Source organism: Pseudomonas sp. 300, from assembly GCF_055803035.1.
Map to the genome: position 1 here is coordinate 783,731 of NZ_JAVLRV010000001.1, position 57,334 is coordinate 841,064.

The window sequence follows — 57,334 nt, forward strand, 5'->3', positions numbered from 1 at the left end:
CGTTTCGCCCATTTTGCGACCCGCACAATACTGGTGGGAGCGGGCTTGCCCGCGATGGCGTCAGTTGCATCAATACATTCTTAAGCCTCTACCAAAACAAGAGGCACGCTCAGTATATGGCAGATTTCCAACCGACCCGTCCGGGCCCACCATAGCCCCATGAATACACTCTCTGCGTTTTACCAAAACCTCGGGTTGACCCTTTCATTGCTGGTCATCGTCACCTTCCTCCTGGCCGGCATGATCAAAGGCGTCATCGGCCTCGGCCTGCCAACCATCGCCATGGGCCTGCTCGGTCTGGCTATGGCACCGTCGCAGGCTGCGGCGTTGCTGATTATTCCCGCGACCCTGACCAACATCTGGCAACTGGCCTTCGGCGGGCATTTGCGCGGGCTGGTCAGACGGCTGTGGCCGATGCTGCTGGCGATCCTCATCGGCACCGGTGCCGGTACGGTGTGGATCGGCATGGCCGGCGGTCATTGGGTGGTGCGAGGGTTGGGCGCGGCGTTGCTGCTCTACGCGTTGAGCGGACTGTTTCTGCCGACCTTGCGTGTCGGCAGTCAGACCGAGCGCTGGCTCGGTCCACTGTGCGGCGTGCTCACCGGCGTCATCACTTCGGCCACCGGCGTCTTCGTGATTCCTGCGGTGCCGTATCTGCAAGCACTGGGTTTGAATAGGGATGAACTGGTGCAGGCGCTGGGCCTGTCGTTCACCGTGTCGACCCTCGCACTCGCCGCCGGCCTGTTGTGGCGCGGGGCGCTGGGCGGTGGTGAGTTGAGCGCGTCATTGCTGGCGCTGATCCCGGCAGTGCTGGGCATGTTGCTTGGGCAATGGCTGCGTCAGCGGATCAGCGCCGTACTGTTCAAACGCGTGTTCTTCATCGGCCTCGGTGTGCTCGGCGGCCACCTGCTGATCAGCGGGTAGCGGACGACGGGCTAAGCATCTCGACGGCGCGGATATCGAAATCACCTTCCAGGTATTCCTCGCGTTGTTCGAGGAACTGCTTCATGTGCGGCAGGTTCGAGTGCACGTCGAGGTGCGCCTGGGATTGCCAGATCTCGAAGAAGATAAACAGCGTCGGGTCCTGTTTGTCGCGCAGCATGTGGTACTCGATGCAGCCGGGCTCGGCACGACTCGCTTCCACATAGCCACGGAAGAACGCTTCGAAGGCGTCGGATTTTTCCGGGCGAGTCTTCGCGTGCAGGATGAAGCCTTGTATTTCACTCATCAAAAAATCTCCTCAAGTTCAGAATCGGCGCAAGTGTATGGCAACAATCACCTGTCGATTCGTGCTTATGGGTCAAATGAATTTTGCGAGTTCAGGGCTTATTCCGCGCGAGGCTGATCGCTAACCTGCCGCCATCCACTTTCTGACCCTTCCGAGATTTCTCATGAAAAAAGTCTTGTTGCTCAATGGCGGCAAACAGTTTGCTCACTCCGATGGCCGCTACAACACCACCCTGCACGAAGCCGCGTTGAGCGTGCTGGATCGCGGCGGCGTTGATGTGAAAACCACCTTCATCGACGAGGGGTACGACGTCGCCGAAGAGGTCGCCAAATTCCTCTGGGCCGATGTGATCATTTACCAGATGCCGGGCTGGTGGATGGGCGCGCCATGGACCGTGAAGAAGTACATCGACGAAGTCTTCACCGAAGGCCACGGCAGCCTCTACGCCAGCGACGGCCGCACCCGTTCCGATGCCTCGCAAAAGTACGGCAGCGGTGGTCTGGTGCACGGCAAGCAATACCTGTTGTCGTTGACCTGGAACGCGCCGCAGCAAGCCTTCGACGACCCGACCGACTTCTTCGAAGGCAAGGGCGTGGACGCGGTGTACTTCCCGTTCCACAAGGCCAACGAGTTCCTCGGCATGACCGGCTTGCCGACGTTCCTGGCCGTTGACGTGATGAAGCGCCCGAACATCGAAGCCGATGTGGCGCGTTATGAGCAGCATTTGACCGAGGTGTTTGGCCTCAAGGCTTGAGGCTCGGCTACTATCGATACTTCGCGCAAGAACCTGGAGCCCGGCTTGCCGGCGATGGCGATCTTGAATACGCCATCGCCGGCAAGCCGGGCTCCTACGAAAAGCGATTTAAGCGCGGCAATGAATTATCGATAAGGGGCATTCGTGAAAGCCAGATCCGATGAGTTGCAGATTTTCGTCTGCGTGATTGAGTGCGGGTCGATTTCCGCTGCGGCCGAACAAGTCGGCCAGACGCCTTCGGCGGTCAGCCGCACGTTGTCGCGGCTGGAGGCCAAGCTCGATACCACGCTGATCAACCGCACTACACGGCGCATGGATTTGACGGAGGAGGGCAAGTATTTCTTCGAGCACGCCAAACTGATTCTCGATCAAATGGCGGAGCTTGAAGAGCGCCTCAGTTCACGTCAGCAAACCCCGTCCGGGCGTCTGCGGATCAACGCAGCGTCACCGTTCATGCTGCACGCCATCGTGCCCCACATCGATGAGTTCCGCCGGCTCTACCCGGACATCCAGCTCGAACTCAACAGCAACGACCTGATCATCGACCTGCTCGAACAAAGCACCGACATCGCCATCCGCATCGGCGCCCTGGCCGACTCGACCCTGCACGCCCGTTCACTGGGTTGCAGTCCGCTGCACATCGTCGCCAGCCCGGCCTACCTTGAGCAACATGGCACACCACTGGTGGTCGAGGAGCTGACGGGGCACGCGCTGCTGGGTTTCACGAATAACGAAGGCCTCAACCAATGGCCGCTGCGCTATGTGCATGGCGACCGCTGGCCGATTCAGGCGTCGATCAGCGCGTCCAGCGGCGAGACGATCAGGCAGCTGGCGCTTGAAGGTCAGGGCATTGCCAGCCTGTCGCATTTCATGACCATCGACGACATCCGGGCCGGGCGCCTGAAGGTGCTGCTGGCGGATTTCAACAGCGGTTATCGCCAGCCGATCAACGCGGTCTATTACCGCAACTCGCAATTGGCCCTGCGGATTCAGTGCTTCCTGGACTTTATCCAGAGCAAATTGGCGGTGTATGCGAATGCGGATTTCGAGGGTTGATTCGTGATCCCTGCGCAAGAGTGAATTGGGTCAACGGGGATTTTTCAGCGGTGATGACTGCTTGATACTCGTTGCATCACTTATTCACGCAGGGAGTTTCTCCATGAACGTATTCGTTACCGGCGCTGCAGGTTTCATCGGCGGCTCCATCGCCACCGGCCTGATTCGCGCAGGCCACAAGGTCAACGGCCTGGTGCGCAGCAGCGAGCAAGCCAATGAACTGAGCGCGTTGGGCATCACCCCGGTCATCGGCACTCTTGACGACAGCGCACTACTGGCCGAACAGGCCCGTGCTGCGGACGCGGTGATCAACGCCGCCAGCAGCGATCATCGCGGTGCGGTGGAAGCGTTGCTCAATGCCTTGCGCGGTTCCAACAAAGTGTTCCTGCACACCAGCGGTTCGAGCATCGTCGGCGATGCGTCGGGCGGCAAGTTCAGCGACGTCATCTATCACGAAGACACGCTGCCGGAACCGACGGTCGACAAGGCTGCTCGCGTGGCCATCGACAACCTGATCCTCGCGGCGGCGAACGACGGGGTGAACTCGGCGGTCATCTGCAACACGCTGATCTACGGCCACAGCCTGGGCGTCAAGCGCGACAGCGTGCAGTTGCCGCGCCTGCTGAAGCAGGCACGCAAAAGTGGCGTGGTGCGCCATGTCGGCACCGGCCAGAACATCTGGTCCAACGTGCACATCGAAGACGTTGTTTCCCTGTACCTGCTGGCGCTGAGCAAAAACGTACCGGGCACCTTCTACTTCGTTGAAAGCGGTGAGGCGTCGTTCATCGACATGACCACGGCGATTGCCGAAGCGTTGAAGCTGGGTGGGCCGCAGGACTGGCCGCTGAAAGAGGCCGAAGCCGAGTGGGGTTATGAAATGGCCAACTATGGTTTGGGTTCCAACAGTCGGGTGCGCGGCAAGCATGCGCGGGAACTGTTGGGCTGGGCGCCGAAGCGGACGTCGGTGGTTGAGTGGATTCGGGACGAGATGGTTTGAGTTCGCTCTAGACCGCGTCGCTGCCATCGCGAGCAAGCTCGCTCCCACATTCGACCGTATTCCTCCAGATGGAATGCGGTCGAATGTGGGAGCGGGCTTGCTCGCGATGGCGTTTCCGACGGCCCTGCAACTGGCCGGGCTTCCCTCAATTCCGTAACATCCGCCCCTTCTTCCCCTGCTGTGTCCTGTTCCCATGAAAGCAAAACGTCTGCGCGCTGATGTCCTGGCCGGGCTCACCACCTCGTTTGCCTTATTGCCCGAATGCATCGCCTTCGCGCTGGTGGCCCACCTCAATCCGTTGATGGGGCTTTATGGCGCGTTCATCATTTGCACCCTGACCGCGCTGTTCGGCGGCCGGCCGGGCATGGTGTCGGGTGCGGCCGGTTCGATGGCCGTGGTGATCGTCGCGCTGGTGGTGCAGCACGGTGTGCAATATTTACTCGCGACGGTGTTGCTGGGCGGGTTGATCATGCTGGCGTTCGGGTTGCTGAAGCTCGGCAAACTGGTGCGCATGGTGCCGCACCCGGTGATGCTTGGCTTCGTCAATGGCTTGGCAATCATCATCGCGCTGGCGCAACTGGAACACTTCAAGAGCGGTGACAACTGGCTCAGCGGCTCACCGCTGTATGTGATGAGCGGGTTGGTGGCGATGACGATGGCGATTGTCTATCTGCTGCCGCGCCTGACACGTGCCGTACCTCCGGCATTGGTGGCGATTCTGGGCGTAGGACTTGCTGTTTATCTGCTCGGTCTGCCGACCCGAACGCTGGGTGACATGGCGCACATCGCCGGTGGCTTGCCGACGTTTGCCTTGCCGGACATTCCCTGGACGCTGGACACCCTGCGCATCATCGCGCCTTACGCGATCCTGATGGCGCTGGTCGGTCTGCTGGAAACCCTGCTGACCCTGAACCTCACCGATGAAATCACCGAAAGCCGCGGCTTCCCGGATCGCGAATGCGTGGCGCTGGGCGCGGCCAACATGGTTTCTGGCGTGTTTGGCGGCATGGGCGGTTGCGCGATGATCGGCCAGACCGTGATCAACCTCAGCTCCGGTGGTCGTGGTCGGCTGTCTGGCGTGGTGGCCGGCGTGCTGATTCTGCTGTTCATTTTGTTTTTGTCGCCGCTGATCGAGCGTATTCCGCTGGCCGCATTGGTTGGCGTGATGTTTGTGGTGTCGCAGCAGACGTTTGCCTGGGCCTCGTTGCGGGTGGTCAACAAGGTGCCGCTGAACGACGTGCTGGTGATCGTCGCCGTCACGGTCATCACGGTGTTCACCGATCTGGCCACCGCCGTGCTCTGCGGGATCATCATTGCCGCGCTGAACTTCGCCTGGCAGCAGGCCCGCGAGTTGTATGCCGACAGTCACCTCGAAGCCGACGGCAGCAAGCTTTACCTGCTGCATGGCACGCTGTTCTTCGCCTCGACAACACCGTTTCTCAACCAGTTCGATCCCGCGAATGACCCGCCCTTGGTGACGATTGATTGCCGTCACCTGAGCTTCGTCGACTACTCGGCCATCGCCGCGCTCAAGACCCTGCGCGAACGCTACGCCAAGGCTGGCAAGCACCTGCGTGTGCTGCACTTGTCCGAGCGTTGCAAGAAGTTGCTCAAGCGTGCGCGGGTGAGTCACGACTGAATAACACCGGGCAGGCGCGATGAAAGTCAGCCTGCCCGATTTTCATATTGACCGACCTCGCATACCTCTCAGCGACAACCCTTACCCCTCTACGAAAATTACTTTCACCTCGTTTGAAAATCACCTCTCGAAATGTTTTAAGAGTTTCACAACCCATTCGACGTGACCCTTTCGAGGAGTACCGCATGACCCTGTCCTTCGGCTATTGGCTGCTGGTGTATGCCGCCATCGCCATCATTGCCCTGATCGTTCTGATCGCCCGTTACCGACTCAATCCCTTCATCGTGATTACCCTGGTCTCCATCGGCCTGGCGCTGCTGGCCGGCATGCCGCCATCCGGGGTGGTCGGCGCCTACGAGGCCGGCGTGGGCAAAACTTTGGGGCACATTGCGCTGGTGGTGGCGCTGGGGACGATGCTCGGCAAGATGATGGCCGAGTCCGGCGGCGCCGAGCAGGTGGCGCGCACCTTGATCGACCGTTTCGGCGAGAAGAACGCGCACTGGGCGATGGTCTGCATCGCGTTTCTGGTCGGGCTGCCGCTGTTCTTCGAAGTCGGTTTCGTGTTGCTGGTGCCGATCGCCTTTACCGTGGCGCGCCGCGTTGGCGTGTCGATCCTGATGGTCGGTTTGCCGATGGTCGCCGGGCTCTCGGTGGTGCATGCCCTGGTGCCGCCGCACCCGGCGGCGATGCTCGCGGTGCAGGTGTATGGGGCGTCGGTCGGGCAGACCTTGATGTACGCGATTCTGATCGGCATTCCGACCGCGATCATCGCCGGTCCGTTGTACGCCAAGTTCATCGTGCCGCGCATTCAACTGCCGGCGGAAAACCCGCTGGAACGCCAGTTCCTCGACCGTGAACCGCGCGACAGCCTGCCGGGTTTCGGCATCACCATGGCGACCATTCTGTTGCCGGTGGTGCTGATGCTGATCGGCGGCTGGGCCAACCTGATTTCCACGCCGGGCAGCGGCTTCAACCAGTTTTTGCTGTTCATCGGCAACTCGGTGATCGCCTTGCTGCTGGCGACCTTGCTCAGCTTCTGGACCCTCGGCATCGCCCAGGGCTTCAACCGCGAATCGATCCTCAAATTCACCAACGAATGCCTGGCGCCGACCGCCAGCATCACCTTGCTGGTGGGCGCCGGCGGCGGCTTGAACCGGATTCTGGTGGACGCCGGGGTCACCGACCAGATCGTCAGCCTGGCCCATGAGTTTCACTTGTCGCCGCTGATCATGGGCTGGCTGTTCGCCGCGTTGATGCGCATCGCCACCGGTTCCGCCACCGTGGCCATGACCACCGCCTCGGGCATCGTCGCGCCGGTGGCCATTGGTCTGGGTTATCCGCATCCGGAGTTGCTGGTGCTGGCGACCGGCGCGGGGTCGGTTATCTTTTCCCACGTCAACGACGGCGGCTTCTGGTTGATCAAGGAATACTTCAACATGACCGTCGCCCAGACGTTCAAGACCTGGACCGTGCTGGAGACCATTATTTCGCTGGTCGCCTTCGCGTTGACCGTGGGTCTTTCTTACCTGATTTAACCGGAGCCGCCTGCCATGGACATCCTCTACCAGATCCGCGCCCGTCAGGATTCCTTCAGCGCCGGCGAAGGACGCATCGCACGGCTGATGCTCGACGACGTAGGATTTGCCTCTGCCGCCAGCCTTGATGAATTGGCGCTGAGAGCGGAAGTCAGCACCGCCACGCTGTCGCGTTTCGCCCGCACGGTGGGTTGCCGCGACTTGCGCGACCTGCGCCTGCAACTGGCCCAGGCCAGCGGCGTTGGCAGTCGTTTTCTCGACCCGGCGGGCACGCCCGATCAGTCGGCGTTCTACGGGCAGATTGTCGGTGATATCGAGTCGACGTTGCGTCAGCACCTGTCGGCGTTCGACGAGTCGCGCTTCGCCGACGCGGTGAAGCTGTTGGGCAAGGCGCGGATGATTCACGCCTTCGGCATGGGCGGTTGCTCGACCTTGTGCAGCGATGAACTGCAAGTGCGGCTGGTGCGCTTCGGCTACCCGATTTCGGCGTGCCACGACCCGGTGATGATGCGGATCACCGCGGCCAGTCTAGGCGCCGAAAACGCAGTTATCGTCTGTTCGCTGACCGGCATCACTCCCGAATTGCTCGAAGCCGTCGAACTGGCGCGCAACTACGGCGCACGGATTGTCGCCATCACCCGGGCCGACTCGCCGTTGGCGCAATTGGCCGATGTGCTGCTGCCGCTGCAAGGCGTCGAAACCTCGTTCATCTACAAACCTACGGCGGCACGCTACGGCATGTTGCTGGCCATCGACGTGCTCGCTACCGAGCTGGCGCTGGCCAATCCTGAAGACAATCAAGAACGTCTGCGGCGGATCAAACTCGCCCTCGACGATTACCGCGGCGGCGACGATCACTTGCCGCTGGGAGACTGACATGCTGTACGACACGCTGATCCGCAACGCCCTGATCATCGATGGCAGCAACGCCCCCGGTTACCCCGCCGACGTGGCGATTCTGCACGGTCGCATCGAGTGCATCGGCGACCTTCGAGACGCCACCGCCAACGAAGAAATCGACGCTGCCGGCCGAGTGCTGGCACCGGGTTTCATCGACGTGCACACCCACGACGACACGGTGGTGATCCGTCAGCCGCAGATGTTGCCCAAGCTCAGCCAGGGCGTGACCACGGTGATCGTCGGCAATTGCGGGATCAGCGCTTCGCCGGTGAGTTTGAAGGGCGATCCGCCAGACCCGATGAACCTGCTCGGCACCTCGGCGGCCTTCGTTTATCCGACCTTCCGCGATTACCGGGCGGCGGTCGAAGCGGCGAACACCACGCTGAACGTCGCCGCTCTGGTCGGCCACACCGCGTTGCGCAGCAATCATCTTGATGATTTGTTTCGCACTGCTACGGCGGATGAAATCAGCGCGATGCGTGAGCAACTGCGCGAAAGCCTTGAGGCCGGCGCGTTGGGTTTGTCCACCGGCCTGGCATACGCCAGCGCTTACTCGGCGTCCACCGATGAAGTGATGCAATTGACCGAAGAACTGACCGCCTTCGGTGCGGTGTACACCACCCATTTGCGCAGTGAATTCGAGCCCGTGCTGGAGGCCATGGACGAGGCGTTCCAGATCGGCCGCCACGCACAATCCCCCGTGATCATTTCCCACCTCAAATGTGCCGGCGCCGGTAACTGGGGTCGCAGTCCGCAACTGCTGGCGTCGCTTGAAAAGGCCGCGAAAACCCACCCGGTGGGCTGCGATTGCTATCCCTACGCCGCGAGCTCTTCGACCCTGGACCTCAAGCAAGTCACCGACGCCCATCGCATCACCATTACCTGGTCTACGCCACATCCGGAACTCGGTGGCCGCGACCTGATGGACATCGCCGCCGAATGGGGCGTGCCGTTGCTCGAAGCCGCTCGCCGCCTGCAACCGGCGGGCGCGGTGTACTACGGAATGGACGAGGCGGACGTGAGAAGAATCCTCGCGCATCCGCTGTCCATGGTCGGCTCTGACGGCTTGCCGGAAGACCCGTTCCCGCATCCACGCTTGTGGGGCGCTTTCCCACGGGTGCTCGGCCATTTCAGTCGCGATGTCGGGCTGTTTCCGTTGCACACCGCGGTACACAAAATGACCGGTTTGTCCGCAGCGCGATTCGGCTTGAAGCAGCGTGGCGAAATCCGTGAAGGGCACTGGGCGGACCTGGTGTTGTTCGATCCTGCGACCATTCGTGACGTGGCGGATTTCAATGATCCGCAACGGGCGGCTGAAGGCATCGATGGGGTGTGGGTCAACGGTGTGTTGAGTTACAGCGATGGGCAGGCGAACGGCAGAAGGGAAGGGCGGTTTCTGGCGCGGGAAGGGGACTTGCGTGGCGGGTTTCAGTAATGATTCCGAGTGCTGCGTCACAGTGATGGCACATCGCAACTAAAGAAAGCCATCGCCAAGCCGAAGCGATGACACTAGCCCGGCTACACTCTGGGCCTTTCCAGTCTGGGAGCAACTTCATGAGCTTCGGCAAAACCACCCCGATCCTGCGGATTTTCGACGAACAGAAGGCCGTGGAGTTCTACGTCGATTTCCTCGGTTTCAAGATCGACTGGCAGCATCGTTTCGAGCCGAATTTTCCGCTGTACCTGCAAGTCTCCCGTGGCGAATGCGTGCTGCACCTGTCCGAACACCACGGCGATGCCACGCCGGGCTCGGCATTGCGCATAGAGACGGATGAGCTGGAGGCGTTTCAGCAGCAATTGCTGGCCAAGGAATACAAGTTCTCGCACCCGCAGATTCAGGCCATGCCGTGGGGCAGCCAGGACATGACCATTGCCGACCCGTTCGGCAATCGATTGGTGTTTACCAATGCGATCAGTGTGTAAGGCGGCGGGGTCGAGTTAGATCTGCCTTGGCGCCAGGTAGAGCGGTGAATACCAGGCCAGGCGGATCCGAATTATCTGTTGCTTGTTCGAAAGCCATCGCGGGCAAGCCCGCTCCCACAGAGTTTCATGTGTGCCGCAGAATGTGGCATCGACACAAAACCTGTGGGAGCGGGCTTGCCCGCGATGGGGTCAGTGATTCAACGCTGACCGAACGTCAAACCCTGAAATGGCTCACCATCATCTGCAACTGATTGCCCAACCGCGCCAGTTCAACACTGGATTTAGCGGTTTCGTCGCTGGCAGCGGCGGTCTGTTCGGACACGTCGCGCACGTTGATGATGCTGCGGCTTATCTCTTCGGCCACGGCGCTTTGCTGTTCGGCGGCGGCAGCGATCTGCTGGTTCATCGACTGGATGTTGGACACCGTGCGGGTGATGTTTTCCAGTGACACACCCGCCTTGCGGGTCAGGGCGACGCTACTGTCGGTGAGGACGCGGCTGTTGTTCATCACGGCGGACACTTGTTGCGTGCCGTTCTGCAAACCGGCCACCAGGCCTTCGATTTCTTCGGTAGATTTCTGCGTGCGCTGGGCCAGGCCGCGGACTTCGTCGGCTACCACGGCAAAACCACGACCGGCTTCACCGGCACGCGCGGCTTCGATCGCGGCGTTGAGTGCCAGCAGGTTGGTCTGTTCGGCCACAGCCTTGATCACGTCCATGACGCTGCCGATTTTGTCGCTTTCCTGTTGCAGCACGCTCATGGCTTCGGTGGAACGCACCACTTCGCTGGCCAGACGTTCGATCTGGGCGATGGCTTCGTTGACCACTTTGTCGCCTTCGCGGGCTTCGCCGTCGGCGGCGGCTGCGGCTTGCGAAGCTTCTTCGGCGTTGCGCGCGACTTCCTGCACCGTGGCGGTCATCTCGTGCATGGCGGTGGCCACTTGATCGGTCTCGATCTTCTGGCTGTTAACGCCGGCGCTGGTCTGCCCGGTCACGGCGGACAATTCTTCGGCGGCGCTGGCGATCTGAGTGACGCCGTCGCGGATACCGCTGATCAAGTCACGCAGGGTCACGCCCATGCGTGCGATGCCTTGCTGCAACACGCCGAGTTCATCGCGGCGAGTGACTTTGACGTCCTGGGACAGGTCGCCGCTGGCGATGCGCTCGACCACTGCCAGCGTGTCGCGCAGCGGGCCAGTGATCTGACGGGTGATGATGACGGCGGCAATGATCCCGACCAACAACGCCAGCAAGGTGCTGATCAGTTGCAGGGTACGCGCCTGGTCGCTTTCGGCGTCGCGGCGGTCGAGCTGGATCTGATACAGCTGCTCGCTGAGGGTCACGATAGCGGCGCCCTGATCGGTCATTTCCTTGCGCGCCTGCACGGCATCGCTGCTCGCGACTTTATAGGCCTGCAAGGCGCTGCGGTAGTTGCCCAAAGCGGTTTCCAACTGACGCAACTCGTCCAGCTGAGTGTCGGCGAATTGCGCATTGAGTTGTTTCAGGCTGGCGATGGCTGCGTCGAGTTGGCCGACGGCTTTCTGCTCGGTCTCGGCGTTGGTGGTCGCGGTGTAGCCGCGCACTTCGTAGCGGGCCAGCATGAACGCTTCCTTGGCGGCGGTGATGGCCTGGAATTGTTCGAAGCGCTGATCGCTCAACGGCATTTGTTGTACGCGGGTACTGATGGCGTTGATCAGCGAGTACGCGGTTTCCGCGTTGGCGCCCATGGCGTCGCGCGCGCTGTTGCCGGCGCGGTAGGCGCTGCGCATTTTGTTCAGGGACGTTTTGTACGCGTCAATTTGCGTACCTTGCTCTTTGAGCAGCTTGAGGTTTTCCGGGCTCTTGAATTTCACCAGCAGCGCTTGTTGCTGAGCGGCAAACGCATCCAGGGTGGTCTGGACGTTCTGCGCAGTGGTTTCATCGCCGTTGGTCAGCATGTATTGCAGGCGAACCACACGCAGCTTGGTCAGGCCGGCATTGAGCTGGGTGATGTCGCTCATCCAGTTGCTGCGGTCAATCAGGCTGCCCAGGCTGGTCCAGCCGGTCAGGGCGAGGATGCAGGTCAGTGCCAGGACCAGGCCAAACCCGAGGCCCAGTTTCATGTTCACGCTGATGTTGCCGAACCAGCTATTCATCAAATTCCTCCAGGAACGTTGCGCTTTCGGTCGTCGGTTGGCTGGAAGATTGTTGTTTTTGGTAGCCAAGGGTGTGTAGCAGGTCTGTATCGGCAGCATTCGCGAGAGCTGAAAGGATTTTGTCAGGCCGTTCTGTAACAAGATTTTTGCGCGGCTTAAGCTTTTTTTCACATGGGTTTCACCGACTGCCGACGCGAGGCTCTCTACCCTCGCGGCATCGAATGTAAGTGATGCATGCCGGTGAGGCGGCCTGATGTGGAATTGAGACTGAGTCTGTTCGGGATCAAACGCTCGATTGATCTGAGCCGTTGGGCCCGCTATCGAAACTCCGCAGTGGTGCTGGCCTCGGCACTGCTGGTCATACCGCTGACCGTCTGGCTGTTGCGGCCGGCTGCCGTGCCGGACCTGGCCCATGGCAATGTGGCCGGTGCGCAGGCGTTGCTATCCGGCTGGGCGAAAGGCGAGATGATTGTGCTGGTGCGTCATGTCGAGCGCTGCGATCACTCCAGAGCCGCGTGCCTGGCCGGCAATGACGGCATCACGGATCGTTCGCGCAGCGTCGCGGTGAGTGTCGGAGCCCAGTTTGAACAGCTGGGGCTGGAGAGGGCGGACATCTACAACAGCCCGATGATTCGCACCGCGCAGACCGCCAGCTATATGTTCAACAAGGTGGGTGCCGATGAAGACTGGTTGATCAGTTGCAAGGGCACGATGCTGCGCGATGCTTTGGCGCACAAAGTGGCGGGTCGCAATCTGATTCTGGTGACTCACAGCGAATGCATGGCGCAGATAGAGAAAGACCTCAAGTTGCCAACTGCCTCCCTCGGTTACGGTGCCTCTTTGTTTATCTCCGCCGCCACACCACAAACACCGAAAATGCTCGGTTTCATTGAAGCTTCCGACTGGCGCACGGTGACCACCCGATGAGTAATGCTATGCGTTTTTACGGCTTGAATTTTGGTATCCCCCTGTTTTGCGCGGCGGTGGTGTTCCTGCTGTTCGACATGACCACCATCGATATCGCGTTCAGCAATCTTTTTTTCGATCCGGTCACCCAGACCTTCCCGCTCGATCAAGTGCACTTCTTTGAAAAGCTCACGCACAAATGGGCGCGGATCATTCCGAACTGGACCGGTGAAGTCGCCGTGATCGGCGCGATAGCGTCGTTTGTCTGGCCGCTGATCAACACGACAAAGCATCCGCGTCTCGGGCGCTTCCTTGAGCGCAGCAAAGCTGCACCTGTGCTGCGGTTTGCCAATGACCATCAACGGGATTTTCTGTTTGTGGTGGTTGCGTTTGCCATTTGCACCGGCGTGATCCATTTCCTCAAGTCGCACACCAGCGTGTATTGCCCGATTGAAACGACCCTGTACGGCGGGAAAATTGCCCACATGGAGTGGTACAACAATTTCCAGCTGTTCAGGGAAGCCGGCGATGGCCGCTGCTGGCCGGGCGGGCATGCATCGGGCGGGTTCACCATGCTTGCGCTGTACTTCGTCGCGCGCCGTTACCGCTGGCGTTATTCGAAAGCGCTGATGTACGGCTCGCTGCTGCTCGGTTTTGTCTATGGCACGACGCGGGTGCTGCAAGGCTGGCACTACATGTCCCACACGTTCTGGGCGGGGATCTTCGTGTGGCTGGCGTGTTTGCTGACAGCGTTGGCGTTTTATGGGCGAGCGCGGCTTGAAAAACCGCTATCGACTGACCTGCCGTCATCAAGAGCAGGCTCGTTCCTACAGGAGACTGCGGTCGTAAGCGCAATCCGTGAGCAACAATGAAGCTATGCAGGAGCAAGTTTGCTCGCGATAGCGGTGGGTCAAGCGAAATTGTTGTCGACGGGGGCGCAGTCATCGCGAGCAGGCTCGCTCCCACAAGGGAACGCGGTCCAATGTGGGAGCGAGCCTGCTCGCGATGAACGATGACGCGGTATGCCTGCCTAGTCCTGCGGATCAACGTTATCCAGTGCCTGGTTCACTGCCAGCTCCGCGAGCATGATGATCTGCGCAATGGCCAGCGCGGTGTTGCGCTGCGAACCGTTCAGGTAGGTGGCTAAATCGCTGGTCATGACGCTGGCGGATGCCAGTGACTCGCAGGCATGGGCGAGGAGGTTTTCGGTGCCGATGTCGGGGAGGATCGTGAAAAAGGGGCTGGGGCGGTAGGGTTTGTTGGTGGGGGGATCGGGGATTAACTTATCCAAATGACAGTCCTCATTAATTAGGCACCATCCCTTGCCGTTTCTCACGCGGTAGAAGAGGTGGCAGCTGTGTGCGGAGTGAGAAACCGGGGAGGACAAGCTCCGGCCAGACCGAAGTCCGCCCGCACACAGCCGCCATAACGAAACTGCAGGCAGCGGATAAGCTGGCGGCAATTATGGTGGTTATGGCACTGGATTAACATCTTCCTCCGGGTTCTCACACCCGATCACTGAGTTTTCAGTGACAAGCAAAGACTAAAGAGCCCGCTTCCGAGCAACAACCCTAAAAATCTGTGGGTGTTTTCTTTGTTTTTGGTAGGACATGTCCTGCAATGAAGACCGCCTCACTGCCCGACAAAGTAGTAATCCTGACGACCCACCCGCATCACTTTCAGCACTTTCAAGGGCGCCACCGGTTCAGTGTCGCCCGCCAGGATCGCCACGTTGGACGCAGAAGTGCTCAGAAACTCATGCAACTGCGCTTCGGTATCCAGTCCCTTCAGTACGCTTTGCGTATAGAACACGCTCGCACCGCCCACGCGTTCATTGGCCTGGAACAGCGCAACGTGCTGCCCGTTGGCCTGCATCGTCTGAATCTGCTCGGTCAGCGGCAGGAAGGACAGTTTGCGATCCGCATGGGGCAGCGCCCATTGTGCGGCCGCCAGGTAGCTGCCGATCACCACGGCCAATGCGCTCATGGCCAGCCCCTGACGATGGCGAGCCAGACGACCCAACAGATTCGAGGCGCCTTCGTAAGCCTTGGCGCGTTCGAACAGAACACTCGCATACTCCGCTGCAATCACCGCCGCCGCGGGCGTCATGGACATCAGGTAAACCGTGCGCTTGCTCGACGCCAACGTCAGCATGACGAATTGCGCCAGCACCCACAGGCTGAAGAACAACAAGTAACGATTGGCCATCAGGCTTTTGCGGAAATGCCACAGCCCCAGATACACCAGAATGTTCCACGGCAAAAAGGCTTGCGGCAGTTTGGCGAGGTAGTAGTAGAACGGTTCGTAATGCCCTGCTTCGACAAACGAACCGCTGAACCGCCCGACACTGTTGGTCAGCAGCACTTGCGCCAGTGCCGGCGCGCCGCCGCGCTGATACAGCACCGCCAGCCAGATAATCAATGGCACCAGCCCCAGCAGCGTCAGCAGCCCGGGGCGTAGCCAGTCCGAAACTTTCAGCTGCCGGTCGAGCACACTCTCGGCCAACAAGTACGCGAAGATCACCACGCCCGGCATCGCCAGGCCCAACACGCCTTTGCTCAACGTCGCGATGGCAATCCCCGCAGCAAACAGCAAGGCGTTGCCGACGCTCGCCTGGCGATGGCCCTGAAAAAATGCGAGCAGCGCCATGCTCACGCCGAGGGCGAGCAACGCGTCTTCGCCGACGCCGCGCACGTTGCTCCAGTAGCTGGCCATGGTTGCCAGCAGTAGGCCCGCTGTCCAGGCAATCGCGTTGGGCCGCCCGAACCGGCGCAGCATCGCGAACAGCAGAATGACACTGAACAATCCGGCCACCGCCGACGCCAGCCGCACGGCCCACGGTGTACTGCCGAATGCGCGGATGGCCCCGGCATCGAGCCACAGGCTCAGGGGCGGTTTCTCCAGAAACGGTTCGCCGAACAACCGTGGCGTCACCCAGTCGTTATCCAGGTGCATTTGCATGGCAATCCCGGCGACCCGCGCCTCGGTGGAGCCTTGCAGTTGGTGATTGCCCAGGGCAAAGAAAAACAGCAGGGCAGTTAGCAGAAACAACGAAGAGGCGGGACGCAACATGGTGTCTGGCTGCCGAGAAGGGATCCCGCGAGCATACGGCGCGAATGCTTAACGAATTGTGAACGCCCTGCGAAAAATTCAGACCGCCAGCGGCAAGGTCACGATGAAGATACTGCCCTGGCCGGTGCCGTCGCTGATGCCGATCACTTGGCCGCCATGGGCTTCGACCAGCTCACGCACCACCGTCAGGCCAATGCCCAGGCCTGCGCCATAGAAGCCCACCGCATGAACATCCTGCACAAAGGGCTCGAAGATAAACGGCAGTGTCTCAGGGGAAATACCGATGCCGTTATCGCCAATGCTTATTTTCAGCCGATCGGCTTCGGTGGTGACCGACAGCGTGACCGTGCCACCCGCCGGCGTGTATTTGGCGGCATTGCCCAGCAGATTGCCGAGAATCTGCGCGAGGCGCGAAGGGTCGCCGTTCACCGCCAACGCACACTCGGGCAGTTCTGCGCTGAATTGCAAATGGTGAGCGGTCATCACCGGATCACAGATTTCTATCGCCTCGTGGATGATCTGCACCATATCGACGAGGCGGCAATCGAGGCGAAACTTGCCGGTGTCGGCGCGGGCGACGTCAAGCAAGTCTTCCACCAGCCGAGACATGTGCTGCACCTGACCTTCGATCAGTTGCTGCATGCGTGGCAATTCCTCACTGGGCACCCGTACCAGTCGACCGGCAATCATGCTGATGGGCGTCAGCGGATTTCGCAATTCGTGGGCCACCAGCGTGAGCACCTTGCGTTGCTGTTCCAGCGCGCGTTCAGCCGCGACCTGCAGGCGTTTGGCGCTCAGTGCGGCGATCACCAGTTGCTCGTTGGCTTCGCGTATCTCCAGGTACAGTCGCTGTTCTGCCTGCGCGAGTTTCGGCCTGTCGGCCTCAGATTGCGCCGACAGAATCGCCAGCACCAATTGCTGATTGGCCTCGATCAGTTGCTCGACCTGTTGGCTATCGACGAGCTGGGTGTTGGCGTCGCTCAGTTCTTTGTTCAACGCCGCCAGCACCGCGCGCGCTTCGACGGTTTTCTGGCCGAGCAGGAACAGTTCGCGTGCCGCAGTGGCTATCGCTTGCTCGTTCCCGCCATTGGCCTCGTTCATGATGTTTGACTCATCCTTGGTCGTTGCCCAGTCGGTGTCGGGTAGGTCGGCCGCCGAGCAGGCCTTCCTGGTCCGGTAGCATTTCGCCGATCTGCAAGCCTTTATCATCGATGCGGTACACGCGCAGTTCATCGGAGTGGGCGCTGGCCCGCACTTTGACCACGGCCATGATGCGCAACAGGCGGCTCTGCACTTCAATGTAGCGCTGAACGATGATCGCGTCGGTGAGAAATGCCGTTCCATAGGGGCTGAAGCGCAAATCGGTGTAGCGGTCTTCCAGCTCCGAGGTCATCAACACGCTGACCCCGACGCTGGTGAGGGCGGTGACCATGCGCGACAGCGACTCGCGAAAGTCTTCGCGGAAGGTCGGGGCCAGCGCCAGTTCGAAACCTGACAAAGAGTCGATCACCACGCGGGTAGCCTTCAGTCGGGCGATTTCACTCAACAGCAACTGCACGATCTCGTCGATGGACAAGTCCGGTGCGCGGCTGTCCACCAGGCCGACCTGTCCGCTCTGAATCAGACCGGCAAGGGTGGCGTTTTGCGAGTGATTGGGCCGTTGCTCGAACACCGCAATCACACCGGTTTCGCCATTGCGCGCGCCTTCAGCGAGGAACGTCGCGGCGAGTATGCTTTTGCCCGAGCCCGAGGGGCCGGCCACCAGCAGCGAATACCCACGCGGCAGGCCACCGCCGAGCATCTCGTCGAGCTGGGGCACGCCCATTTTCAGGCGTTTGATCGGGAACTCCAGCGGCGCTTCAACCGGGTTGAGTGCCGCTGGCGCGAAGACTTTGATCCCCGACGTGGCGATGCGGAACGTGTGCAGCCCCGGCAGCGTCGGCTGGCCACGCATCTTCATGATTTCCATCTTGCGCACCATGGAGTTGCGCTGAACGCTCTGGCGCAGCCAGATCAGGCCGTCGGCCACAGTGAAAATCGGGTTGGTGTCGGTTTCGGTGAAATACTCGCCAATCAGGAAGGTGGTCGCCTGCCAGGTGGTCATCAACATGCCCAGTTGTTGAACAAACTGCGGCAGGTTGTTGTTCGGGTTGTCCTGAGTCTGGCTCGCCAGCACCACGGAGCGGAAGGAATCGACGAACACCAGCGCCGGGGAGTGCGCCTCCACCTCGCTGACGATGCGCCGCAGTACTTCGTCCAGATTCCCGGCGAGGGTGTCGTCGGCCAGGTTGATGTAACGGATCGACTGATTGATCGCTTCGCTGTCGAAAAAGTCGAATTGCTGCTGATAACGCAGCATCTTCAGCGGCGGCTCGCCGAGCACGGTAAAGAACAGCGCCGGACGCTCGGGCGTCGCCAGGGCAAACATCATCTGATGCGCGAGGGTGGTTTTGCCGCAGCCTGGGGGGCCGGCGATCAGGTTGAACGAAAACTCCGGCAAACCTCCGCCCAGCACCTCGTCCAGTCCTGGCACGCCGGTGGCCAGGCGGTTGATAGTTACTTTGGTGCTCATGGCGAATTTTCCTGCGAAGAGGTGTCGCTCAAAGAAGGTTCCCACACGCCACGAAGCAAACGTGCGGTGAGCGAGGGCCCGATCAGCGTGGTCAGTAACTCGTAAAAGGTTGTCAGCAACACTTCACCGAAAAACAACGCATCGGCGTTGCTTTGCTCAACGAGTACGGCCTTGAGGGCGTTCAGATTCGGGAAGGCCTGCACACTGTCATAAGTGCCGGCCAGGTGTGGATGGTTGGAGACGCACAGATGAAGGCTGCGGCGATAAAGCGCGGCTACCCCATGCTGGCCGATGATGGGCGAGAGGGCCGCATCCATGGCCTGCAATATTGACTCGATCGCTTGCGCGACGGTTGCAACGTCAGCGTTGGGGCCAACGCAGTGCGTCAGAGAAGCTACGATCTGACGGCTCTCTTCGCTAAGCGTGGACATGGCTAACTGATATCCGAAGGACTGGCTTTGATGGTACACCCTATGGGCGTCGGGGTAGGGATTTGTGTCAGATGGGCTGGTTTGCCGGAAAACAGACAAAAAAAAGCCCGCGGGAGGGCGGGCAAACCGTAGTTTCTTGAATGAGCGAGCGCAATGTACCGGTTGCCGGGGCGCGATGGGGTGAAGAAAAATTCATCTGCGCCGCGTGCGCTCGCTCGTCTGCTTCTGCTGTGTCAGAAGGTGTGCTTGGGCCTGGTAATCCGAGGCTGGCTGAACGGCTGTCTCGCTTTCAACGGTTTGAATCACACGTCCTTCAGCGTCCTTGGTAACGGCGATCGTCCAGGCACAGGTCTCGCTCAGGGATTGTTCAATACTCCGTCACCCCATCAACCCTCAACACCCACCCGGCCTCCCCAGGCATCAACCTGTACTGAATCTGCCGCATTCGCCCCGTCCTGCCCGCTCCGGCATCACTGCTGTCATACACCGGAAACCGCCGCACCAGTGCGTTCTCCAGCACGGCAAACTCATCCTCGCCTTGATAACCCTCCGCTGTTGTCGCGTTTTCGCTGACATCCGGCAGATAAATCTCGCTGAGTGATTTCTTCCGATTGGCTGCGTAGGCAATCAACTCACCCGGCAACCTGGGGCCAGGTGATCTGGCGAACACGTAAACCTCCGGTGAGCCATCCTGATCAAGGTCTGCGACTTCCGCCCGGACGATGTCGCCGGTCAGCGGGCGAGTAATGTCCGAGTTGTCGATTTCCAGCCCTTGAGGGGAAATACGTAATGCCCGACGTCCACCCACCAGCTCGCTTTTCACCTGAAAGTGAATGCCTTGCAGTTCGAGCGTCTGGTCAAATGGCGCAGCGCCGTGCGTGCTGTCCACGGGGCTGAGGTGCAATGAAAGGCGGTAATTAGCCACTTCATTGCGCCGCGCGGCGTTGCGCATGAGGTAGACCTGGACCGTGTACTCGCCATCGGCGGGCAGCGGTCCGAGGAAGTGATTACCCATGACCGAGCTGTTGAACAGCGCAAAGTCGGCGCCTTTGGCGGTGATGTTGAAGTAGGCCGAGGTGTTGGACGGCTCGAGGTCGACGGTCAGGATCTGGCCCGCCTTTGCGCTCAGACGGTACTGAGCGGTGAGTTGACCTTTGATCGAGTCGGAGCGCTTGACGGTGTCAGAGTCGCTCTTGAAATCGATCTGTTCGACGCGCGTCGCGACCTCGGTGGCGGCGTGTGTCGGCAGGCAAATCATGGTCGCCAGAAGGGCAGTGACCCAGATGTTCATGTTGATCTTCCTGAGTGCTGCAGTTCGCTGTGTCGCCGCTGCATCTGACACATCAGCATAGAGCCTGCGGCGCGGTGGTCAGGTAAAACGTCAATGACCGAAAGACACATCGGTGGACACCGAACCGGGTTTAAGCAAATCCGGTGGTGGGGATTTCAGCTGGCGAAAAAAAAGCCGTGAAGCTTCGATTTCTCGACGCTCTACGGCTTTGTTCAGTCTGCGCAGCAAGAACCTTTGCGAGCCAGATTACTTGGCCTTCGCGCTCTTGATGTCGCTGATGATTTGCTGCGCAATCGCCTGAACCTGCTTTTTGGTCATGGCCGACATCACACCTTCCCATGCCGTCGATGACGTGTCATAGGTTCGAGTGCCGATCAGGCTCCCCGACTTCAAGTCAGAAAAATCGGCACTGGAATTGACCCAGGCGTTACCCACCATAATGCCAGCGGCAACACGTGACCCGGTCGTCAGGTAGCGGAAGTTGCTCACGTTGATGGTGATGCCGACGCCATCCTTGGTGTTCGAGCTCGAAGTCTGAGCCTCAGTGAGGCCGTAGCCGGCACGAGTGGCTTCTGCTTGCAGAGCCTCATTCCAGTCACGCTGCAAAAGGGGCCAGTCTTCATTCTGTTTAACCTTGCTGTTCCCTTTGAAATTGACCACCAGGTTTTGCTTTGCCGACTCCTGGATCGCCAGTGCTTCAGAGCCGCCACTTTTTACCGACGCTGCGCAACCGCTCAGAAGAGACGCAGCCAGGAGGCATGAAAGGGAGAGCAAAAACTTTGGATTTTTCATTGAATTTCCATATCCAGAACGATTGGGAGGGCGTTAACGGCGAATGATGTCGATTTGATGGCGAAAGGCACGATCCTGAGGTGAAGCGAATGATTTCGTCAAGCGACGCGGGAGCAATCAACATATCGACGACAATCATTCAGGCACAAAAAAGGCACTGGCAATCATCGCCAAGTGCCTTTTTTTTCGCCTGCCGGCTTCCGACTGACGTCACTTGAAAGGCCAAGGTGCGCTGCTAACCTTGATCATTCGGAGCTGCCGACGACAGACGATCTGTTCCGGGCCACCTCTTGATGCGAGTGTCACTCGATCGATCAAGCCGCCCCTCGCCCCAACCGCCCATCGACTCCTGGCGATATCTCCGACACGTGTCTTTCGATAGCACTCTGGAGATACCCCATGAAACTGCAGTTGCTCAGTGTTGCGCTCATGTTCGCGGGTATGGCGACGGCCAGCCTGACCTTCGCCGGTGAAACGGCCCCAGCCACCCCCTCGAAATCGGCCACGCCCGCCGTCAAACAGGAGATCAAACTCACGCGCGTCACGCCGGAGTACTGGCGCGTCACGTTCCACAATCCGCCGTACAACATCTACGGCCCGGAAACCATGCCGCAATTGAATGAGGTCATCACCGCGCTCGAGACCGACCCGAAGGTCAAAGTGGTGGTGTTCGACAGCGATGTTCCGGATTTCTTCCTTACCCACTATGACTTCGTGCCGCCACTGACGGATACGACAAGTCTGCCCAACGGCCCTACCGGGCTTCCGCCGCTGCCCGACATGCTGGTGCGATTGAGCAAGGCGCCAGTTGTCTCGATCGTATCTATTCGCGGTCGCGCCACCGGCGTCGGCAGTGAGTTGTCACTGGCCAGCGACATGCGCTTTGCCAGTCGCGAAAAGGCCATCCTGTCGCAATGGGAAATCGGCGCTGCGCTGGTGCCGGGCGGTGGCCCCATGGCTCGATTGCCGCGGCTGATGGGGCGTGGGCGCGCACTGGAAGTGTTGCTCACCGGTAACGATATCGATGGCGATCTGGCTGAACGCTATGGCTACGTCAATCGTGCGCTACCCGATGCCGAACTCGATGCGTTCGTCGACACCATGGCCCGCCGTATTGCCCGGTTTGACAAGCAGTCGATCACCGAGATCAAACGCCTGGTCGATGCCTCGAGTTTGCCACCCAACGAGGCTATCGCCGCCGAATGGGACGGGTTCATCGGCTCGGTGAAACGCCCGGCGGCGCAGCAACGGATCAAGCAATTGATGGAGCTTGGCTTGCAGAAGAATGCGGATGTTGAAAAACGCCTGGCGCATCACACCGGCACCCTCGGCGACTGATCAACAACCCCCCCACCTATCAGGAGTTATTGTCATGAGCACTGCATTGGAAACCGTCCTGTACACCGCAAAAACCCACACCGTCGGCGGCCGAACCGGCACCGGAAAATCAAGCGATGGCGAGCTCGACGTAAAATTCAGCTCCCCCGGCTCGGGCAAACCGGGGACCAACCCGGAGCAACTGTTTGCACTCGGTTATTCAGCCTGCTTTATCGGCGCGATCCAGGTGGCGGCCGGTAAATTGAAAGTCAAATTACCGGAGGATACGTCGGTGGATGCCGAGGTTGATCTGGGCAAAACCAATGGCGGGGATTTTCAGTTGGCGGTCAGATTGAACGTCAATATTCCTGGTCTGGAGGAGGGCGTTAAAAGAGAACTGGCGGAGGCGGCGCATCAGATCTGCCCTTATTCGCGGATGACGCGGGGCCACGTGGCAGTGGAGTTGAAAGTCGTTTGACCGGGCATCTGTAGGAGCGAGCGGTGCGTCAGTCGACTCGTTATCGAGTGCCGGCAGCCTTCTCATTATTAACTCCCAGATGCAACAAAACCCGCTTTTGGCGGGTTTTGTTTTGCTTCTTCAGCAAGCTAAGCTGATGTGGTTGACCGGGCGTTTGATGCCGGACTACGCCTACAACTTGAACGTATCTACCACGTTTCTGAGTCACCCGGCTTCTGAATCCAATTCTGCACAGGCTCTGAGGGTAGAGCCAAGATTGTCAGTGGTCTGGCGATTCAACTGGCTGATCTCATGCACATCCCTTGTCAGTTGATCGACGGCTGTTGTTTGCTCTTCAGTCGCTGCAGCGACTGTAAGGCACATCTCATCAATCTCACCGATTTTCGAGACTACTTTTACAAGGCTGGCCTTGTACCTGTTAAAACATCGCGTCAGGATAGAAGCGCCCCTGCGGCGGCCAACTTCATGGCGAACCAGATACTTTGACTTGCGTTATTGGTTGGTGAATTTGTAAGGCGTCCAGCACAGGTTGTGGCTGAAAGTTGTCTGGGTGTTTTGCCGTTACCACAATGCCAAGGTGTAACTAAGGATCAGGCGTGTTTCATCCAGGTCATTACCAAAGTTTGACCTGACGGTGGCGTTTCTGACTTTCAGGCCGACGTTTTTCAGCGAACCTGACTGTATGACATAACCAATGTCGGTGTTGCGCTCCCACTCTTTACCGGTGTTGCTGCCAGCGACCAACGCGTTGTCTCCCTGGACATAACGACTCATGAACGTCAGCCCCGGGAGGCCCAGCGCGGCGAAGTTGTAGTCATAGCGCAGCTGCCAGGAGCGTTCCTGGGTATTGGCGAAGTCATTGATCTGGACGAAGTTGACCAGGTACGGATCGCTATTGGCAATGTAGGGGAAGGGGTCGTCACCGCTCATGCGTTGATAGGCCGCGGTGAATACGCTGGAGCCCAGGGTGTAGGACACCAGGCCGTTCGCAGCCCGGTTATCGAGGGGGCGGAGGTTGCCGTCGTCGGTGCTTTTCGAATAGCGCAGGTCGAACTTCAGCGACTGTTGCTCGGCGAGGGGGATCTCGTAGACCACGCCACCAAAGTACTGCCGATAGACGTTTTCCAGATTGCCGTAGTACAGGCTGGTGCTCAGGGCCTTGTTGAAACTGTAGGTGCCGCCGGCAAAGCGAAAGTCATCGCTGACGCCGCCAATGCGGTTACCCGTGAAGTCTTGATAATTTGAAGAGCTGTTGAACTTGATTTGCTCCAGCTTGCCGCCTTGCAACATGAGCTTGTCGATGTCCTTCGACGTCAGCAGTGCGCCTTCGAACGTCGCCGGCAGTAAGCGCGTGTCATTGCTCGAGACCACGGGCGTACGGAAGGCGAGTGAGCCGACCTTCAGAATGGTTTCCGATACCTTCGCCTTGGCCGTCAGCTCGAGTTTGGAGTATTCGTCCTGTGAGCCTCGGCCGTTTTTCGAACCAAGGTCCGCCGGCAGCAGGCCCGTGCCGCCGGAACCATCACCGCCGTCAAGCTTGATACCGAGCATGCCGACAGCGTCGACGCCCAGGCCCAGAGTACCTGCGGTATAACCCGACTCGAATCGCAACATGGCTCCCTGCGCCCACTCCGCTGCAGAGTCACGTTGGGTGGTGGGCGGTCCGTTACGAAAGTCACGGTTGAAGTAGAAGTTGCGCAGTTCAACGCTAGCCTTGCTGTCGGCAATAAAATCTGCAGATGCCGTGAATGGGAAAACCAACGCGCAAGTACCCGCGACAGCGAAAGTCGTTTTGATCAACATGCTCTTTATGCTCCAGATAACGGCAGATTTATTGGTTGAGTTTTTATCGTTATTTTGAATGCGCAGTTACATCTACAGTTTTCTGCAGGCAGCACGCGGCAACGGAGTTATTACCCCGTTGTGCGTACTACCGGCGAAAAGAAGAGTGTTTAAATCAATTAACGGTCTTGATGCGGCCAATCACGGAGCCGGCTTCAAAATAGTCACCGGCCTGTTTGGCGATCTGCACCTGACCTTCACAAGGTGCCAGGACCGAGGTTTCCATTTTCATGGCTTCTACAACCGCGATCACTTGCCCGACGCTCACCGACTCGCCGTCTTCGACGACCCAGGTATGCAGATTCCCCGCTACGGGTGTCAGTACCGCCTGCGGATCAGTGACCTCGGAGAGGGCCGTGCTTTCGCTGACGGTGTCCGCTGCGTTCAGGCTGACGCCTCGCAGCAGCGCAGCCGGAAGGCCGAGTTCGTGGCGCTTGCCGTCGATCTCGACAAACGTGCGCAGGATGCCAGGGTCGGCCGATACAACGGCACGTGGGGCGAGAGTGATCTGTTCGGCGAAATCGGTCTCGATCCAGCGCGTGTGCACGGCGAATTTATCGGCACCGGTGAAGTCGTCATGGTCCATCACGGCTCGGTGGAACGGCAGCACCGAGGCGATGCCCTCAATGTTGAACTCAGCCAGCGCGCGCCGGGCGCGGACGATAGCCTGTTCGCGGGTGGCGCCGGTGACGATCAGTTTGGCCATCATCGAATCGAAGGTACTGGGCACTCGCGAGCCGCTTATCACGCCGCTGTCCAGACGCACACCCGGGCCAGACGGTGGCAGGAATTCAGTAATCTGACCGGGGGTGGGCAGGAAGCCCTTGCCCGGGTCTTCTGCGTTGATGCGAAATTCGAAGCTGTGGCCACGCGGGGTCGGCGTCTCACTGAAGGACAACGGGAAACCGTCGGCGATCCGTAGTTGTTCGATCACCAGATCAACCCCAGTGGTCTCTTCGGTCACCGGGTGCTCGACCTGCAAGCGGGTATTGACCTCAAGGAACGACAGGGTGCCATCCTGGCTAAGCAGGAACTCCACCGTGCCGGCACCGACATAGCCGGCTTTGGCGCAGATATCCTGAGCAGATTGATGAATACGCTGGCGTTGTTCGTCGCTGATAAAGGGCGCTGGCGCTTCCTCCACCAGCTTCTGATTTCGCCTTTGCAAGGAGCAGTCCCGCGTGCCGACGACGACGACCTTGCCGTGCTTGTCGGCGAGGATCTGCGCTTCGATGTGCCGAGGACGGTCGAGGAACTGTTCGACATAGCATTCGCCACGACCAAAGGCCGCTTCCGCTTCGCGCACGGCGGAGGCGAACAATTCAGCCACTTCATCCATGCGCCAGGCGACTTTCATGCCGCGTCCGCCGCCGCCAAAGGCCGCCTTGATGGCAATTGGCAGACCATGCTGTTCGGCAAAGGCCAGTACTTCGGCGGCGCTTTCGACCGGGCCAGGCGTACCGGCCACCAGAGGTGCACCGACCAGTTGGGCAATTTTCCGCGCCTCGACCTTGTCGCCGAGCACGTCGATGGTCTCCGGGTTGGGACCGACCCAGATCAACCCCGCGTCGATCACCGCCCGGGCGAAGTCGGCCCGTTCAGACAAAAAGCCATAACCGGGGTGCACGGCATCGGCGCCGCTGCGTTTGGCGACGGCGATAAGTTTGCCGATATCCAGGTAAGTCTCGGTCGGGCGCTGGCCATTCAGTGAGTAGGCTTCGTCGGCTTGGCGCACATGCAGGGCGTCGATGTCCGCGTCGGCATAGACCGCGACAGACTGCACGCCGTAGTCGCGGCAGGCGCGGGCGATGCGGACGGCAATTTCACCACGGTTGGCAATCAGTAATTTTTTCATGGAAGTTTTTTCACATCGGCAGTTGAAGAAGAGGCTTCCGTAATGGCTTGAATCTCTTTGAAGCCGTCCAAAGGGTTGAAGCGGATCTGCGCGTTGACAGGTATCTGGCCAGCCAGGTCGAGATGGTAGCTGGCGACTGCGGCGATCACCGGATAGCCTCCGGTCAACGGGTGATCAGCGAGAAACAGAACCGGTTGGCCGCTGGCCGGAACCTGAATGGCTCCGACGGAAGTGCCTTCGCTGGGCAACTCTTGGTGGTTGGTGCGCTCCAGCGGGGTTTCACCGGCCAGACGAATACCGACGCGGTTGGACTGTGAGGTGACGCGCCAGAGTTGGCTGCTCAGGCGCTGGATAGCTTCTTCGGTAAACCAGTCGGTGCGCGGCCCCATCACCACGTCAAGGGTGACGATGTTAGCCGCCGTCGGTAGTTCAAAGGCCGGGGCTTCGTTCAGCGATACGCTGGTGCCGGTGGTCAGTGTGGTAAAGCCCAGTCGGTCGCCGACGGCGAGCGCCGGGGGGCCAACCTGGGCAAGTGTGTCTGTGGACAGGCTGCCGAGCACCGGTGCGACCTCAAAGCCGCCTCGAATCGCCAGGTAGCTGCGCAGCCCCGCCAGAGGTGAGCCCAGACTGACACGGTCACCCTCATCCAGCTCGATGGGCTGGTAGTTGCTTGCCTGCCATTGCAGGCCACTCGCGTTGGTGATTGTGACCGGGGTTTGCGCACCGGTGACGGCGATCACGGCACGGCCATGGCAAACGAAGCTCAGGCCGCCGAGTACCGATTCCACACAGGCCATGTCCGAGCGGTTGCCGACCGCGCGGTTGGCTGCCCGCAGGGCGCCCAGGTCCAGCGCGCCGGAACGGGATACGCCTTGGCCGGTCTGGCCGGGACGGCCCATATCCTGCAGTACGCTGTGCAAACCGGGGGTCATGATTTCCAAATAGGCACCGGTGGGCGTAGCGGCATTTGCCGGTACCGAGGGGGCGGGCAGGCCGTCCGCCGGGAGCGGGCCAGCATCGGTGAACCGCACTTTATAGCCCGGGCGCAGCAAGGCCGATTCAGTGCGGTTCAGGTCCCACATCTGCAAAGGCGTTACGCCGATGATCTGCCAACCACCGGGGCTGGCTTGCGGATAAACACCGCTGAATTCCCCCGCCAGAGCAACCGCACCTGCGGGTATGCGGGTGCGTGGAGTTTGTCTGCGAGGCACTTGGAAATCGGCACCGCCGGTGAGGTAGGCGAAGCCCGGAGCGAATCCGCAAAAGGCCACGCTGTAGTCATGGGCGGTGTGGCGTCGGACCACCTCGGCGCGGCTGATCCCCAGCAGCGTGGCGACCTCGTCGAGGTCTTCACCATTGTAGTGGACCGGAATTTCCACCCGGCGATGTTCGATCGCGCGGCGCTGGCTCAGGTCCTGGCCAGCGATACAATTAACGAGCGTCTGCTGCGCAATCGCGCTGGGGCGGAACTGGATCAGCAGGGTTCGTGCGGCAGGAATGATTTCTTCCACGCCCGCAATAGGCTCCGCGATCAGGGCGTCGAACAGCGCCAGGGTCTCGTCGAGGTCTTTCAATTCGACGAGCAGGGCGTCCAGGTTGACCGGTAGAAAGCGCACGGGAGACTCCTAGACGTGGTAAGTGCTGTCGGGCACATCGGTGATGAACATGTGGCCGGGCGCATGAGTGATCGCAAAGGGCACACCCGAAGCCGCTACCGCAGCCTGTGGAGTCACACCGCAGGCCCAGAAAACTGGAACCTCGCCAGGCTCAATGCGCACGGCGTCGCCAAAATCGGGTCGGCTCAGGTCCTGTATGCCGAGCAGCGCAGGCTCACCGATGTGCACCGGGGCGCCGTGGACGGAGGGATAGCGCCCGGAGATTCCACTGGCCTCTGCCACGCGATCGGGCGGGATCGGGCGCATGGACACGACCATTTCTCCCTGTAGGCGTCCCGCCGGACGGCAGGCGCGATTGGTACGGTACATGGGGACGTTACAGCCATCTGCGATATGCCGCACTTCGATGCCCGCTTCTTGCAAGGCGGTTTCAAAGGTGAAGCTGCAGCCAATCAAAAACGCCACCATATCGTCGTGCTCAGCCCAGGCTTGGGTGGCGTCGCTGACTTCCTCGACCATTTTTCCGTCCCTCCAGATGCGATACAGGGGGATATCGGTACGCAGGTCTGCGCCTTCAGCCAGCACTGTTCTCGGACTGCCCGCATCGCTGACGTCGAGGACCGGGCAAGCTTTCGGATTGCGCTGGGCGTATAGCAGAAAGTCGTAGGCCCATTCGCGCGGCAAGGCGATCAGGTTGGCCTGGGTCATGCCCGGGGCGATACCGGCTGTGGGGGTTACCAGTCCGCCACGGTAGGTTTTGCGTGCTTCCTGGGCGGCGGCAATGGCCGCCTGGCGGGCGCGGGCGAGAGCATTCATGGACGATCTCCAGCAAAAGGCCGCAGGGACAGGTTGGCGTGCTCCAGGACTCGGCGCAGTTCGCGAGCCATTTCCACGGCAGCGGGGCTGTCGCCATGAACACAGATTGAGTCAGCCTGGATTCGGGTTCGACTGCCATCAATGGCCTCGATGGTGCCGTCTTCGACCAGGCGGAGCATGCGTTGGGCCACTAGCTGGGGATCGTGCAGCACGGCCCCCGGCTCGCGTCGTGAAACCAGGGTGCCTTGCGGTGTATAGGCACGGTCGGCGAAGGCCTCCGCGACACACTGCAAGCCCTCGTTACGCGCCAACTCAATCAGATCGGAGCCGGCCAAAGCCACCAGTATCAGCGTGGGGTCGATGGCGCGGATAGCGGCGATCACCGCCAGCGCCTGGCGGCGGTCGTGGGCGATGGTGTTGTACAGGGCGCCGTGGGGCTTCACATAGCGCACCGAGGTGCCCGCGGCCTTGGCCAGGCTTTGCAGCGCGCCGATCTGGTAGATCACGTCGGCAGTCAGCTCATCGCTGGCCAGGTCCATGTTTCGTCGGCCAAAGCCCACTTTGTCCGGGTACGCGACATGGGCGCCAATGGTGACGTTTTTGGCTGCTGCGGCTGTCAGTGTCCGCAGGATGCCCGCCGGGTCTCCGGCATGAAAACCGCAGGCGACATTGGCGCTGGTCACGATATCGAGCATCGCGTCATCGTCGCCCATGCTCCAGGCGCCGAAGCTTTCGCCCAGGTCACTATTGATATCTATCGTTGGCATTCACGTGACTCCTTTTTCGTTATCAGGCTCAGACGACGTTGAGGAAGGCAAAGATCGGCCCGACGGATTTGATTGCCATGTACCAGGTCAGCATGCAGGTCAGGACACCCAGCACCAGGAGCCAGCGTGGGTAATGGTAACCGTCCATGAGGTCGGATCGGCGCCAGCCGACGTAGATGAAGATGCTCAGGCCGATTGGCAATATCAGGCCGTTGAAACCGCCTGCGAAGAGCAGCAGTGCGGCAGGAGCAGTACCCATCAGGACAAAGATCAGCAGCGATAGGGCGATGAACACTGTGGTGGCGCGGTTGCGCCCCTGCTCAGTGATGTTCGGCTTGAACACGGTGATAAAGGAGATGGAGGTGTAAGCGGCGCCGATCACGCTGGTGATACTGGCGGCCCAGAGGATGAGACCGAAGACGCGCAGGCCGATCTGCCCGGCCGCTGCCTGAAAGGCTTGTGCGGCCGGATTGGCGCCCTGACCCGAGGTGTCGATGATTACGCCGCTGGCAACAACGCCGAGGATGGCGAGAAACAGGATGTAGCGCATGAGGCCGGTGACCAGGATGCCGCTCAGGGCTGCTTTGGTCACTGCCTGGAGATTTTCAACCCCGGTAGTGCCGCGATCCAGCAGTTTGTGAGCCCCCGCATAGGTGATGTAACCACCCACCGTGCCTCCGACAATGGTGGTAATGGTGGCGAAGTTGATCTGGTCCGGAAGTACGGTCTGGTAGAGGGCTTCACCCAATGGCGGGTTGGAGGCGAAGGCTACGAACAGCGTCAGGCCAATCATCACCAGGCCCAGCACGACGATCAGCCGGTCGACCGCCAGTCCGGCGCGGTGGGAGAGGAAGATGCCGATGGCCAGCAGGGCGCTCAGACTGCCGCCCCATTTTGCATCAAGCCCCAACAGCGCGTTCAGACCCAGCCCGGCACCGGCGATGTTGCCGACGTTGAATACCAGCCCGCCGAAGATCACCAGCACCGCTAGCAGGTAACCACTGCCTGGAATCGCTTTGTTGGCCACATCTGCGGCACGCATTCGGGTCAGGGAGACGATACGCCATACGTTAAGTTGAACCACGAAGTCGATCAGAATCGACGCCAGGATACCGAACGCAAATGCCGCCCCCATCTTGGCTGTGAACGTGGCGGTCTGGGTGATGAATCCAGGACCGATGGCAGAAGTCGCCATCATGAAAATCGCGGCGATCAAAGAAGCGCGCCGCGCTTTTGTAAACTCTTGAGTGGTCTGTGTCACGGCATCCACGGCATCATTCCTACGGTGAGAGATACCTTGACAGAGCAATGAGCATGCCAAGAGTCAAGCAAACCTGGCGCAATGTAGGTGGATCAACGCTTCTTTGTTGAACAATCCTGTTCTTGTGGTTGAGCGAATGGCACCAAATTGTTACCTCACCCTATAAAAGTGCTACTTAATGAAGCGCGCTACCCGTTTCGTCCTTGTGCCATGCACTAAGCTCTGATGGAATAATCGAGCGGTTTTTCTCACCTTGGATTTTTTATGAATGACGCCTCTCCCGCTCTTCCTCGAACACTGGGAGAATCCATCACCCAAGAAATACGCAGAATGCTGGTCGAGGGTGAACTCGTGCCCGGCCAACGCCTTTCAGAAGCCGCACTGGCCGAAAACCTGGACATTTCGCGGAACACCTTGAGAGAGGCATTCAGAGTCCTGACGCGTGAAGGGTTGCTCAAACACGAACCCAACCGTGGAGTAACAGTTGCGGAGCCTGACATGTCGTCGATTATCGACATCTACAGGGTGCGCCGTTTCATCGAATGCAAGGCGATCGCCCAAGGCTACCCCCAACACCCAGGCACCCTGCACATGCAAGAGGCGGTCGAATTAGGCGTCCGCGCGCGCGAAGCGAAAGATTGGGTAGCGGTCGGCACTGCCAACATGATGTTCCACAAATCAATCGTCGAACTGGCCGACAGTCCGCGCCTGCTCGTTTTTTATGGGCAGATATCGGCAGAATTGCGGCTGGCCTTTGGACTGCTCAACGATCCCCAATTCCTGCATTTGCCGTTTCTCGATATGAATGCTTCGATACTTCGATGTGTTGAGGAAGGCCGCTCAGACGAGGCGACTATTATGCTGGATGCCTACCTGGTCCAATCGGAGCGAACTGTCTTGGCAGCCTATGAGCGCAGCAGGAACCGATAGTCGACTTGATATGCGGTGCAGGTAGGCCTGAAACACCTGTATTCACTGGATTTCAGGCACAAAAAAAGACGTCCGTAGACGTCTTTAAATGATTATTTGGTGGAGCCGGGGGGATTTGAACCCCCGTCCGCCAGTACTCCGCTGTCGGTACTACATGCGTAGCCGTGTCTATTAAGTTAACCCTCAGCGACCCGACGGGCAGGGTGCTTTGGGCGAGTTGTGTAAGTTTTAGCCGCTTCGTCCACAACGTACTGCACGGCGATTCTGTTCTATATGACAATCACTTTGGGTTTACAGACATCCCCTGATGATTGCTGGACCCGAAGGTACCAGGAGGGAAGGGCTAAGGCTGCTTACGCAGCGAGAGCGTATTCCCCGTAGGTTTCGTCATTGGCAACTATAGAAAGTTGCAACAGTGGATTTACGAGTTCTGTTACCAACTCGGCATGCACCTAAAGTTTCGCGACCGGCGTCGAATCCTAAACGGCCCCGAGCCTGTTGCTCTGTGAATCAAAGTGAGCAACAAGCCTGCGCAGTGTACGCCAACGCAGCTCAGAAGGCCAACCCGAAGGTTGGCCACCACAAATTATGGGTTGGATTCGTTGCGCTGTTTGTCAGCGAGTGCCGATGCCTGGGTGGCCTCGGTGACGCATTTTTTGTCGTCCCCGGAAGCTTGGGACGCTTCGGCGCTGGACATCAGTCTTTTGACCTCCATTGCGGTGTTGCTGGAGCTCGCCGGCAGTGAATTCACTTTGCTTTTGAGCTCTTGCAGCTTGCTCGTACAAAGGTTGTTGTCCGCAGCAAAGACGGGAGAGGCCAACATTGCAGCAGAAATGAACAGACCAGCGAGTGCGGTACGTTTCATGGATATCTCCTTGAACTGATGGTCTCGGTGCTGCCGTATGAGCGTGCGGCTCGGCCGAGGTCGGAAAATAAGCCACGATTGATCAGGCCTACTTAAAAGACTACGGCGCTGCGCAGGAATTCGGTTTTCGCAAAAAAGGGTATAGGAAAATTTTTTAATAGAACCCAACCCCTGCAGCAACAAAACCCGCACTTGGCGGGTTTTGATGTGCTTCATATGGGGTGACGTCGGGCCGGGTTACTTCCCGCCTTTGTTCGCGTTCTTGATTTGCTGGATAGTCTGTTCGGTCTCGGCGATGCAATCATCAATCCCTTCCTTGGTGCCTTTTGCCTGATGGGCTTGGGCTTTCTTGACGCTGTCCATTACCTGATCAGCCATCTCCGGAGGAGTCTGTGCCTTGGCATTTTCAATGGTCTTCAGATTGCTCGCACAGAGGTCATCAGCGGCAAACGAGGGGGACGCCATCAGTGAGGCAGTAACGAACAAACCAAACAGTACAGAACGTTTCATGAGTATCTCCTTGAACTGAAGGTCCAGGTATCGCTGACCATCAGGACGGGCTGCCGAGTATGGGAAAGTCCCACGTTTGCGGGACTTGATCAGTGGACTGCGGCAACACGGCAGGGTTCTATTTTTCTACGATAGCGCTGTCGATTCCGGCAAGAAGCATTAAAAAGGCGCACAAATTCGCCTTCTTTGAGGTCTTGCTTTCAGGTCACCCTGGCCTTGGTAACGCGATCCACCAGATAGACTAGCCCGTGGTAGTCAATTCCGCCGTGTTGCGTCAGACCGATCTCACACGTGCGGCTGGTAGAAATCCCCTCACTGCATTGCCGAACCGCGTCCTTGAGCGTTCTTAACGAATGAGCGTTCAATTCCGGCGTAGTGAATCCCTTGTCCCCGGCAAATCCGCAACAGTGAATGCCCTCGGGAATGACCACGTTCTTGCTGCATTTACGCGCAAGATCGATCAGCGCCTGGCTTTCCCCCAGATGCTGAGTGCTGCACGTGACGTGCACCGCGATGGGCGCTTCCTGCGGCGTGAAGTCAAGACGATCCATCAAATGCGTACGGATGAAACGCACCGGGTCGTACAGGTCCAGTCGAACATCCCCCAGGTCCTGAACCAGTCGCAGAGTGCATGGGCTGGTGTCGCAGTAGATCGGATCGAGCCCGCCACGGCTGGCGTGCAGTAATGCGCCAATCAGTTCCTGGCGTTTGTGCTCGGCTTGTTCGGCGTAGCCCTTGGAGGCGAACGGCTGGCCGCAGCAGAGGCTGTCCTGATTGTCTGGAAAGACGACCTGGTAACCGGCTTTTTCCAGCAGTCCGCGGGTTTTGTCGTACAGCGACATTTGTTCTTTATCACCGGCTGCCGGGCCCATGACCCGCGACACGCAAGCCGCCAGATACACCACGCGAGGGCGCTCGTCCGACACGCTCGGGCTGAAGCGAATGGCTTTTTCCGGCTGCGGCATGGCGTTGGTCCATTGTGGGACTTGGCCCTTGGACAACTTCGTCAGCGTTGCCGAAAGCTTCGCCAGACGTGGCGCCCCCAGCAGCATCCGCGCGCCGTTGGCCACGTGCAGGGTGAAACGGGCGCCTTGCAGTGCGGTGGCGAAGTTGCCTTCCAGCCAATTGGCGGTTTTCGTATGCGTCGCGTTACGGCTGCGAAGCTTTTTCACCAGCTCGCCGGTGTTGATTCCTACAGGGCAACGTTGTGCGCACAACCCGGTCGCGGCGCAGGTGTCGATGCCTTGGTATTCGTAAGCGGCTTCGAGTTCAGTGGTGTCCACGCCGGCGCGTTTTTTTGCCTGAATGTCTCGCCAGATCACGATGCGCTGGCGCGGGCTCAGGGTCAGGCCTTTCGACGGGCAGACCGGCTCACAAAAGCCGCATTCGATGCACTTATCCACAATCTCGTCGGCGGCCGGCAACGGCTTCAGATGTTTGAGGTGGATCTGCGGATCGTCGCTGAGCACCACGTCCGGATTGAGAATGCCGTTGGGGTCGAGCAGGCGTTTGAGCTGCCACATCAACTGGTAGGCATCGCTGCCCCATTCCAGCTCAACGAACGGCGCCATGTTGCGACCGGTGCCATGCTCGGCTTTCAGCGAACCGCCGAACTCCACCGCGACCAACTGCGCCACGTCATCCATGAACGCCTGGTAGCGTGCGACTTCTTCCGGGTTGTTGAAGCCTTGGGTGAAGACAAAGTGCAGATTACCTTCCAGCGCGTGTCCGAAAAGGATCGCTTCGTCGTAGTGATGCCTGTCGAACAACTCGATCAGACGATTCACGCCGATGGCCAGTTGTTCCACCGGGAAGGTCACGTCTTCGATGATCACCGTAGTGCCGGTTTTACGCACCGCGCCGACCGCAGGAAAGGTGTCCTTGCGAATGGCCCAGAGGCGGGCGTTTTCGATCGGGTCTTCGGTGAAATCGACCTGTTTTTCCACCGGGAACGACGTCAGCGACGCCATGATGTGCGCCAGTTGCTCGTGCAGCAAAGTCGACGACGCGGCGCGGGATTCGATCAGCAGGGCGCAGGCATTGTTCGACAGATGCTGTACGAAATCCGGCATACCGGGTTTGTTCTGCACTGAGCGCAGGCTGCGACGGTCGAGCAGTTCCACGGCGGACACCGGTTGGCTTTTCAGCACGGTGACGGCGTTGCAGCAGGTTTCCACGTCCGGGAACACGATCAGCGCCGAGGCCTTGTTCGGATGGTCGATCACCGTGTCGTAGGTCACCGCGCTGATGAAGCCGAGCGTGCCTTCCGAACCTACGAGCAAGTGGCTCAAGATATCCACAGGCTCGTCGTAATCCACCAAGGCATTGAGTGACAGGCCGGTGGTATTTTTCAGACGGTATTTGTGGCGGATTTTTGCGGCTAATTCGGAATTGTCGCGGGTCTCGCGGCCCAGTGTTGCTAAACGCTCAAGCAACGCTGCGTGGCTTTCACGAAACGCCGCGACACTTGCCGCGTCTTCGGTGTCGAGACGGCTGCCGTCGGCGAGCACCAGGCGAATACCTGCCAGTGTGTGATAGGTGTTTTGCGCCGTGCCGCAGCACATGCCGCTGGCGTTGTTGGCGACGATACCGCCGATTTTGCAGGCGTTGATCGAGGCCGGGTCGGGCCCGATCTTGCGTCCGAACGGCGCCAGCCATGCGTTTGCCTGCGCGCCGATGACGCCGGGCTGCAAACGGATTTGCGTGCCTTGCCCGCGGATTTCGCGCCCGTTCCAGTTATCCCCAAGCACGATCAGCACCGAATCGCTGATGGCCTGGCCGGACAGGCTGGTGCCGGCGGCGCGGAAGGTCACTGGAACCTGATCCCGTTGCGCCAGTTTCAGCAGCGCCACCACTTCATCTTCAGACTCGACGCGGATCACCAGTTGCGGAATCAACCGGTAGAAACTGGCATCGGTGCCGAACGCCAACGTCGACAGCGGGTCATCGAACCGTCGTTCTTGGGGGATCAATTGCTGCGCATCTCGCAGGAAAGCCGCGGGTAGAGTCATTGGTCCTCCAGGATCAATACCACCAGATCTTTCGGGCCGTGGGCACCGTAAGCCAGGACTTGCTCGATGTCGGCCGTTTTCGAAGGGCCGGACACTAACAGCGCGTTGGTCGGCATGCCTTGCGCCCAGTTGAACTCCTGCTGCACCTGATAAAAGTTGTTGCGGATTTCACTGGCCTTGAGCAGGGCGAAATGCACCGGCGGCACCAGGCTCATGAGGCGTGGTTCTTCCCGCGTCGGCCAGAGAATCAGACTACCTGTGGCGGCGATTGCGCCGAGCGTGGTGGTGAGGCTGGCCGGGGTGTCGTTGAACAACTCGGCTTTCCACTCTTCCACCGGACGGTCGTATGACTTAAGCGTCGGCAAACCAGGATTATTCGCCCAGTGCTGAGAGACACGTTGACCGTGCGGCGTCGTCGGCGCGATCAACAGGCTCGGCAATTGGCGATCCCGCAGCAACTGAGCAAGCAACGAGGGCCAGGCTTCGGCGGACGTCAGGTGGATTTCCGTGTGCACCGCTTCCATCAGTTTGCGCAGCTGCGGGATGCGTTGCTCGGGCGCGTAGGTGTAGGGCGCTGTTACCAATTCGACGTCGAACTCGTCAGGCACGGGCGTGGTGCCGGTCAGACTTTTCCGTAACTTGGCGAGGATATTTTGCTTGGCGCTCATCAGCGATCTCCCTGTTTGGCCAGATGCTCGCGGGCCATGTCGTGCAGTGAGCGCGCGGCGGGTTTCGGGGCGCTGTGGTTCTGCGTCCACGGGCCGACGTTGCTCGGTGCGAGGGCGCGCAGGCGCGTGGCGACAAAGCCGAACAGCCGATACAGCGTTGGCGAGCTGTTGAGTTTCGCCCAGGCATTCCAGATAAAACGCTCCTTGCGCGAGTACTTGCTGCCCTGGCCGCGCATCACTTGATGCGGACTGTCCGGAGCTTTGACGTTCTCTTCCCGTAGGCGACGCAGCAATGCGGGGATAGGAATTTTTACCGGGCAGACTTCGCCGCAAGCACCACACAACGATGAGGCACTCGGGTGGTCCGGAACATTCGCCAGACCGACCATGTGCGGGGTGATGATTTTTCCGATAGGCCCAGGGTAAACCTCCCCATAGGCGTGACCGCCAATTCGAGTGTAGACCGGGCAATGATTCATACAGGCGCCGCAGCGAATGCAGTTCAGGGTCTGGCGCAATTCACTGTCGGCGAAGGCCTGGCTGCGACCGTTGTCCAGCAGCACCAGATGCACTTCCTGCGGACCGTCGAGTTCATGGGCCTTGCGCGGGCCGGAGATCATGTTGACGTAGGTGGTGATCGGCTGGCCGAGGGCCGAGCGGGTCAGCAGCGACAACAGCGGCACCACGTCACGCAGGTTTTCCACGACTTTTTCGATGCCGGTAACGGCGATGTGCACCGGCGGCACCGTAGTCGTCATGCGCCCGTTGCCTTCGTTTTCAACCAGCAGCAGGGTGCCGGTTTCGGCCACGGCGAAGTTGACGCCGGAAACGCCGATGTCCGCTTCGAAGAATTTCTGACGCAAGACTTTGCGACCGATCTGAATGAGTTGGTCAACGTCCTTGGTGTACTCCACGCCAAGTTTGTCGTGGAACAAGGACGCGACCTGACCGGCATTCTTGTGGATCGCCGGCATAATAATGTGTGAAGGCTTCTCGTGGTCGAGCTGGACGATGTACTCGCCCATGTCCGATTCCAGGCATTCAATGCCCCGATCAGCGAGGAAATGGTTCATCTCCATTTCTTCACTGACCATCGATTTGCCCTTGATCACTTGCCGCCCCTCGTGAGCGCGGATGATCGAGAGGACGATGCCATTGGCTTCGTCCACCGTTTCCGCCCAGTGCACTGTCACACCGTTGCGGGTCAGGTTCTGTTCAAGTTGCTCGAGCAGGTCGGGCAACTTCGATAGCGCACGGGCGCGGACAGCATTGCCGAGCGCTCGCAAATGTTCTCTTTCGTGGGCATCGCTGAAGGACGCTGCCCGTTTTGTCATCAGTGAGTCCATCGCAGTGCGAAAGTTGTTTCGCAGTTGCTTGTCACCCAACGCGTTGTGCGCACGGGTGCGGAAATCTTCTTCTACGGCAACCGTAGGAATAATCGCGGAAGCGTTCATTGAACACCTCCGGTTCGCTGCCAAAGGAAACTGGCCAGATGTTGGCCGCGCAACGCTTCCTTCTGTTTTTCCAGCGAACCGTTGATGTTCATCAGACAACCGCAGTCGGCACTGAGTACCTGGTGCGCGCCCGACTCCTTCAACGAACGGGTCTTGTCAGCCACCATCGCGCCGGAAATGTCTGGCATACGGACGCTGAAAGTCCCTCCGAAGCCACAGCATTCACTTTCATGGCTGTGGTCGACTCGCTCCACATTCCCCAGCTGCGCCAACAACTCGCGGCCGTGCAAGTGGGTGTTCATCTCGCGACGTGCCGAGCACGAGGTGTGCAGCGCCACTTTGACCGGTTCGCCGCTGTCCTTGAGCTGCACTTTGCAGACGAACAACAGGAATTCGGCCAACTCATAAGTCCGGGCTGCCAGCTCCTGAACCTGTTTCAGTGTTTGCGGCTCGTCCTTGAACAAGTCGGCATAGTGCTCGCGCAGCATGCCGGCACACGATCCCGACGGCACCACCACCGGGTAATCCCCGGCGAACAGCGCCAGTTGCGAGCGCGCCACGGTCCGGGCCTGATCGGTGTAACCGGAGGTGTAGGCCGGTTGCCCGCAGCAGCTTTGCCCTTGCGGGTACTCGACACGAATGCCTTCGCGTTCCAGCAGGTGAATCGCATCCATCCCGGCTTCGGGGTAGAACAAATCCACCACGCAGGTCCCGAACAGGTAGACCTGTTTCGGTTTTTCGCTGGGGTATTGCCGAGGCTCTGGCAGTGGCGGGGCGACGCGGGTCGCGTTCGGCACGGCGTTGTAAAAAAGCTCGCTCATCAGGCGTGTCTCCGGGTGGGCCCGGTTATCCGTCCGCTGAGGCTGCTGAATATAGTGAGTGATGCTTTCAGCAGCCTTACAGACCGGGTTGTGAATAGCTGACGCCGGAATCGTGGTCCGGCGTCGGTTTTTTCGATGCTGCTTGTAGGTCTTAGTGCACCAGCATGCCGGTGAGCCAGTAGGCCTGGACGTAGGTGATCAGGCCGACGATCGTTGCAAAGAACAGGCTGTGCTTGAGGGTGAAGCGGAACAGATCCGATTCCTTGCCCACCAGGCCGGTCGCGGCGCAGGCCACGGCGATCGATTGCGGCGAGATCATCTTGCCGGTCACACCGCCACTGGTGTTTGCCGCTACCAGCAGCACATCGCTGACGCCGATCTGGTGTGCGGTGGTCGCTTGCAACGAACTGAACAGCGCGTTGGACGACGTGTCGGAACCGGTCAGGAACACGCCCAGCCAGCCGAGGAACGGCGAGAAGAATGGGAATGCCGCGCCGGTGCCAGCCAATACCAGCGCCATGGTCGAAGACATGCCCGAGTAGTTGGTGACGAAGGCAAATGCCAAGACCATGCCGATGGACAGAATCGGCCAGCGCAGTTCGTAGAAGGTCTCTTTCAAAGTGGTCAGACCAGTTTTGATATTGATCTTCAGCACCAGCATCGAGATCAGTGCGGAGAAGAAAATCGCCGTGCCGGTCGCGGAAATAGGATCGAGTTTGAACACCGCCGGGATGGCGGTCGGCGCGGTCACGATCGGTGCGACCTTGATCACCATCTGGTCCAGGTGCGGGATGGCGAAGTTGAACACCCAGCTGTACATCGAACCGCCGGCAGCGAACATGGCTTTGAACGGTTTCAGGGTCCAGATGGTGACCAGCACCGTGAGAATCAGGAACGGCGACCAGGCTTTGATGATTTCGAACAGGCTGTAAGGCGACGCCACGCTGGTGCGCGGCTGGCCGAAACCACCGGCGCTGGCAGTTACCACCGAGGCCGAGACGGCACCGGCGATGTGTTGGCCGGCGGCGCGTTTTGGCTGCCAGACTTTCAGGAACAGCGTCAGGGAAATCAGGCTGGCCAGGGCCGAGGTGATGTCCGGCAGTTCAGGGCCGATGAAGTTCGACGTGAAGTATTGGGTGATGGCGAAGCTCAAGCCGGCCACCAGCGCAGCAGGCCAGGTCTCACGAACGCCGCGCAGGCCGTCCATCATGAACACCAGCCAGAACGGCACGAACAGCGACAGCAGCGGCAGTTGGCGGCCGGTCATGGCGCCGATCTTGAACGCGTCGATACCGGTCACTTGGCCGGCCACGATGATCGGAATCCCCAGTGCACCGAACGCCACTGGCGCGGTGTTGGCAATCAGGCACAGGCCCGCTGCGTACAGTGGGTTGAAGCCAAGTCCTACGAGCAGTGCGGCGGTAATCGCTACCGGCGCACCGAAACCGGCTGCACCTTCAAGGAATGCACCGAAGCAGAAGCCGATCAGCAACACCTGCAAACGCTGGTCGTCGGTAATCGACAGGACGGAGCTGCGAATCACTTCGAACTGACCGCTCTTGACCGTCAGCTTGTAGAGGAACACGGCGGCGACGATGATCCACGCAATCGGCCACAGGCCGTAAGCGAAGCCGTACCCGGCGGCGGCGAACGCCATGTCGACCGGCATCTGGAAGGCGAAGATGGCCACGGCGATGGACAGCGCCAGCGTAATGCTGCCGGCCACGTGCCCTTTTAGCCGGAACACGGCCAGTGCCAGGAAGAAAAACACGATGGGGATTACGGCCGCGAGCGCGGAAAAGCCGAGGCTGCCGAGCGGGGTATAGAGCTGTTGCCAGGTTTGCATATGGGGTGGCCCCTAATTGTTGTTGGTCAGGCACTGATCAGCGTTCTTGGGTAATTGGTAATACCAATTTACAATCGCTGTTCGCTAGGGTAAAAGCCTTGTAGGCGGCGTGTCAATTTGTCGCCCTAAAACTTTTGTCGAACATGCGCCGTGGCGCGTGCTTGATCCGCTCGAACAAATGCCGTCTGGTAGGTGCTGGCACAGCGCTGATAGGCCAGAATAGAGAGCCCGGCGAGCCGTCGGGGTCGTGGAGAATTGAGTTATGGGGTTTGATCAAATTCGTCAGCGCCGTTTGTCTGACGATATTGTCGAGCAGCTCGAGGGGATGATCCTCGAGGGAACGCTGAAGGCGGGTGAGCGCTTGCCGGCCGAGCGTGCGCTGGCTGAGCAGTTCGGCGTATCACGCCCTTCGTTGCGCGAAGCGATCCAAAAACTGGCGGCCAAGGGCTTGCTGGTCAGTCGCCAGGGGGGCGGCAACTATGTGGTGGAGTCGCTGGGCACAACCTTCAGTGATCCGCTGCTTCATCTGCTTGAAAGCAACCCCGAGGCTCAACGCGATCTGCTGGAATTTCGCCATACCCTGGAAGCCTCCTGCGCCTATTACGCGGCATTGCGGGCGACAGATGTCGATCGCGAGCGACTGACTGCAGCCTTCAATGAATTGCAGGACTGCTACACCCGTCACGATGAAGTGAGTCGGGCGGAAGAGGGCGCGGCGGATGCGAAGTTTCACCTGGCCATCGCCGAAGCCAGTCACAACGCGGTATTGCTGCACACCATTCGCGGGCTGTTCGATTTGCTCAAGCGCAACGTGGTGACCAATATTGGTGGCATGTACAAACAGCGCACGGAAACCCGCGACATGCTGATTACGCAGCACCGGGAGTTGTACATGGCGATTATTGAGGGAAGGGCGGAGCAGGCGCGGGAGGTGTCCAGTCGACACATTTTGTATGTGCAGGAAGTGCTGGAAGAGGTGCGTCAGGAAGTGCAGCGCATGGCTCGGGCGGAACGGCGCAAAGGGATGTAGTCAGTGAGGTTTTTGGTGTTGGTTTGATCGCAATCGCCAGCAAGCCGGTTCCTACAGATCCAGTTCGCCACAAATCCAGTGGCGAGCCGCAAAAACTGTAGGAGCCGGCTTGCCGGCGATTGCGCTCTCAAGGAAAGGAATTACTCTTCCTTGCCCTTGTTGCGCACTGCTCGCTGCAGCTCGCGACCGGCGTCTCGTTCGCGTTCGGTATCACGCTTGTCGTATTCCTTCTTGCCCTTGCCCAGAGCGATCTCGCACTTGACCATGTGCTTGCTCCAGTACCAGGACAGGCACACGCAGGCGTAACCCTTTTGCTGCACGGCGGCGGCCAGCTTTTCCAGCTCGCGGCGGTTGAGCAGCAATTTTCGGGTGCGGGTCGGATCAGCGATGACGTGAGTGCTCGCGGTCATCAGCGGCGTAATGTGGCTGCCAAGCAGCCAGGCTTCGCCATCCTTGAGCAGCACGTAACTGTCAACCAGTTGCAGCTTGCTTGCCCGCAGACTTTTTACTTCCCAGCCGGCCAGGACCAGACCAGCCTCGAACCGATGTTCGATGAAGTAATCGTGTCGCGCCTTTTTATTTTGCGCGATGGTCCCTGTTGGGTGTTTCTTCTGTTTAGCCATAGGGGCGGCATTATAGGGAGTTGCACGCGAGTCGGCTACGGTGATGCTGCGTGCTTGAGCAGGTTGATTGAATCCCGGACAATGCGCCCTCTTTTTTCAATGCTTGGACGTGGTAACGATGTCGACAGACAAGGTTTCTGTCCACGGCAGTTGGGCTAGCCGCTGGGTCTTCATACTCGCCGCGACCGGTTCGGCCGTGGGCCTGGGTAGCATCTGGAAGTTCCCGTACATGGTCGGCGTCTACGGCGGCGGTGCGTTTGTACTGATGTTCCTGGCCTGTATCGCACTGATTGGTGTGCCGGTCATGCTGGCGGAGACCCTGATCGGTCGTCGCGCCCGGCAAAGTCCGGCCAATGCCTTGAAGGTATTGGCGCTGGAGGCCGGGCATTCGGGCAAGTGGTCCTGGGGCGCATTTGCCGGGATGATCACGGCGTTGCTGATTCTGTCTTTCTATAGTGTCGTCGGCGGGTGGTCGCTGGATTACATCATCGACATGGGGCGCGGCGACTTTCAGGGGGTGACCCCAGATCAGGTCGGTGCGTACTTTGGCAAGGTGATTGCTGATCCATGGCGCCTGACACTTTGGCATACGATTTTTATGCTGCTGTCAGCCGTCGTCATCGCCAGGGGTGTCGTCGCCGGCCTTGAGCGCAGCCTGCGCATCATGATGCCGCTGCTGTTTGTGATGATTCTGGTGCTGCTGGGTTACAGCATGACCACCGGCCATTTCATGGAAGGCGTGCATTTCATGTTCGACTTCCATCCGGAAAAGGTCCTCGACGGCTTGTTGCCGGCGATGGGGCACGCGTTCTTTTCCCTTAGCGTAGGCGTTGGTTCGATCATGATCTACGGCGCCTACATGCCGAAACACTCGTCAATCTCTGGCACAGTCGTTGGCGTCGCGCTGCTCGATACCTTTGTTTCGCTGGTAGCGGGTCTGGCATTGTTTCCGATTGTGTTCGCCGCCGGCCTGAATCCGAGCGAAGGCCCTGGCCTGATGTTTGTCAGCCTGCCGTTTGCCTTTGGTAACGTAGTCTTCGGCCAGTTGATGGGGGTAGTGTTCTTCGTCCTGGTCGCGATTGCCGCCTGGAGTTCGGCTATTTCACTGCTCGAACCGATGGTGGCTTACTTGGTTGAGCGCACTAAAGTCAGTCGCGCGTGGGTGACTTTCTGGCTGGCATTCACCTGCTGGTTCGTGGGGCTGGGCACGGTGTTTTCCTTCAATATCTGGAAGGAAGCCAAATTTTTCGTGAACGAAGGCGGGATGTTCCATCTCTATCAATGGGGCGCGGCCGGCGGTCTGGATTTCTTTGGCGTGATCGATTTCTTCACCTCGCGGATCATGTTGCCACTCGGTGGTTTGTGTTTCGTGGTGTTTGCGGGCTGGGTGATGGGGCGTGATGCGGTGCGCGACGAGTTGTCGATCCGCAGCCCCAAGCTGTTCCATCTGTCCCTATTTTTGATGCGCTATGTGGCGCCCATCGGCATTCTTGTAGTGTTTGCCGCCCAGCTGTGGAAGTGACGCTGACATGACGACACACATTCAACGTTCGGCTCTGCTGCCGTATCCGGCGCAAGCGCTGTATGACCTGGTCAATGACGTGGCACGTTACCCGGAGTTTTTACCCTGGTGCTCGTCGGCCGAAGTCCTGGAAAGTTCGCCCGAGCACATGCGGGCCAGCGTTGGTGTGGCCAAGGGCGGGCTTAGTCAGCATTTCGTGACGCGCAACACTCTGGTTCCGGGGCAATCGATCGAGATGAACCTCGAGGAGGGCCCGTTCACTCAGTTGCATGGCATCTGGGTGTTCAAGGCGCTGACCGATAAAGCCTGCAAGATAAGCCTGGACCTTTCGTTCGATTATGCGGGGCCGATTGTTCGAGCGACCTTGGGGCCGTTGTTTAATCAGGCGGCCAATACGCTGGTCGATGCGTTCTGCCAGCGCGCCAAACAGATGCATGGTTAAGCCCGTGATCGAAGTCGAGGTGGTGTATGCCGCCGTTGATCGTCAGGTGCTTCGCTGTGTGACGGTGCCCTCAGGCACAACAGTGAGGGCCGCGCTGCTTGATTCGGGAGTAGGCGAAGAGTTTCCAGAGCTGGATCTGGGTGATTGTCCTGTCGGGATATTCGGCAAGGTGATCGCTGATCCAGACACTCATCAGGTTCGGGCAGGGGATCGTATTGAGATTTATCGGCCTTTGCTGGCTGATCCGAAAGAGGTTCGCCGGTTGCGCGCGGCCAAGGCTGCCGAGGCAAAAGCGCGAAATCAGTGACCTGATTAAATGCCAGGCAATAAAAAACCCGGACATTCCGGGTTTTTTATTGCGTCGCAAATTATTGCGGCGAGGTTTCCAGCGGTTCTGGCGTCGGGACTGGAACGGTTTCTACGCCGTCCACATCCTTCTGGATCTGATCCAGCAACGAACCTGGCTTGACCGGTTTTTCCGGTTTCGGCTTCTCGGCGTTTTCAGCAGGTGCGGTCACGTTAGTGCCACTGTCCTTGCCGAGAATGGCTTCGTCCCGGCTCACGCCTGGCATGAAATCACCTGAGAGGCTGACAAGTTGATCATTTGGGTTGAAGATAACGCTAATGCGTTCCTGTTGGCGTTCACCGCCACCCGGTTGCAGGCTGTACAGATAATCCCAGCGATCGGCATGGAACGTGTCGGTCAGCAGGGGGTTACCCATGATAAACCGTACTTGCCGGCGGGTCATTCCCGGGCGTAACTGGTCTATCATGTCCTGCGTGACGACATTGCCCTGCTGGATGTCGATTTTGTAAACCCCGGGGAATGAACAACCGGCGAGTGCGAGCAGTCCCACAAAGGTGAAACTGGTTAGCAAGAGCTTGGTGTTTTGCATCGGTGGGCGACTTCCACTATCTTGGCTGGGACAACGTAAACGCCGATCATACCCGCATTAAGAGAAGCTGCGAAGCAGCATCGCGAGAAAGCTGACCATGGTTGAAAATAGCGAACTACGCAAAGCCGGCCTCAAAGTGACCCTTCCACGGGTCAAGATTCTGCAAATGCTCGATTCCGCCGAGCAACGCCACATGAGTGCCGAGGATGTATACAAGGCGCTGATGGAGGCTGGTGAGGACGTCGGTCTGGCCACGGTTTACCGTGTACTGACTCAGTTCGAGGCAGCTGGCCTTGTGGTGCGGCACAACTTCGACGGAGGCCATGCGGTCTTCGAGCTGGACGATGGCAAGCATCACGACCATATGGTCAACGTCGAGACCAGTGAGGTGATCGAATTCTTCGACGAAGAAATCGAGCGTCTGCAGAAAGCCATCGTCGACAAGTATGGCTTCGAGATGGTTGATCACAATCTTGTGCTGTACGTACGCAAGAAAAAGTAAGCATGTCGCGCGAACCTCAGGTTCGCGAAACGAGCGAAGGCGACCCCAGGGTCGCCTTCGTGCTTTCTGCCGTTCCTAAATTTTTGCGGTAACGACCATTTTTTTCGCGTGGGCCAGGGATTCCTTGGTCAGGTCGATGCCGCCCAGCATCCGTGCAACTTCTTCGACACGATCATTCTTGCTGAGCTTGGAGACGGCCGTGTGGGTCGCATCCTCGCCACGCACCTTGTGCACAAACAGATGCTGATGCCCTTGCGCCGCCACTTGCGGCAAGTGAGTCACCGTCAGTACCTGTCCGCGTTCACCGAGGCGGCGCAGTAACTGACCGACAATCTCGGCCGTTGGGCCGCCAATGCCTACGTCCACTTCGTCGAACACCAGGGTGGGCACGCGCGAGGTTTGTGCGGTGATCACCTGAATCGCAAGGCTGATCCGCGACAGCTCACCCCCCGAGGCTACTTTGGACAAGGCTTTCAAGGGCTGGCCGGGGTTGGCGCTGACCAGCAGTTCTACCTGTTCGAGCCCGTTAGGCAGCAACTCATCACTGCTGTTGGGGCGCAGCTCGATGGTGAAACGACCGCCAGGCATGCCCAGGCGCTGGATTTCCTGTTCCACGGCACTGGCCAGGCTGCTGGAGGCTTGGTGGCGCAAATCGCTCAGTTCCCGTGCCTTCTCCTGATAGTGGCGGGCATAGGACGCCAGCTCATCGCTTAGTCGTTCGATGGATTCATCATTGGCGTTCAGGGTTTCGATTTCATCCAGCAAGCGCTGCTGCATCTCCGCGACCTCGGTCGGCTGGATGCGGTGTTTGCGCGCCATGGTGTAGATCGCATCGAGGCGTTCTTCGAGGTACTGCAGGCGCGCCGGGTCGGCATCGAAGTTATCGAGAAAGCGATTGAGCTCACCCACGGCCTCTTCAACCTGGATCTGCGCACTGGTCAGCAAGCTGCTGGCTTCGCCCAGCGCACCAATGGAGTTGTTCACACTCGACAGGCGATTGAGGCTGGCGGTCAGGGCATTCAGCACATTGCCGGAATCACTTTCGCTGCACTGTTCGACCACTTGTCGGCAGATGCCCAGCAAGGTTTCGGCATTGGTCAGGTTCTTGTGTTCCTGTTCCAACTGCTCCAATTCGTTTTCGCCGAGTCCGAGGTTTTCCAGCTCTTCGAGTTGATAGCTGAGCAATTGATGGCGCGCGCGCTGCTCATCGCCAGAGTTGGACAGGCGCTCCAGCTCCTGACGGGTCTGGCGCCAGCGTTGGGCGGCCAATTGCACCTGGCGGGCAAGGTCGGTGGCGCCGGCGTATTCGTCGAGCAGGCGGCGGTGAGTGTCGGTCTTGAGCAGGGATTGGTGCTCGTGCTGGCTGTGGATATCGATCAGCAACTCGCCCAGGGCCTTGAGATCGCCGAGCGGACAGGGGGTGCCATTGATATAGCCGCGAGAACGCCCTTCAGCGGTAATCACCCGGCGCAGGATGCACGGGCCGTCGCTTTCAAGGTCGCGCTCGGCAAGCCAGGCGCTGGCCTCGGGAATATCGACCAGGTCGAAGGTGGCCAGGATGTCAGCCTTGTCGGCGCCGGGACGGACCACGCCACTGTCTGCGCGATCGCCCAGGGTCAGGCCGAGGGCGTCGAGCATGATCGACTTGCCGGCGCCGGTTTCCCCTGTGATCACACTCATCCCGCGATCGAGTTCGAGATCGAGATGTTCAACGATGGCGTAATTGTGTACGGACAGGTGCACCAGCATAAAGGCCGCTCCCAGGCTTTAGGTCTGGTTATTTATACAGTGTTTTCTTTGCGGCTGACAATGCCCGCGCTTAGCTCGATTGGCTTGATCCGACGAAATCGTTAGCGTGTCGAGGAATGACAATGCAGCTGTTTTTTGTAGGGTTAATCACAACCAACCCCTTGAAGCTGATTTTTGCGGCCCCATATAGCTGGGCAGAAGCGCGAGTTGAGCTCGCGGACGATATTGAAAGGAGAAATCTATGGCTGACGAACAGACAGTGGATACGCAAAATCAAGATGCCAACCAGGGCTCCGCTGCGTCGGGTGAAGACCTCGCGGCTCGTGTACAAGTGCTCGAAGAGCAACTGGCAGGCGCGCAGGATCAGGCTTTGCGTGTTGCCGCCGATCTGCAGAACGTCCGCCGTCGCGCCGAGCAGGATGTAGAAAAAGCGCACAAATTCGCCCTGGAAAAATTTGCAGGGGATTTGCTGCCGATCATCGACAGCCTGGAGCGTGGTCTGGAGTTGTCCAACCCGGACGACGAGAGCATCCGCCCAATGCGCGAAGGCATCGAGCTGACCCTGAAAATGTTCCAGGACACCCTGAAGCGTTATCAGCTGGAAGCGATCGATCCGCATGGCGAACCGTTCAATGCCGTTCTTCACCAAGCAATGGCCATGCAGGAAAGCGCTGACGTCGAACCGAACAGTGTGCTCAAGGTGTTCCAGAAGGGCTATCAGCTCAATGGACGTCTGCTGCGCCCGGCCATGGTCGTGGTCAGCAAGGCCCCGGCACCTGTTTCGCCATCGATTGACGAGCAGGCTTGAAATTAGCCGCAAGGCCCCCATTTAGAAGTCAAGCGTTTAAGTATTACCGCAGTTAGCCACCACCACTGCTGCGGCAACCAAATCCAAAGTTTCGGGAGAGTGAACATGGGCAAAATTATCGGTATCGACCTGGGGACTACCAACTCCTGCGTCTCCGTGCTTGAAAACGGCGTAGCCAAAGTAATCGAAAACGCCGAAGGCGCGCGTACCACGCCGTCGATCATCGCTTACGCCAACGATGGTGAAATCCTCGTTGGTCAGTCGGCCAAGCGTCAGGCAGTGACCAATCCGCACAACACCCTGTATGCGGTGAAGCGTCTGATCGGTCGTAAGTTCGACGAAGAAGTCGTACAGAAAGACATCAAGATGGTCCCTTACAAAATCGCCAAGGCTGATAACGGCGACGCGTGGGTAGAAGTGAACGGCCAGAAAATGTCGCCGCCACAGATCTCGGCTGAAATTCTGAAGAAAATGAAGAAGACCGCCGAAGACTACCTCGGCGAGCCAGTGACCGAAGCGGTGATCACCGTTCCGGCCTACTTCAACGACAGCCAGCGCCAGGCGACCAAAGACGCCGGCCGCATCGCGGGCCTGGACGTTAAACGTATCATCAACGAACCAACCGCAGCCGCTCTGGCTTACGGTATGGACAAGGCGAAAGGCGATCACACCGTGATCGTTTACGACTTGGGCGGCGGTACTTTCGACGTTTCCGTGATCGAGATCGCTGAAGTCGATGGCGAGCACCAGTTCGAAGTATTGGCCACCAACGGTGACACGTTCCTGGGCGGTGAAGACTTTGACATTCGTCTGATCGACTACCTCGTCGACGAATTCAAGAAAGAAAGCGGCATGAACCTCAAAGGTGATCCGCTGGCGATGCAGCGCCTGAAAGAAGCCGCTGAGAAAGCCAAGATCGAACTGTCTTCGAGCAATTCGACCGACGTGAATCTGCCGTACATCACTGCAGACGCCACCGGTCCTAAGCACTTGAACGTGAAAATCTCCCGCGCCAAGCTGGAAGCGCTGGTAGAAGACCTGGTTCAACGCACCATCGAACCTTGCCGCATCGCTCTGAAAGACTCCGGCATCGACGTTGGCGCCATCAACGACGTGATCCTGGTCGGCGGTCAGACCCGTATGCCACTGGTTCAGAAGCTGGTGACCGAGTTCTTCGGTAAAGAAGCGCGTAAAGACGTGAACCCGGACGAAGCCGTTGCCATGGGTGCTGCTATCCAGGGCGCCGTATTGGCCGGTGACGTGAAAGACGTTCTGCTGCTCGACGTCAGCCCGCTGACCCTGGGTATCGAAACCATGGGTGGCGTGATGACCGCGCTGATCGAGAAAAACACCACGATTCCGACCAAGAAATCGCAAGTGTTCTCGACTGCCGACGACAACCAGGGCGCCGTGACCATTCACGTGCTGCAAGGCGAGCGTAAGCAAGCTTCCCAGAACAAGTCCCTGGGTAAGTTCGACCTGGCCGAGATTCCACCAGCACCACGTGGCGTGCCACAAATCGAAGTGACCTTCGACATCGACGCCAACGGCATCCTGCACGTAGGCGCCAAAGACAAGGCCACCGGCAAGGCTCAATCGATCGTGATCAAGGCTAACTCCGGTTTGTCTGATGAAGAGATCGAGAAAATGATTCGCGACGCTGAAGCGAACTCCGAGGAAGACCGCAAGTTCGAAGAGCTGGCCGCTGCTCGCAACCAGGGCGATGCGCTGGTTCACTCGACTCGCAAAATGGTCGCAGACGCTGGCGATAAAGTGACTGCTGAAGAGAAGACTGCAATCGAAGCGGCAGTGGTTGCCCTGGAAGCCGCCGTTAAAGGCGACGACAAGGCTGCCATCGAAGCGAAGGTTGAAGAGCTGTCGAAAGTCTCCGCTCCAGTGGCGCAGAAGATGTACGCCGAACAGGCCCAGCCTGCTGAAGGCGCTGCACCGCACGACGAAAAAGCTGAAAAGGCTGACGACGTTGTCGATGCCGAGTTCGAAGAAGTCAAAGACCACAAGTAAGTTAGTGGTCGCCCGGTTGACTGCCTTGAGGCGGTGACTGGTAGGATGTCGCCGCGCGGGAGCTTGCTCCCGCGTTGGCGTGTCTGGAGTACACGAATTTTTACAGCATGCGACAGCGTTCGTGTGTTGGCGGTATGGCCGAAGATGCTCCTGCTTTTCGAGTCGAAAGTACTGCAATGAATCAAAGACCAGGATCGTTGAATTGACGTGAGTTGGGTCCGGGCCTGTATTGGGGCTCAACGAGTTTGGCGAGGCTCAGGAGGGGTTTGCCGAACGTCCTTAAGAGTGCAAAGACTTATGGCAAAGCGTGACTATTACGAAGTATTGGGTGTTGAGCGTGGTTCTAGCGAAGCAGACCTGAAAAAGGCCTACCGTCGCCTGGCGATGAAACACCACCCGGACCGTAATCCCGATGACAAAGCGTCGGAAGAAATGTTCAAAGAGGCCAACGAGGCCTATGAAGTGCTGTCCGATTCCAGCAAACGCGCGGCGTACGACCAGTATGGTCATGCCGGCGTCGACCCAAGCATGGGCGGCGGCGGTGCCGGGTTTGGTGGGCAGAACTTCTCCGACATCTTTGGCGATGTCTTCAGTGACTTCTTCGGTGGCGGTCGCGGCGGTGCTCGTGGCGGCGCTCAGCGCGGCAGCGACCTGCGCTACACCTTGGAACTGAATCTGGAAGAAGCGGTACGCGGCACCACCGTGAATATTCGCGTTCCGACACTGGTCAACTGCAAGCCGTGCGATGGCTCGGGTGCCAAGAAAGGCTCCTCGCCGGTCACCTGCCCGACGTGCGGCGGTATCGGTCAGGTCCGCATGCAACAAGGTTTCTTCTCGGTGCAGCAAACCTGCCCGCGCTGCCATGGTCAGGGCAAGATCATTTCTGATCCATGCACCTCCTGCAATGGTGACGGTCGCGTTGAAGAATACAAAACCCTTTCCGTAAAAGTGCCGGCCGGTGTCGACACCGGTGACCGCATTCGCTTGTCCGGCGAAGGCGAGGCGGGCGCCCAGGGTGGCCCGACGGGCGACCTGTACGTGGTGATCAATGTGCGCGAGCACGCAATCTTCCAGCGCGACGGCAAGCACCTGTTCTGCGAAGTGCCGATCAGCTTCGTCGATGCGGCGCTGGGCGGCGAGCTGGAGATTCCGACCCTTGATGGTCGGGTCAAACTGAAAATCCCCGAGGGGACTCAGACCGGCAAGCAGTTCCGCGTTCGCGGCAAAGGCGTTGCGCCCGTACGTGGCGGCGGTGCCGGTGACTTGATGTGCCGTGTGGCAGTGGAAACCCCGGTCAATCTGGGTCGTCGTCAGCGCGAATTGCTGGAAGAGTTCCGTAGTTCGCTGGCAGACGACAATAGCCATTCGCCGAAAACCACCGGTTGGTTCGAAGGCGTGAAGCGCTTCTTCGGCGATCTGTAAGGAGTGAGCATGCGACGTATAGCTGTGATGGGCGCTGCTGGCCGCATGGGCAAAATCCTGGTCGAAGCCGTGCAGCAGCGTGCACCGTTGACCGGCCTGACAGCCGCCATCGTGCGCCCCGGCAGCACGCTGATCGGCGTGGATGCCGGTGAGCTGGCTTCGTTAGGGCGTATCGGCGTGCCGCTCTCCAGTCATGTGGACGCGGTGGCTGAAGAATTCGATGTGTTGATCGATTTCACGCTCCCGGAAGTCATGCTGAAAAACCTGGCGTTCTGTCGTAAGGCAGGCAAGGCCATGGTGATCGGCACGACCGGGCTGGACGCTGCGCAGAAGCAGTTGCTGGTCGAGGCGGGCAAGGACATTCCTATCGTGTTCGCGGCCAATTTCAGCGTCGGCGTGAACCTGTCGCTGAAGCTGCTCGATATGGCTGCTCGCGTGCTGGGTGATGAGGCGGATATCGAGATCATCGAGGCTCACCATCGGCACAAGATCGACGCGCCTTCAGGCACGGCCCTGCGCATGGGTGAGGTGATTGCCAGCGCGCTGGATCGTGACCTGCAGAAGGTTGCGGTCTACGGGCGTGAAGGTCACACCGGTGCGCGTGAGCGTGAAACGATCGGTTTTGCCACTGTGCGCGGCGGTGATGTGGTGGGTGATCACACCGTGCTGTTCGCCTGTGAGGGCGAGCGCCTGGAAATCACGCACAAGGCGTCGAGTCGTATGACTTTCGCCAAGGGTGCTGTGCGTGCGGCGTTGTGGCTGGAGGGTCGCGAGCCGGGCCTCTACGACATGCAAGACGTGCTCGACCTGCGTTAAGATGCAGCCGAAACCGGGTTCCAGCATTGCGTTTGGGCCCGGTTTTATTACGCCAAGCGACGTCCTGTCGCATTCTCCGGCCTTTAAGGCTCATTGGCGGTAGACCAAAAATGCCTTTTTCTGTAAGCTACAGCTTTAGTGTGTTCACTAAAAGCGCGCAGAATAATTCAGTGAATGAGCGGGGTGACGTGTCCATACGTCACTCCGCTTTTTTACACCTGCGATCGCCCTTTCAGGCTTTATTTACGGGAGGTCTTCTTGACTAAGCCAGCCATACTCGCCCTTGCTGATGGCAGCATTTTTCGCGGCGAAGCCATTGGAGCCGACGGTCAAACCGTTGGTGAGGTGGTGTTTAACACCGCAATGACCGGCTATCAGGAAATCCTTACCGATCCTTCCTACGCCCAACAGATCGTTACCCTGACTTACCCGCACATCGGCAACACCGGCACCACGCCGGAAGACGCCGAGTCCGATCGCGTCTGGTCCGCTGGCCTGGTCATCCGTGACCTGCCACTGGTTGCGAGCAACTGGCGTAACACGATGTCCCTGTCTGACTACCTGAAAGCCAACAACGTTGTGGCCATCGCCGGTATCGACACCCGCCGCCTGACACGCATCCTGCGTGAAAAAGGCGCGCAGAACGGCTGCATCATGGCCGGTGACAACATTTCCGAAGAAGCGGCCATTGCTGCTGCTCAGGGCTTTCCTGGCCTCAAAGGCATGGATCTGGCGAAAGTCGTCAGCACCAAGGAAACCTACGAGTGGCGCTCGACTGTCTGGGACTTGAAAACCGACAGCCACGCGACCATCGAAGCCTCCGAGCTGCCGTACCACGTGGTTGCCTACGACTACGGCGTCAAGCTGAACATCCTGCGCATGCTGGTCGAGCGCGGTTGCCGCGTGACCGTGGTGCCGGCGCAAACACCTGCCGCTGACGTGCTGGCGATGAAACCGGACGGTGTGTTCCTGTCCAACGGCCCTGGTGATCCGGAGCCTTGCGACTACGCGATCCAGGCGATCAAGGATGTGCTGGAAACCGAGATTCCGGTATTCGGCATCTGCCTTGGTCACCAACTGCTGGCCCTGGCTTCCGGCGCCAAGACCCTGAAAATGGGCCATGGCCACCATGGTGCCAACCACCCGGTTCAGGATCTGGACAGTGGCGTGGTGATGATCACCAGCCAGAACCACGGTTTTGCGGTAGACGAAGCGACCCTGCCAGCCAACGTTCGCGCGATTCACAAATCGCTGTTCGACGGCACCCTGCAAGGCATCGAGCGTACCGACAAGAGCGCCTTCAGCTTCCAGGGTCACCCGGAAGCCAGCCCTGGCCCGAACGACGTAGCGCCTCTGTTCGATCGCTTCATCAACGAAATGGCCAAGCGACGCTGATCGCTAGCCTTGATGCAGCAAAGCTTGAGGGCGGTCCCGACAACGGCGACCCCCTCAAGGCTTCACAGATTGAACAAGACGGCTTGCCGACTGACCTGCGGATTTGAGTGACAAACCCATGCCAAAACGTACAGACATTAAAAGCATCCTGATTCTCGGCGCTGGCCCGATCGTTATCGGCCAGGCCTGCGAATTCGACTACTCCGGCGCCCAGGCCTGCAAAGCCCTGCGCGAGGAGGGTTACCGCGTCATCCTGGTGAACTCTAACCCAGCGACCATCATGACCGACCCGGACATGGCCGACGCCACCTACATCGAGCCGATCAAATGGCAGACCGTTGCCAAGATCATCGAGAAAGAGCGTCCGGACGCGCTGCTGCCAACCATGGGCGGCCAGACCGCGCTGAACTGCGCACTGGACCTGGAGCGCGAAGGCGTCCTGGAGAAATTCGGTGTAGAAATGATCGGCGCCAATGCCGACACCATCGACAAGGCTGAAGACCGTTCGCGCTTCGACAAGGCGATGAAATCCATTGGCCTGGACTGCCCGCGTTCGGGTATCGCCCACAGCATGGAAGAAGCCAACGCAGTGCTCGAGAAGCTTGGCTTCCCGTGCATCATTCGTCCGTCCTTCACCATGGGTGGCACCGGTGGCGGTATCGCTTACAACCGTGAAGAGTTCGAAGAAATCTGCGCCCGCGGCCTGGACCTGTCGCCGACCAAAGAGCTGCTGATTGACGAATCCCTGATCGGCTGGAAAGAGTACGAGATGGAGGTTGTCCGCGATAAGAAGGACAACTGCATCATCGTCTGCTCCATTGAAAACTTTGACCCGATGGGCGTGCACACCGGTGACTCGATCACCGTTGCTCCGGCACAGACCCTGACGGACAAGGAATACCAGATCATGCGTAACGCCTCCCTGGCGGTACTGCGCGAGATCGGCGTGGAAACCGGCGGCTCCAACGTCCAGTTCGGCATCTGCCCGGACACTGGCCGCATGGTGGTCATCGAGATGAACCCGCGGGTATCCCGTTCTTCGGCGCTGGCATCGAAAGCCACTGGTTTCCCGATTGCGCGTATCGCTGCCAAGCTGGCGATCGGCTACACCCTGGACGAACTGCAGAACGAAATCACCGGCGGCGCTACGCCTGCATCCTTCGAGCCGTCCATCGACTACGTCGTGACCAAGCTGCCACGCTTCGCCTTCGAGAAATTCCCGAAAGCCGACGCACGCCTGACCACTCAAATGAAGTCGGTCGGTGAAGTCATGGCCATCGGCCGGACCTTCCAGGAATCCCTGCAGAAAGCCCTGCGCGGTCTGGAAGTGGGCGTTTGTGGCCTGGACGAGAAGCTCGACCTGAGCAACCCGGAAAGCATGAGCATCCTCAAGCGCGAACTGACCGTGCCGGGTGCCGAGCGTATCTGGTACGTGGCTGACGCGTTCCGCGCCGGCCTGTCGGTCGAAGACATCTTCGGCATGAACATGATCGACCCGTGGTTCCTGGTGCAGATCGAAGATCTGATCAAGGAAGAAGAGAAGGTCAAGACCCTGGGTCTGGCCAGCATCGACAAAGACATGATGTTCCGCCTCAAGCGCAAGGGCTTCTCCGACATGCGTCTGGCCAAGCTGCTGGGCGTGACCGAGAAAAACCTGCGTCGCCACCGTCACAAGCTGGAGATCTTCCCGGTCTACAAGCGCGTTGACACCTGCGCAGCCGAGTTCGCCACCGACACCGCCTACATGTACTCGACTTACGAGGAAGAGTGCGAAGCCGCGCCGTCGGGCCGCGACAAGATCATGATCCTCGGCGGCGGTCCTAACCGTATCGGCCAAGGCATCGAGTTCGACTACTGCTGCGTGCACGCGGCATTGGCTCTGCGCGAAGACGGTTACGAGACCATCATGGTCAACTGCAACCCGGAAACCGTTTCCACCGACTACGACACCTCCGATCGCCTGTACTTCGAACCAGTGACCCTGGAAGACGTGCTGGAAATCTGCCGCGTCGAGAAGCCAAAAGGCGTGATCGTCCAGTACGGCGGCCAGACCCCGCTGAAGCTGGCGCGTGCCCTGGAAGAAGCCGGCGTGCCGATCATCGGCACCAGCCCTGACGCCATCGACCGTGCCGAAGACCGTGAGCGCTTCCAGCAGATGGTTGAGCGTCTGAACCTGCGTCAGCCGCCAAACGCCACCGTGCGCAGCGAAGACGAAGCGATTCGTGCCGCGGCCAAGATCGGTTACCCGCTGGTGGTTCGTCCGTCCTACGTACTGGGCGGCCGTGCGATGGAAATCGTCTACGAAGAAGAAGAGCTCAAGCGCTATCTGCGCGACGCAGTGAAAGTGTCCAACGACAGCCCGGTGCTGCTCGACCACTTCCTCAACTGCGCCATCGAAATGGACGTGGATGCAGTTTGCGACGGCACCGACGTGGTGATCGGCGCGATCATGCAGCACATCGAGCAGGCCGGTGTTCACTCCGGTGACTCTGCGTGCTCCCTGCCGCCGTACTCGCTGCCTGCCCACATCCAGGACGAGATGCGCGAACAGGTCAAGAAAATGGCCCTGGAACTGGGCGTAGTCGGCCTGATGAACGTTCAGTTGGCGCTGCAAGGCGAAGACATCTACGTCATCGAAGTCAACCCGCGCGCTTCCCGTACCGTACCGTTCGTGTCGAAGTGCATCGGTGTTTCCCTGGCCATGATCGCGGCTCGCGTGATGGCCGGTAAAACCCTGAAAGAAATCGGCTTCACCAAAGAAATCATTCCGAACTTCTATAGCGTGAAAGAGGCGGTGTTCCCGTTCGCCAAATTCCCTGG

At 59.3% G+C, this 57,334-nt stretch carries 50 protein-coding genes, 1 other RNA gene and 1 pseudogene (1 of these 52 only partly in view); 25 read left to right on the top strand and 27 right to left on the bottom strand.

The features are described 5' to 3' along the window. Positions 1-159 precede the first annotated feature (159 nt). Complete coding sequence (locus tag Q7W83_RS03545; RefSeq protein ID WP_150654379.1) at positions 160-924, top strand: sulfite exporter TauE/SafE family protein; 765 nt, start codon at positions 160-162, stop codon at positions 922-924. Here Q7W83_RS03545 and Q7W83_RS03550 read toward each other — a convergent pair. After that, positions 914-1,228, bottom strand: coding sequence for a putative quinol monooxygenase (locus Q7W83_RS03550; protein ID WP_150634448.1), 315 nt, complete (start codon positions 1,226-1,228; stop codon positions 914-916). The two genes, Q7W83_RS03545 and Q7W83_RS03550, sit on opposite strands and share 11 nt — an antisense overlap. Before the next feature lie 163 nt (positions 1,229-1,391). Between Q7W83_RS03550 and mdaB the strand changes: the two genes are divergently transcribed. The 8 genes from mdaB (at position 1,392) to Q7W83_RS03590 (ending at position 10,032) form a co-directional block, all read left to right on the top strand. Next, entirely contained in the window at positions 1,392-1,982 is a 591-nt protein-coding gene (gene mdaB, locus Q7W83_RS03555; RefSeq protein WP_150639766.1) for an NADPH:quinone oxidoreductase MdaB, read from the top strand. Positions 1,983-2,126: 144 nt separating this feature from the next. Beyond that, positions 2,127-3,038, top strand: coding sequence for a LysR family transcriptional regulator (locus tag Q7W83_RS03560; protein WP_150639765.1), 912 nt, complete (start codon positions 2,127-2,129; stop codon positions 3,036-3,038). A 103-nt stretch (positions 3,039-3,141) separates the two neighbouring features. After that, entirely contained in the window at positions 3,142-4,035 is an 894-nt protein-coding gene (locus tag Q7W83_RS03565) for an NAD-dependent epimerase/dehydratase family protein (RefSeq protein ID WP_473655681.1), read from the top strand. Between the two features lie 193 nt (positions 4,036-4,228). Beyond that, entirely contained in the window at positions 4,229-5,674 is a 1,446-nt protein-coding gene (locus Q7W83_RS03570) for a SulP family inorganic anion transporter (protein WP_150634452.1), read from the top strand. A 185-nt stretch (positions 5,675-5,859) separates the two neighbouring features. Then, on the top strand, positions 5,860-7,209 hold the full coding sequence (locus Q7W83_RS03575) for a GntT/GntP/DsdX family permease (protein WP_150639763.1): 1,350 nt from the start codon (positions 5,860-5,862) through the stop codon (positions 7,207-7,209). Positions 7,210-7,224: 15 nt separating this feature from the next. Next, entirely contained in the window at positions 7,225-8,085 is an 861-nt protein-coding gene (locus tag Q7W83_RS03580; protein WP_150639762.1) for a MurR/RpiR family transcriptional regulator, read from the top strand. 1 nt (position 8,086) lies between these two features. Continuing rightward, on the top strand, positions 8,087-9,544 hold the full coding sequence (locus Q7W83_RS03585) for an N-acyl-D-amino-acid deacylase family protein (RefSeq protein ID WP_150639761.1): 1,458 nt from the start codon (positions 8,087-8,089) through the stop codon (positions 9,542-9,544). A 119-nt stretch (positions 9,545-9,663) separates the two neighbouring features. Further along, on the top strand, positions 9,664-10,032 hold the full coding sequence (locus tag Q7W83_RS03590; RefSeq protein WP_150634456.1) for a glyoxalase superfamily protein: 369 nt from the start codon (positions 9,664-9,666) through the stop codon (positions 10,030-10,032). 214 nt (positions 10,033-10,246) lie between these two features. Here the strand turns inward: Q7W83_RS03590 and Q7W83_RS03595 are convergent, their stop codons facing one another. Beyond that, positions 10,247-11,110, bottom strand: coding sequence for a methyl-accepting chemotaxis protein (locus tag Q7W83_RS03595; protein WP_412071082.1), 864 nt, complete (start codon positions 11,108-11,110; stop codon positions 10,247-10,249). 42 nt (positions 11,111-11,152) lie between these two features. After that, positions 11,153-12,265, bottom strand: a pseudogene (locus Q7W83_RS03600) (methyl-accepting chemotaxis protein); the annotation flags it as partial. A gap of 156 nt (positions 12,266-12,421) precedes the next feature. On the opposite strand from Q7W83_RS03600, the gene pmrG reads away from it, so the two are divergent. Together pmrG and Q7W83_RS03610 are read left to right on the top strand one after the other, a co-directional pair. After that, entirely contained in the window at positions 12,422-13,093 is a 672-nt protein-coding gene (pmrG, locus tag Q7W83_RS03605; protein WP_150634458.1) for a lipopolysaccharide core heptose(II)-phosphate phosphatase PmrG, read from the top strand. Beyond that, positions 13,090-13,944 carry a phosphatase PAP2 family protein gene (locus tag Q7W83_RS03610; RefSeq protein ID WP_473655682.1) on the top strand — a complete coding sequence of 285 codons (855 nt, stop codon included), beginning with the start codon at positions 13,090-13,092 and terminating at the stop codon, positions 13,942-13,944. The genes pmrG and Q7W83_RS03610 overlap by 4 nt, the downstream gene beginning before the upstream one ends. A 158-nt stretch (positions 13,945-14,102) precedes the next feature. Here Q7W83_RS03610 and Q7W83_RS03615 read toward each other — a convergent pair whose 3' ends face one another. From Q7W83_RS03615 to Q7W83_RS03645, 7 genes are all read right to left on the bottom strand, one after another. Beyond that, positions 14,103-14,363 carry a DUF6124 family protein gene (locus Q7W83_RS03615; RefSeq protein ID WP_150634224.1) on the bottom strand — a complete coding sequence of 87 codons (261 nt, stop codon included), beginning with the start codon at positions 14,361-14,363 and terminating at the stop codon, positions 14,103-14,105. A gap of 341 nt (positions 14,364-14,704) precedes the next feature. Continuing rightward, positions 14,705-16,144: an ArnT family glycosyltransferase gene (locus Q7W83_RS03620; RefSeq protein ID WP_473655683.1), complete on the bottom strand. Its 1,440-nt coding sequence runs from the start codon at positions 16,142-16,144 to the stop codon at positions 14,705-14,707. 78 nt (positions 16,145-16,222) lie between these two features. Next, positions 16,223-17,245, bottom strand: a complete 1,023-nt coding sequence (locus Q7W83_RS03625; protein ID WP_150654384.1) for a sensor histidine kinase — start codon at positions 17,243-17,245, stop codon at positions 16,223-16,225. Between the two features lie 10 nt (positions 17,246-17,255). Next, positions 17,256-18,716: an ATPase domain-containing protein gene (locus Q7W83_RS03630; protein WP_150639757.1), complete on the bottom strand. Its 1,461-nt coding sequence runs from the start codon at positions 18,714-18,716 to the stop codon at positions 17,256-17,258. Continuing rightward, positions 18,713-19,147, bottom strand: a complete 435-nt coding sequence (locus tag Q7W83_RS03635) for a hypothetical protein (protein WP_224787851.1) — start codon at positions 19,145-19,147, stop codon at positions 18,713-18,715. The genes Q7W83_RS03630 and Q7W83_RS03635 overlap by 4 nt, the downstream gene beginning before the upstream one ends. 367 nt (positions 19,148-19,514) lie before the next feature. Continuing rightward, entirely contained in the window at positions 19,515-20,438 is a 924-nt protein-coding gene (locus Q7W83_RS03640) for a hypothetical protein (protein WP_150639756.1), read from the bottom strand. Between the two features lie 246 nt (positions 20,439-20,684). Then, positions 20,685-21,230 carry a hypothetical protein gene (locus tag Q7W83_RS03645; protein WP_473655684.1) on the bottom strand — a complete coding sequence of 182 codons (546 nt, stop codon included), beginning with the start codon at positions 21,228-21,230 and terminating at the stop codon, positions 20,685-20,687. Positions 21,231-21,629: 399 nt separating this feature from the next. Between Q7W83_RS03645 and Q7W83_RS03650 the strand changes: the two genes are divergently transcribed. Together Q7W83_RS03650 and Q7W83_RS03655 are read left to right on the top strand one after the other, a co-directional pair. Next, the gene (locus Q7W83_RS03650; protein ID WP_191623757.1) at positions 21,630-22,568 is read left to right on the top strand and encodes an enoyl-CoA hydratase/isomerase family protein; all 939 of its coding nucleotides are present in this window, start codon (positions 21,630-21,632) and stop codon (positions 22,566-22,568) included. Positions 22,569-22,602: 34 nt separating this feature from the next. Then, positions 22,603-23,025, top strand: a complete 423-nt coding sequence (locus Q7W83_RS03655) for an organic hydroperoxide resistance protein (RefSeq protein WP_150634204.1) — start codon at positions 22,603-22,605, stop codon at positions 23,023-23,025. 561 nt (positions 23,026-23,586) lie between these two features. Here the strand turns inward: Q7W83_RS03655 and Q7W83_RS03660 are convergent. From Q7W83_RS03660 to Q7W83_RS03685, 6 genes are all read right to left on the bottom strand, one after another. After that, on the bottom strand, positions 23,587-24,828 hold the full coding sequence (locus tag Q7W83_RS03660; RefSeq protein WP_473655685.1) for an OprD family porin: 1,242 nt from the start codon (positions 24,826-24,828) through the stop codon (positions 23,587-23,589). Positions 24,829-24,982: 154 nt separating this feature from the next. Beyond that, positions 24,983-26,722 (bottom strand): acetyl/propionyl/methylcrotonyl-CoA carboxylase subunit alpha, encoded by a 1,740-nt coding sequence (locus tag Q7W83_RS03665; protein ID WP_473655686.1) that lies wholly within the window; start codon positions 26,720-26,722, stop codon positions 24,983-24,985. Then, entirely contained in the window at positions 26,719-28,338 is a 1,620-nt protein-coding gene (locus Q7W83_RS03670; RefSeq protein ID WP_473655687.1) for a 5-oxoprolinase subunit B/C family protein, read from the bottom strand. The genes Q7W83_RS03665 and Q7W83_RS03670 overlap by 4 nt, the downstream gene beginning before the upstream one ends. Positions 28,339-28,347: 9 nt before the next feature. Then, positions 28,348-29,154, bottom strand: a complete 807-nt coding sequence (locus Q7W83_RS03675) for a putative hydro-lyase (RefSeq protein ID WP_473655688.1) — start codon at positions 29,152-29,154, stop codon at positions 28,348-28,350. Beyond that, entirely contained in the window at positions 29,151-29,921 is a 771-nt protein-coding gene (locus Q7W83_RS03680; RefSeq protein WP_473655689.1) for a LamB/YcsF family protein, read from the bottom strand. Before Q7W83_RS03680 ends, Q7W83_RS03675 begins: the two co-directional genes overlap by 4 nt. A 28-nt stretch (positions 29,922-29,949) precedes the next feature. Next, positions 29,950-31,182 (bottom strand): NRAMP family divalent metal transporter, encoded by a 1,233-nt coding sequence (locus tag Q7W83_RS03685; protein ID WP_150634225.1) that lies wholly within the window; start codon positions 31,180-31,182, stop codon positions 29,950-29,952. Positions 31,183-31,446: 264 nt separating this feature from the next. Between Q7W83_RS03685 and Q7W83_RS03690 the strand changes: the two genes are divergently transcribed. Then, positions 31,447-32,112, top strand: coding sequence for a GntR family transcriptional regulator (locus Q7W83_RS03690; protein ID WP_080995107.1), 666 nt, complete (start codon positions 31,447-31,449; stop codon positions 32,110-32,112). Between the two features lie 97 nt (positions 32,113-32,209). Here Q7W83_RS03690 and ssrA read toward each other — a convergent pair. The 8 genes from ssrA to Q7W83_RS03730 all read right to left on the bottom strand — a co-directional run bounded on the left by ssrA (position 32,210) and on the right by Q7W83_RS03730 (position 41,287). Next, positions 32,210-32,603: a transfer-messenger RNA gene (ssrA, locus tag Q7W83_RS03695) on the bottom strand. A 95-nt stretch (positions 32,604-32,698) separates the two neighbouring features. Further along, the gene (locus Q7W83_RS03700) at positions 32,699-32,977 is read right to left on the bottom strand and encodes a hypothetical protein (protein ID WP_150633559.1); all 279 of its coding nucleotides are present in this window, start codon (positions 32,975-32,977) and stop codon (positions 32,699-32,701) included. 237 nt (positions 32,978-33,214) lie between these two features. Then, positions 33,215-33,487: a hypothetical protein gene (locus tag Q7W83_RS03705; RefSeq protein ID WP_150633558.1), complete on the bottom strand. Its 273-nt coding sequence runs from the start codon at positions 33,485-33,487 to the stop codon at positions 33,215-33,217. Positions 33,488-33,687: 200 nt separating this feature from the next. After that, complete coding sequence (locus Q7W83_RS03710) at positions 33,688-36,498, bottom strand: FAD-binding and (Fe-S)-binding domain-containing protein (protein ID WP_150654386.1); 2,811 nt, start codon at positions 36,496-36,498, stop codon at positions 33,688-33,690. Next, on the bottom strand, positions 36,495-37,166 hold the full coding sequence (locus Q7W83_RS03715) for a LutC/YkgG family protein (protein WP_150654387.1): 672 nt from the start codon (positions 37,164-37,166) through the stop codon (positions 36,495-36,497). Before Q7W83_RS03715 ends, Q7W83_RS03710 begins: the two co-directional genes overlap by 4 nt. Beyond that, complete coding sequence (locus Q7W83_RS03720; protein ID WP_150633555.1) at positions 37,166-38,620, bottom strand: LutB/LldF family L-lactate oxidation iron-sulfur protein; 1,455 nt, start codon at positions 38,618-38,620, stop codon at positions 37,166-37,168. The genes Q7W83_RS03715 and Q7W83_RS03720 overlap by 1 nt, the downstream gene beginning before the upstream one ends. Continuing rightward, on the bottom strand, positions 38,617-39,441 hold the full coding sequence (locus Q7W83_RS03725; RefSeq protein WP_473655690.1) for a (Fe-S)-binding protein: 825 nt from the start codon (positions 39,439-39,441) through the stop codon (positions 38,617-38,619). Before Q7W83_RS03725 ends, Q7W83_RS03720 begins: the two co-directional genes overlap by 4 nt. A gap of 151 nt (positions 39,442-39,592) precedes the next feature. Beyond that, a complete protein-coding gene (locus Q7W83_RS03730; RefSeq protein WP_150633553.1) occupies positions 39,593-41,287 on the bottom strand; it encodes a lactate permease LctP family transporter in 1,695 nt (564 codons plus the stop codon). A 262-nt stretch (positions 41,288-41,549) separates the two neighbouring features. On the opposite strand from Q7W83_RS03730, the gene Q7W83_RS03735 reads away from it, so the two are divergent. Further along, positions 41,550-42,317 (top strand): GntR family transcriptional regulator, encoded by a 768-nt coding sequence (locus Q7W83_RS03735; RefSeq protein ID WP_150639738.1) that lies wholly within the window; start codon positions 41,550-41,552, stop codon positions 42,315-42,317. Positions 42,318-42,457: 140 nt separating this feature from the next. On the opposite strand, the gene smpB is transcribed toward Q7W83_RS03735, so the two are convergent. Continuing rightward, positions 42,458-42,940, bottom strand: a complete 483-nt coding sequence (smpB, locus tag Q7W83_RS03740; RefSeq protein WP_131060797.1) for an SsrA-binding protein SmpB — start codon at positions 42,938-42,940, stop codon at positions 42,458-42,460. A gap of 118 nt (positions 42,941-43,058) precedes the next feature. On the opposite strand from smpB, the gene Q7W83_RS03745 reads away from it, so the two are divergent. Genes Q7W83_RS03745 through Q7W83_RS03755 form a run of 3 tightly spaced genes read left to right on the top strand, consistent with a single transcriptional unit; the run spans position 43,059 to position 45,211 of the window. Then, the gene (locus tag Q7W83_RS03745; protein ID WP_150633551.1) at positions 43,059-44,462 is read left to right on the top strand and encodes a sodium-dependent transporter; all 1,404 of its coding nucleotides are present in this window, start codon (positions 43,059-43,061) and stop codon (positions 44,460-44,462) included. 7 nt (positions 44,463-44,469) lie between these two features. Beyond that, positions 44,470-44,904 (top strand): type II toxin-antitoxin system RatA family toxin, encoded by a 435-nt coding sequence (locus tag Q7W83_RS03750; RefSeq protein ID WP_150633550.1) that lies wholly within the window; start codon positions 44,470-44,472, stop codon positions 44,902-44,904. After that, positions 44,897-45,211 (top strand): RnfH family protein, encoded by a 315-nt coding sequence (locus tag Q7W83_RS03755; RefSeq protein ID WP_150639737.1) that lies wholly within the window; start codon positions 44,897-44,899, stop codon positions 45,209-45,211. The genes Q7W83_RS03750 and Q7W83_RS03755 overlap by 8 nt, the downstream gene beginning before the upstream one ends. Before the next feature lie 61 nt (positions 45,212-45,272). Here the strand turns inward: Q7W83_RS03755 and Q7W83_RS03760 are convergent, their stop codons facing one another. Then, positions 45,273-45,800: an outer membrane protein assembly factor BamE gene (locus Q7W83_RS03760; protein ID WP_150633548.1), complete on the bottom strand. Its 528-nt coding sequence runs from the start codon at positions 45,798-45,800 to the stop codon at positions 45,273-45,275. A gap of 97 nt (positions 45,801-45,897) precedes the next feature. On the opposite strand from Q7W83_RS03760, the gene fur reads away from it, so the two are divergent. After that, positions 45,898-46,302 (top strand): ferric iron uptake transcriptional regulator, encoded by a 405-nt coding sequence (gene fur / locus Q7W83_RS03765; RefSeq protein ID WP_003197684.1) that lies wholly within the window; start codon positions 45,898-45,900, stop codon positions 46,300-46,302. Between the two features lie 75 nt (positions 46,303-46,377). Here the strand turns inward: fur and recN are convergent, their stop codons facing one another. Next, on the bottom strand, positions 46,378-48,051 hold the full coding sequence (gene recN / locus Q7W83_RS03770) for a DNA repair protein RecN (protein ID WP_150639736.1): 1,674 nt from the start codon (positions 48,049-48,051) through the stop codon (positions 46,378-46,380). Positions 48,052-48,292: 241 nt separating this feature from the next. Between recN and grpE the strand changes: the two genes are divergently transcribed. From grpE to carB, 6 genes are all read left to right on the top strand, one after another. Further along, positions 48,293-48,859 carry a nucleotide exchange factor GrpE gene (gene grpE, locus Q7W83_RS03775; RefSeq protein WP_017336461.1) on the top strand — a complete coding sequence of 189 codons (567 nt, stop codon included), beginning with the start codon at positions 48,293-48,295 and terminating at the stop codon, positions 48,857-48,859. 105 nt (positions 48,860-48,964) lie between these two features. Further along, positions 48,965-50,881 carry a molecular chaperone DnaK gene (dnaK, locus tag Q7W83_RS03780; protein WP_150633546.1) on the top strand — a complete coding sequence of 639 codons (1,917 nt, stop codon included), beginning with the start codon at positions 48,965-48,967 and terminating at the stop codon, positions 50,879-50,881. A gap of 297 nt (positions 50,882-51,178) precedes the next feature. Continuing rightward, on the top strand, positions 51,179-52,303 hold the full coding sequence (gene dnaJ / locus Q7W83_RS03785; RefSeq protein ID WP_084321840.1) for a molecular chaperone DnaJ: 1,125 nt from the start codon (positions 51,179-51,181) through the stop codon (positions 52,301-52,303). A gap of 9 nt (positions 52,304-52,312) precedes the next feature. After that, on the top strand, positions 52,313-53,119 hold the full coding sequence (dapB, locus tag Q7W83_RS03790; RefSeq protein ID WP_150654390.1) for a 4-hydroxy-tetrahydrodipicolinate reductase: 807 nt from the start codon (positions 52,313-52,315) through the stop codon (positions 53,117-53,119). Positions 53,120-53,377: 258 nt separating this feature from the next. Further along, a complete protein-coding gene (gene carA / locus Q7W83_RS03795) occupies positions 53,378-54,514 on the top strand; it encodes a glutamine-hydrolyzing carbamoyl-phosphate synthase small subunit (protein WP_150633544.1) in 1,137 nt (378 codons plus the stop codon). A gap of 118 nt (positions 54,515-54,632) precedes the next feature. After that, positions 54,633-57,334, top strand: the 5' portion of a protein-coding gene (gene carB, locus Q7W83_RS03800; protein WP_150639734.1) for a carbamoyl-phosphate synthase large subunit. 520 nt of this gene lie beyond the right edge of the window; the window shows 2,702 of its 3,222 coding nt (coding positions 1-2,702); its start codon is at positions 54,633-54,635; the stop codon falls past the right edge of the window.

Bases quoted from the DNA above. Each gene is read 5' to 3' on its own strand.
- Q7W83_RS03545 (WP_150654379.1), top strand. From the start codon at position 160: ATGAATACACTCTCTGCGTTTTACCAAAACCTCGGGTTGACCCTTTCA.
- Q7W83_RS03550 (WP_150634448.1), bottom strand. From the start codon at position 1,228: ATGAGTGAAATACAAGGCTTCATCCTGCACGCGAAGACTCGCCCGGAA.
- mdaB (WP_150639766.1), top strand. From the start codon at position 1,392: ATGAAAAAAGTCTTGTTGCTCAATGGCGGCAAACAGTTTGCTCACTCC.
- Q7W83_RS03565 (WP_473655681.1), top strand. From the start codon at position 3,142: ATGAACGTATTCGTTACCGGCGCTGCAGGTTTCATCGGCGGCTCCATC.
- Q7W83_RS03570 (WP_150634452.1), top strand. From the start codon at position 4,229: ATGAAAGCAAAACGTCTGCGCGCTGATGTCCTGGCCGGGCTCACCACC.
- Q7W83_RS03575 (WP_150639763.1), top strand. From the start codon at position 5,860: ATGACCCTGTCCTTCGGCTATTGGCTGCTGGTGTATGCCGCCATCGCC.
- Q7W83_RS03580 (WP_150639762.1), top strand. From the start codon at position 7,225: ATGGACATCCTCTACCAGATCCGCGCCCGTCAGGATTCCTTCAGCGCC.
- Q7W83_RS03585 (WP_150639761.1), top strand. From the start codon at position 8,087: ATGCTGTACGACACGCTGATCCGCAACGCCCTGATCATCGATGGCAGC.
- Q7W83_RS03590 (WP_150634456.1), top strand. From the start codon at position 9,664: ATGAGCTTCGGCAAAACCACCCCGATCCTGCGGATTTTCGACGAACAG.
- Q7W83_RS03595 (WP_412071082.1), bottom strand. From the start codon at position 11,110: ATGGGCGTGACCCTGCGTGACTTGATCAGCGGTATCCGCGACGGCGTC.
- Q7W83_RS03610 (WP_473655682.1), top strand. From the start codon at position 13,090: ATGAGTAATGCTATGCGTTTTTACGGCTTGAATTTTGGTATCCCCCTG.
- Q7W83_RS03620 (WP_473655683.1), bottom strand. From the start codon at position 16,144: ATGTTGCGTCCCGCCTCTTCGTTGTTTCTGCTAACTGCCCTGCTGTTT.
- Q7W83_RS03625 (WP_150654384.1), bottom strand. From the start codon at position 17,245: ATGAACGAGGCCAATGGCGGGAACGAGCAAGCGATAGCCACTGCGGCA.
- Q7W83_RS03630 (WP_150639757.1), bottom strand. From the start codon at position 18,716: ATGAGCACCAAAGTAACTATCAACCGCCTGGCCACCGGCGTGCCAGGA.
- Q7W83_RS03635 (WP_224787851.1), bottom strand. From the start codon at position 19,147: ATGTCCACGCTTAGCGAAGAGAGCCGTCAGATCGTAGCTTCTCTGACG.
- Q7W83_RS03640 (WP_150639756.1), bottom strand. From the start codon at position 20,438: ATGAACATCTGGGTCACTGCCCTTCTGGCGACCATGATTTGCCTGCCG.
- Q7W83_RS03645 (WP_473655684.1), bottom strand. From the start codon at position 21,230: ATGAAAAATCCAAAGTTTTTGCTCTCCCTTTCATGCCTCCTGGCTGCG.
- Q7W83_RS03650 (WP_191623757.1), top strand. From the start codon at position 21,630: ATGAAACTGCAGTTGCTCAGTGTTGCGCTCATGTTCGCGGGTATGGCG.
- Q7W83_RS03655 (WP_150634204.1), top strand. From the start codon at position 22,603: ATGAGCACTGCATTGGAAACCGTCCTGTACACCGCAAAAACCCACACC.
- Q7W83_RS03660 (WP_473655685.1), bottom strand. From the start codon at position 24,828: ATGTTGATCAAAACGACTTTCGCTGTCGCGGGTACTTGCGCGTTGGTT.
- Q7W83_RS03665 (WP_473655686.1), bottom strand. From the start codon at position 26,722: ATGAAAAAATTACTGATTGCCAACCGTGGTGAAATTGCCGTCCGCATC.
- Q7W83_RS03675 (WP_473655688.1), bottom strand. From the start codon at position 29,154: ATGAATGCTCTCGCCCGCGCCCGCCAGGCGGCCATTGCCGCCGCCCAG.
- Q7W83_RS03680 (WP_473655689.1), bottom strand. From the start codon at position 29,921: ATGCCAACGATAGATATCAATAGTGACCTGGGCGAAAGCTTCGGCGCC.
- Q7W83_RS03690 (WP_080995107.1), top strand. From the start codon at position 31,447: ATGAATGACGCCTCTCCCGCTCTTCCTCGAACACTGGGAGAATCCATC.
- Q7W83_RS03700 (WP_150633559.1), bottom strand. From the start codon at position 32,977: ATGAAACGTACCGCACTCGCTGGTCTGTTCATTTCTGCTGCAATGTTG.
- Q7W83_RS03705 (WP_150633558.1), bottom strand. From the start codon at position 33,487: ATGAAACGTTCTGTACTGTTTGGTTTGTTCGTTACTGCCTCACTGATG.
- Q7W83_RS03710 (WP_150654386.1), bottom strand. From the start codon at position 36,498: ATGACTCTACCCGCGGCTTTCCTGCGAGATGCGCAGCAATTGATCCCC.
- Q7W83_RS03715 (WP_150654387.1), bottom strand. From the start codon at position 37,166: ATGAGCGCCAAGCAAAATATCCTCGCCAAGTTACGGAAAAGTCTGACC.
- Q7W83_RS03720 (WP_150633555.1), bottom strand. From the start codon at position 38,620: ATGAACGCTTCCGCGATTATTCCTACGGTTGCCGTAGAAGAAGATTTC.
- Q7W83_RS03725 (WP_473655690.1), bottom strand. From the start codon at position 39,441: ATGAGCGAGCTTTTTTACAACGCCGTGCCGAACGCGACCCGCGTCGCC.
- Q7W83_RS03730 (WP_150633553.1), bottom strand. From the start codon at position 41,287: ATGCAAACCTGGCAACAGCTCTATACCCCGCTCGGCAGCCTCGGCTTT.
- Q7W83_RS03735 (WP_150639738.1), top strand. From the start codon at position 41,550: ATGGGGTTTGATCAAATTCGTCAGCGCCGTTTGTCTGACGATATTGTC.
- smpB (WP_131060797.1), bottom strand. From the start codon at position 42,940: ATGGCTAAACAGAAGAAACACCCAACAGGGACCATCGCGCAAAATAAA.
- Q7W83_RS03745 (WP_150633551.1), top strand. From the start codon at position 43,059: ATGTCGACAGACAAGGTTTCTGTCCACGGCAGTTGGGCTAGCCGCTGG.
- Q7W83_RS03750 (WP_150633550.1), top strand. From the start codon at position 44,470: ATGACGACACACATTCAACGTTCGGCTCTGCTGCCGTATCCGGCGCAA.
- Q7W83_RS03755 (WP_150639737.1), top strand. From the start codon at position 44,897: ATGGTTAAGCCCGTGATCGAAGTCGAGGTGGTGTATGCCGCCGTTGAT.
- Q7W83_RS03760 (WP_150633548.1), bottom strand. From the start codon at position 45,800: ATGCAAAACACCAAGCTCTTGCTAACCAGTTTCACCTTTGTGGGACTG.
- fur (WP_003197684.1), top strand. From the start codon at position 45,898: ATGGTTGAAAATAGCGAACTACGCAAAGCCGGCCTCAAAGTGACCCTT.
- recN (WP_150639736.1), bottom strand. From the start codon at position 48,051: ATGCTGGTGCACCTGTCCGTACACAATTACGCCATCGTTGAACATCTC.
- grpE (WP_017336461.1), top strand. From the start codon at position 48,293: ATGGCTGACGAACAGACAGTGGATACGCAAAATCAAGATGCCAACCAG.
- dnaK (WP_150633546.1), top strand. From the start codon at position 48,965: ATGGGCAAAATTATCGGTATCGACCTGGGGACTACCAACTCCTGCGTC.
- dnaJ (WP_084321840.1), top strand. From the start codon at position 51,179: ATGGCAAAGCGTGACTATTACGAAGTATTGGGTGTTGAGCGTGGTTCT.
- dapB (WP_150654390.1), top strand. From the start codon at position 52,313: ATGCGACGTATAGCTGTGATGGGCGCTGCTGGCCGCATGGGCAAAATC.